50 protein-coding genes and 1 riboswitch (2 of these 51 cut by a window edge) are annotated in these 57201 nt (G+C 73.3%); of the genes, 16 read left to right on the forward strand and 34 right to left on the reverse strand.

The window, feature by feature from the left end; translation table 11 throughout:
* Positions 1–5804, forward strand: partial view of a DNRLRE domain-containing protein gene (locus ACIQD7_RS01850; RefSeq protein WP_402438576.1) — the 3' portion only. The gene continues 397 nt to the left of window position 1, outside the view; only the last 5804 of its 6201 coding nucleotides appear in the window; its start codon lies off the left edge, out of view; its stop codon occupies positions 5802–5804.
* A 126-nt stretch (positions 5805–5930) separates the two neighbouring features.
* Positions 5931–6560, forward strand: a complete 630-nt coding sequence (locus tag ACIQD7_RS01855; RefSeq protein ID WP_402438578.1) for a hypothetical protein — start codon at positions 5931–5933, stop codon at positions 6558–6560.
* Between the two features lie 433 nt (positions 6561–6993).
* Here ACIQD7_RS01855 and ACIQD7_RS01860 read toward each other — a convergent pair whose 3' ends face one another.
* Positions 6994–8262: an MBL fold metallo-hydrolase gene (locus ACIQD7_RS01860; RefSeq protein WP_402438580.1), complete on the reverse strand. Its 1269-nt coding sequence runs from the start codon at positions 8260–8262 to the stop codon at positions 6994–6996.
* A gap of 196 nt (positions 8263–8458) precedes the next feature.
* On the opposite strand from ACIQD7_RS01860, the gene ACIQD7_RS01865 reads away from it, so the two are divergent.
* The gene (locus ACIQD7_RS01865; RefSeq protein WP_161372614.1) at positions 8459–9070 is read left to right on the forward strand and encodes a TetR/AcrR family transcriptional regulator; all 612 of its coding nucleotides are present in this window, start codon (positions 8459–8461) and stop codon (positions 9068–9070) included.
* Positions 9071–9180: 110 nt separating this feature from the next.
* On the opposite strand, the gene ACIQD7_RS01870 is transcribed toward ACIQD7_RS01865, so the two are convergent.
* The 3 genes from ACIQD7_RS01870 to ACIQD7_RS01880 all read right to left on the reverse strand — a co-directional run bounded on the left by ACIQD7_RS01870 (position 9181) and on the right by ACIQD7_RS01880 (position 11584).
* Positions 9181–9957 (reverse strand): SIMPL domain-containing protein, encoded by a 777-nt coding sequence (locus ACIQD7_RS01870; protein WP_402438582.1) that lies wholly within the window; start codon positions 9955–9957, stop codon positions 9181–9183.
* Between the two features lie 143 nt (positions 9958–10100).
* A complete protein-coding gene (locus ACIQD7_RS01875; protein ID WP_402438584.1) occupies positions 10101–11141 on the reverse strand; it encodes a DUF6745 domain-containing protein in 1041 nt (346 codons plus the stop codon).
* Between the two features lie 116 nt (positions 11142–11257).
* Positions 11258–11584, reverse strand: coding sequence for a hypothetical protein (locus ACIQD7_RS01880; protein ID WP_121829559.1), 327 nt, complete (start codon positions 11582–11584; stop codon positions 11258–11260).
* A 200-nt stretch (positions 11585–11784) separates the two neighbouring features.
* Here ACIQD7_RS01880 and ACIQD7_RS01885 point away from each other — a divergent pair, with 200 nt between their 5' ends.
* Genes ACIQD7_RS01885 through ACIQD7_RS01905 form a run of 5 tightly spaced genes read left to right on the forward strand, consistent with a single transcriptional unit; the run spans position 11785 to position 16962 of the window.
* A complete protein-coding gene (locus tag ACIQD7_RS01885; RefSeq protein WP_402438586.1) occupies positions 11785–12744 on the forward strand; it encodes an STM4015 family protein in 960 nt (319 codons plus the stop codon).
* Positions 12741–13889 carry an STM4014 family protein gene (locus ACIQD7_RS01890; RefSeq protein ID WP_402438587.1) on the forward strand — a complete coding sequence of 383 codons (1149 nt, stop codon included), beginning with the start codon at positions 12741–12743 and terminating at the stop codon, positions 13887–13889. Before ACIQD7_RS01885 ends, ACIQD7_RS01890 begins: the two co-directional genes overlap by 4 nt.
* A gap of 11 nt (positions 13890–13900) precedes the next feature.
* A complete protein-coding gene (locus ACIQD7_RS01895; RefSeq protein ID WP_402439680.1) occupies positions 13901–14722 on the forward strand; it encodes an STM4013/SEN3800 family hydrolase in 822 nt (273 codons plus the stop codon).
* A 32-nt stretch (positions 14723–14754) separates the two neighbouring features.
* Positions 14755–16092, forward strand: a complete 1338-nt coding sequence (locus ACIQD7_RS01900) for an STM4012 family radical SAM protein (protein WP_402438589.1) — start codon at positions 14755–14757, stop codon at positions 16090–16092.
* A gap of 9 nt (positions 16093–16101) precedes the next feature.
* Positions 16102–16962: an STM4011 family radical SAM protein gene (locus ACIQD7_RS01905; RefSeq protein WP_402438591.1), complete on the forward strand. Its 861-nt coding sequence runs from the start codon at positions 16102–16104 to the stop codon at positions 16960–16962.
* Here ACIQD7_RS01905 and ACIQD7_RS01910 read toward each other — a convergent pair.
* Both ACIQD7_RS01910 and ACIQD7_RS01915 read right to left on the reverse strand, forming a co-directional pair.
* Entirely contained in the window at positions 16949–17761 is an 813-nt protein-coding gene (locus tag ACIQD7_RS01910) for an SGNH/GDSL hydrolase family protein (protein ID WP_121829563.1), read from the reverse strand. The two genes, ACIQD7_RS01905 and ACIQD7_RS01910, sit on opposite strands and share 14 nt — an antisense overlap.
* 161 nt (positions 17762–17922) lie before the next feature.
* Positions 17923–18882, reverse strand: coding sequence for a peptidoglycan DD-metalloendopeptidase family protein (locus ACIQD7_RS01915; RefSeq protein ID WP_391166980.1), 960 nt, complete (start codon positions 18880–18882; stop codon positions 17923–17925).
* Positions 18883–18885: 3 nt separating this feature from the next.
* Positions 18886–19045, reverse strand: a riboswitch (cyclic di-AMP (ydaO/yuaA leader).
* 389 nt (positions 19046–19434) lie between these two features.
* On the opposite strand from ACIQD7_RS01915, the gene ACIQD7_RS01920 reads away from it, so the two are divergent.
* The gene (locus tag ACIQD7_RS01920) at positions 19435–20256 is read left to right on the forward strand and encodes a tyrosine-protein phosphatase (protein WP_402438593.1); all 822 of its coding nucleotides are present in this window, start codon (positions 19435–19437) and stop codon (positions 20254–20256) included.
* Positions 20257–20279: 23 nt separating this feature from the next.
* Here ACIQD7_RS01920 and ACIQD7_RS01925 read toward each other — a convergent pair whose 3' ends face one another.
* From ACIQD7_RS01925 to ACIQD7_RS02010, 18 genes are all read right to left on the reverse strand, one after another.
* Positions 20280–20429 (reverse strand): DUF6126 family protein, encoded by a 150-nt coding sequence (locus ACIQD7_RS01925; protein ID WP_163013793.1) that lies wholly within the window; start codon positions 20427–20429, stop codon positions 20280–20282.
* An 85-nt stretch (positions 20430–20514) separates the two neighbouring features.
* Positions 20515–21144 (reverse strand): helix-turn-helix domain-containing protein, encoded by a 630-nt coding sequence (locus ACIQD7_RS01930; protein ID WP_121829566.1) that lies wholly within the window; start codon positions 21142–21144, stop codon positions 20515–20517.
* A gap of 76 nt (positions 21145–21220) precedes the next feature.
* Positions 21221–22609 carry an aspartate aminotransferase family protein gene (locus ACIQD7_RS01935; RefSeq protein ID WP_402438596.1) on the reverse strand — a complete coding sequence of 463 codons (1389 nt, stop codon included), beginning with the start codon at positions 22607–22609 and terminating at the stop codon, positions 21221–21223.
* Positions 22610–22616: 7 nt separating this feature from the next.
* A complete protein-coding gene (gene hpnH / locus ACIQD7_RS01940) occupies positions 22617–23639 on the reverse strand; it encodes an adenosyl-hopene transferase HpnH (RefSeq protein WP_121829568.1) in 1023 nt (340 codons plus the stop codon).
* Between the two features lie 7 nt (positions 23640–23646).
* Positions 23647–24321 (reverse strand): 1-hydroxy-2-methyl-2-butenyl 4-diphosphate reductase, encoded by a 675-nt coding sequence (locus tag ACIQD7_RS01945; RefSeq protein ID WP_161372869.1) that lies wholly within the window; start codon positions 24319–24321, stop codon positions 23647–23649.
* Positions 24321–26324, reverse strand: coding sequence for a squalene--hopene cyclase (gene shc / locus ACIQD7_RS01950; RefSeq protein WP_402438599.1), 2004 nt, complete (start codon positions 26322–26324; stop codon positions 24321–24323). Before shc ends, ACIQD7_RS01945 begins: the two co-directional genes overlap by 1 nt.
* Positions 26325–26432: 108 nt before the next feature.
* Entirely contained in the window at positions 26433–27533 is a 1101-nt protein-coding gene (locus ACIQD7_RS01955; RefSeq protein WP_121829571.1) for a polyprenyl synthetase family protein, read from the reverse strand.
* The gene (hpnE, locus tag ACIQD7_RS01960) at positions 27530–28930 is read right to left on the reverse strand and encodes a hydroxysqualene dehydroxylase HpnE (RefSeq protein ID WP_402438601.1); all 1401 of its coding nucleotides are present in this window, start codon (positions 28928–28930) and stop codon (positions 27530–27532) included. Before hpnE ends, ACIQD7_RS01955 begins: the two co-directional genes overlap by 4 nt.
* Positions 28927–29235: a hypothetical protein gene (locus ACIQD7_RS01965; protein WP_399759603.1), complete on the reverse strand. Its 309-nt coding sequence runs from the start codon at positions 29233–29235 to the stop codon at positions 28927–28929. Before ACIQD7_RS01965 ends, hpnE begins: the two co-directional genes overlap by 4 nt.
* Positions 29232–30182, reverse strand: coding sequence for a presqualene diphosphate synthase HpnD (gene hpnD / locus ACIQD7_RS01970; protein ID WP_205613811.1), 951 nt, complete (start codon positions 30180–30182; stop codon positions 29232–29234). Before hpnD ends, ACIQD7_RS01965 begins: the two co-directional genes overlap by 4 nt.
* Positions 30179–31090 (reverse strand): squalene synthase HpnC, encoded by a 912-nt coding sequence (gene hpnC, locus ACIQD7_RS01975; RefSeq protein WP_402438603.1) that lies wholly within the window; start codon positions 31088–31090, stop codon positions 30179–30181. The genes hpnD and hpnC overlap by 4 nt, the downstream gene beginning before the upstream one ends.
* A 533-nt stretch (positions 31091–31623) precedes the next feature.
* Positions 31624–32409, reverse strand: a complete 786-nt coding sequence (locus tag ACIQD7_RS01980; RefSeq protein WP_053642448.1) for an ABC transporter ATP-binding protein — start codon at positions 32407–32409, stop codon at positions 31624–31626.
* Positions 32402–33331, reverse strand: a complete 930-nt coding sequence (locus tag ACIQD7_RS01985) for an ABC transporter permease (protein WP_383416863.1) — start codon at positions 33329–33331, stop codon at positions 32402–32404. The genes ACIQD7_RS01980 and ACIQD7_RS01985 overlap by 8 nt, the downstream gene beginning before the upstream one ends.
* Before the next feature lie 50 nt (positions 33332–33381).
* Complete coding sequence (locus ACIQD7_RS01990; RefSeq protein ID WP_121829576.1) at positions 33382–34266, reverse strand: glycosyltransferase family 2 protein; 885 nt, start codon at positions 34264–34266, stop codon at positions 33382–33384.
* Between the two features lie 8 nt (positions 34267–34274).
* Complete coding sequence (locus ACIQD7_RS01995) at positions 34275–35054, reverse strand: CDP-alcohol phosphatidyltransferase family protein (RefSeq protein WP_121829577.1); 780 nt, start codon at positions 35052–35054, stop codon at positions 34275–34277.
* Positions 35032–36093, reverse strand: coding sequence for an iron-containing alcohol dehydrogenase family protein (locus ACIQD7_RS02000; RefSeq protein ID WP_402438606.1), 1062 nt, complete (start codon positions 36091–36093; stop codon positions 35032–35034). The genes ACIQD7_RS01995 and ACIQD7_RS02000 overlap by 23 nt, the downstream gene beginning before the upstream one ends.
* Positions 36081–36818: a sugar phosphate nucleotidyltransferase gene (locus ACIQD7_RS02005; protein WP_121829579.1), complete on the reverse strand. Its 738-nt coding sequence runs from the start codon at positions 36816–36818 to the stop codon at positions 36081–36083. The genes ACIQD7_RS02000 and ACIQD7_RS02005 overlap by 13 nt, the downstream gene beginning before the upstream one ends.
* Positions 36815–38623, reverse strand: coding sequence for a DUF5941 domain-containing protein (locus ACIQD7_RS02010; protein WP_402439682.1), 1809 nt, complete (start codon positions 38621–38623; stop codon positions 36815–36817). The genes ACIQD7_RS02005 and ACIQD7_RS02010 overlap by 4 nt, the downstream gene beginning before the upstream one ends.
* 413 nt (positions 38624–39036) lie before the next feature.
* Between ACIQD7_RS02010 and ACIQD7_RS02015 the strand changes: the two genes are divergently transcribed.
* The 3 genes from ACIQD7_RS02015 to idi all read left to right on the forward strand — a co-directional run bounded on the left by ACIQD7_RS02015 (position 39037) and on the right by idi (position 42226).
* Complete coding sequence (locus ACIQD7_RS02015; protein ID WP_121833271.1) at positions 39037–39978, forward strand: cation diffusion facilitator family transporter; 942 nt, start codon at positions 39037–39039, stop codon at positions 39976–39978.
* A 209-nt stretch (positions 39979–40187) separates the two neighbouring features.
* Complete coding sequence (locus ACIQD7_RS02020) at positions 40188–41453, forward strand: GNAT family N-acetyltransferase (protein WP_402438608.1); 1266 nt, start codon at positions 40188–40190, stop codon at positions 41451–41453.
* Positions 41454–41605: 152 nt separating this feature from the next.
* The gene (gene idi, locus ACIQD7_RS02025) at positions 41606–42226 is read left to right on the forward strand and encodes an isopentenyl-diphosphate Delta-isomerase (protein ID WP_121833273.1); all 621 of its coding nucleotides are present in this window, start codon (positions 41606–41608) and stop codon (positions 42224–42226) included.
* On the opposite strand, the gene ACIQD7_RS02030 is transcribed toward idi, so the two are convergent.
* Both ACIQD7_RS02030 and ACIQD7_RS02035 read right to left on the reverse strand, forming a co-directional pair.
* On the reverse strand, positions 42192–42713 hold the full coding sequence (locus tag ACIQD7_RS02030) for an ATP-binding protein (protein WP_389665683.1): 522 nt from the start codon (positions 42711–42713) through the stop codon (positions 42192–42194). The two genes, idi and ACIQD7_RS02030, sit on opposite strands and share 35 nt — an antisense overlap.
* Before the next feature lie 130 nt (positions 42714–42843).
* A complete protein-coding gene (locus ACIQD7_RS02035) occupies positions 42844–43494 on the reverse strand; it encodes an HdeD family acid-resistance protein (RefSeq protein ID WP_402439684.1) in 651 nt (216 codons plus the stop codon).
* Positions 43495–43632: 138 nt separating this feature from the next.
* Here ACIQD7_RS02035 and ACIQD7_RS02040 point away from each other — a divergent pair, with 138 nt between their 5' ends.
* On the forward strand, positions 43633–44376 hold the full coding sequence (locus tag ACIQD7_RS02040) for an enoyl-CoA hydratase/isomerase family protein (RefSeq protein WP_402438611.1): 744 nt from the start codon (positions 43633–43635) through the stop codon (positions 44374–44376).
* 12 nt (positions 44377–44388) lie between these two features.
* On the opposite strand, the gene ACIQD7_RS02045 is transcribed toward ACIQD7_RS02040, so the two are convergent.
* The gene (locus ACIQD7_RS02045; RefSeq protein ID WP_402438613.1) at positions 44389–45027 is read right to left on the reverse strand and encodes a DJ-1/PfpI family protein; all 639 of its coding nucleotides are present in this window, start codon (positions 45025–45027) and stop codon (positions 44389–44391) included.
* A 188-nt stretch (positions 45028–45215) separates the two neighbouring features.
* Entirely contained in the window at positions 45216–46187 is a 972-nt protein-coding gene (locus ACIQD7_RS02050; RefSeq protein WP_402438615.1) for a GlxA family transcriptional regulator, read from the reverse strand.
* A 324-nt stretch (positions 46188–46511) separates the two neighbouring features.
* On the opposite strand from ACIQD7_RS02050, the gene ACIQD7_RS02055 reads away from it, so the two are divergent.
* Together ACIQD7_RS02055 and ACIQD7_RS02060 are read left to right on the forward strand one after the other, a co-directional pair.
* Positions 46512–47378, forward strand: coding sequence for an SCO6745 family protein (locus ACIQD7_RS02055; protein ID WP_121833278.1), 867 nt, complete (start codon positions 46512–46514; stop codon positions 47376–47378).
* A gap of 95 nt (positions 47379–47473) precedes the next feature.
* The gene (locus ACIQD7_RS02060; protein ID WP_402438617.1) at positions 47474–49909 is read left to right on the forward strand and encodes a Tex family protein; all 2436 of its coding nucleotides are present in this window, start codon (positions 47474–47476) and stop codon (positions 49907–49909) included.
* Between the two features lie 60 nt (positions 49910–49969).
* Here ACIQD7_RS02060 and ACIQD7_RS02065 read toward each other — a convergent pair whose 3' ends face one another.
* The 6 genes from ACIQD7_RS02065 to ACIQD7_RS02090 all read right to left on the reverse strand — a co-directional run bounded on the left by ACIQD7_RS02065 (position 49970) and on the right by ACIQD7_RS02090 (position 56737).
* Positions 49970–50374, reverse strand: coding sequence for a hypothetical protein (locus ACIQD7_RS02065; protein WP_402438619.1), 405 nt, complete (start codon positions 50372–50374; stop codon positions 49970–49972).
* A 128-nt stretch (positions 50375–50502) separates the two neighbouring features.
* The gene (locus tag ACIQD7_RS02070; protein ID WP_402438621.1) at positions 50503–52140 is read right to left on the reverse strand and encodes an ABC-F family ATP-binding cassette domain-containing protein; all 1638 of its coding nucleotides are present in this window, start codon (positions 52138–52140) and stop codon (positions 50503–50505) included.
* A gap of 66 nt (positions 52141–52206) precedes the next feature.
* Positions 52207–52704, reverse strand: coding sequence for a hypothetical protein (locus ACIQD7_RS02075; protein WP_402438623.1), 498 nt, complete (start codon positions 52702–52704; stop codon positions 52207–52209).
* A gap of 277 nt (positions 52705–52981) precedes the next feature.
* Positions 52982–53284 carry a hypothetical protein gene (locus ACIQD7_RS02080; protein ID WP_390756114.1) on the reverse strand — a complete coding sequence of 101 codons (303 nt, stop codon included), beginning with the start codon at positions 53282–53284 and terminating at the stop codon, positions 52982–52984.
* Between the two features lie 118 nt (positions 53285–53402).
* Positions 53403–54716: a M14 family metallocarboxypeptidase gene (locus ACIQD7_RS02085; protein ID WP_402438625.1), complete on the reverse strand. Its 1314-nt coding sequence runs from the start codon at positions 54714–54716 to the stop codon at positions 53403–53405.
* Positions 54713–56737, reverse strand: a complete 2025-nt coding sequence (locus ACIQD7_RS02090) for a Xaa-Pro dipeptidyl-peptidase (RefSeq protein WP_402438627.1) — start codon at positions 56735–56737, stop codon at positions 54713–54715. The genes ACIQD7_RS02085 and ACIQD7_RS02090 overlap by 4 nt, the downstream gene beginning before the upstream one ends.
* A 225-nt stretch (positions 56738–56962) precedes the next feature.
* Here ACIQD7_RS02090 and ACIQD7_RS02095 point away from each other — a divergent pair, with 225 nt between their 5' ends.
* Positions 56963–57201: the 5' portion of a M1 family metallopeptidase gene (locus ACIQD7_RS02095; RefSeq protein ID WP_402438629.1), read on the forward strand. It continues 1375 nt past the right edge of the window; the window shows 239 of its 1614 coding nt (coding positions 1–239); the start codon lies at positions 56963–56965; its stop codon lies off the right edge, out of view.

The raw sequence follows: 57201 nt of genomic DNA on the forward strand, positions 1-57201 counted from the left end.
CCGACCTGGTGACGCTCGGCCAGGGTGACGAGGCGATCACGCTTCAGTGGCGGGGCGGCCTGCCCGCGCCGAAGCTCGACGGCACCCGTGCCACCTACGTCGACGCGGTGCCCGGCGCGGACGTGGTGGTCGAGGCCACGCGTACGGGCTTCGAGCAGTTCGTGGACATCAGGGAGAGGCCGACCGGCGACTACTCCTACACCCTCCCTCTGAAGACCAAGGGCCTGAAGGTCGAGCAGCAGCCGGACGGCAGCGTGCTGTTCACCGACAGGAAGTCGAAGAAGACCGCGGTCATGCCCGCGCCGGTGATGTGGGACGCCACCGTCGACCCCGTGTCCGGCAAGCACACCCGCCAGATCAATGTGGCGATGAAGGTCGTCAAGGCCAAGGGCGGCGTGGACCTGGTCCTCACCCCCGACGCCGCCTTCCTCGCCGATCCGGCGACGAAGTACCCGGTGACGGTGGACCCGTCCACCTCCTCCCTGTCGAACGTCTTCGACACCTACGTCCAGCAGGGCACGACCGTCGACTGGTCCACGGACGTCGAGCTCGACCTCGGCAACCCGGGCACGAAGAACGCCGACGGCACCTTCCGCACCGCGCGCTCCTTCGTCTCCTGGAACACCGCGCCGATCGCCGACGCCCTGGTGACGGACGCCAAGCTGTCGCTGTGGAACTTCCACTCCGGCAACTACACCGGCTCCGCCTGCCCCAACCAGCCGTGGGAGGTGTGGTCCACCGGGGCCGCGACCACCTCCTCGCGGTGGACGGCCCAGCCCGCCTGGACCGCGAAGAAGGCCACCTCCAGCGAGACCCGCGGCAACGCCTCGTGCACCGCGCAGCCCGACGGCTGGATCAACGCCGACGTCACCACCATGGTGCAGGAATGGGCCTCGGCCAAGGCCGCCAAGTCCCACATGGGCCTGCGCGCCACCGACGAGAACAACACCGGGCAGTGGAAGCGGGTCAACTCCGCCAACGCCGCCTCCAACCCGCCCAAGCTGACCGTCACCTACAACTACCGGCCCCGCACGGGTACGAAGCAGGAGGCGGGCCCGCCGTTCTTCTCCTACGGCGGCGCCTACGTGGTCAACACCACGACCCCCACCCTGCGGGACACCTTCGTCGACCCCAACGGCGACAAGGTCAACGGCACCTTCCAGATCTTCGACAACGCCACCGACACCCAGGTCGGCAACGTCATCGTCTCCCCCTGGGCGGCCTCCGGACAGACCGCCTCCGTGACCGTCCCCGCCGGAGTGCTGGCCAACGGCAAGACGTACAAGTTCCGCACCTCGCCCTACGACGGCGCGCACTACAACCTCGGCTGGTCGGCTTGGAAGACCTTCACGGTCGACACCACCAACCCCGTCGCCCCCACCGGCATCACCTCGACCGACTACCCGTCCACCGCCTGGGTCAAGGGCGCCGGCCAGGCCGGCACCTTCATCGTCACCCCGAGCGGCACCGACCACAACTGGCTCGAGTGGTCCCTGGACGGCGTCACCTGGACCAAGGTGACCACCGGCGGCGTCGCCGGCGCCAAGTCCATATCCGTGACTCCGCCGAAGGACGGCACCCACACCCTCCAGGTGCGGGCCGTGGACAAGGCCGACAACAAGTCCGAGGCCATCTCCCACACCTTCCACGCGGGCCCCGGTGGCTTCGTGCAGCCGGCGGACGGCGAGACCACCGCTCGGCGCGTCACGCTGGCGGCAGAAGGCGACGGCACCAAGTACAACGCGGTGACGTTCTCCTGGCGGCGCTCCGAGGCCGACCCCTGGGCGAGCATTCCGCCCGGCGACGTGACCTCCGGCGGCAGCCCGTTGTCCGCATGGCCGGTACCGCTGACCGGCGGCCGCAACGGCTCGCTCGTCTGGGACGCGGCCAAGACCGTCGACCCCGACGGCTCGATCGAGATCAAGGCCGACTTCACGGGTCCCGACTCGGCCTCGGGAAGCACGGCCGCCCACACGCTCGTGGTCGACCGCAACGCGCAGGGTGCGGCGGGAAGCCGGGTCGGGCCGGGTGCCCTGAACCTGCTGACCGGCAACTACACCCTGTCGGAGAGCGAAGCGTCCCACTTCGGTCTCAGCGTCTCCCGTACGCACTCCTCCCGTGTGCCTGATGCGAGTGCGGAGCAGGACGGCCAGGTCATGATCTTCGGCAAGGAATGGTCGGCCGGTACGACCGCCGAGGTGACCGGCTCCGATTACACCCACATCCGGAAGATCTCCGACACCTCGGTGGTCGTGGTGTCCTCCAACACGGACACGATCGACTTCACGGCGAACGCCGCCAGGACGGGCTGGATCCCGGAGCCCGGTGCTCCCAAGATGGTCCTCAAGGGCAGCGTGACGGGTTCCTTCACCCTCACCGACGCGGACGGGGCGGTGACCTCGTTCAACAAGCTGGACGCCGCGTCCCCCGTGTGGAACGTGACCTCCTCCGTGATGACCGGCAATCCGAACTCGGAGACGACCACGAGCTCCGAGACGGTGGCCGTGAACGGCGCGACCCTGGCACGCCCCAAGCGGATCGTGGTCGAGAACTCGGCCGTCCCGTCCTCCACCTGCGTGGCAACGCCCTCGACCAAGGGATGCCGGGTGATGGAGTTCGTCTACGCGACGAGCACCACCGCCACCGCCTCCTCCCTGGGCGACTACGTGGGCCGGGTCAAGGAGATCCGATTCTGGGCGACCGAGCCGGGCGCCGCGGCGGCGACCTCCAAGCCCGTGCAGGCGTACGCCTACGACGATGCCGGCCGACTGCGCGAGACCTGGCAGCCGCTCGTCGTCCCCGCCCTGAAGACGTCGTACACCTACGACGCCCAGGGACGTGTCATCACCTACACCCCCGCGGGACGCCTGCCCTGGACCTTCACCTACGGCAAGGCCGGCGACTCCGTCACCGCCGGTGAGGGAATGCTGCTGAAGGCATCGCGCCCCGCGCTCAAGCCGGGTACGGCCGATGTCGTCGAGGGTGACGCGGTGACGAGCGTCGTGTACGACGTGCCGCTCAGCGGCACCACCGCCCCGTACGACATGAGCATCGGCACCATCCGGACGTGGGGTCAGACGGAAGCGCCCACCGACGCGACCGCAGTTCTGGCCCCCGGCTCGGTACCGGCTTCCCACACGGGCAGCGGACTGAGTGCGGCGGACTACAAGCGCGCCGCCGTCACGTACATGGGCGTCTCGGGCCGGGCGATCAACACGGTGGCCCCCGGTGGTCACACGGGAGCCACGGAGACCGACCGTTTCGGCAACATCGTCCGGGAGCTGACCGCGTCCAACCGGTCCCTCGCCCTGGGCCTCACCGCTGCCGACAAGGCCGCCCAGGCCGAGCTCGGCATCGCTCAGCTCTCTTCCGCCGAGCGCGCGGAGCTGCTGTCCACCCGCCACGTGTACACCGCTGACGGTGCCCGCAAGATGGAGGAGTTCGGTCCGCTGCGCAGGGTCGAACTGACGGCGAACCTCACCTCCGGCACCACGACGCTGGTCCCGGCCGGCACACCGGTGACGGCACGCCCGTGGACGGTCCTCACCTACGACCAGGGCCGCCCGACCGACGGCACGGCCACGGTCAAGGACCAGGTCACCCGAATGACCTCGGGCGCGCAGGTGCGCGAGCACCCCACGGTGCTGGGCGAGGCCCGTGTGACGGAGACCGTCTTCGACTGGGTCAAGGGGCTGCCGGTCAAGACGGTCCAGGACCCGTCCGGACTGGCCAAGACTTCGACGACGGAGTACGACAGCCAGGGCCGCGTCCACAAGGAGATCCTCCCGGGCTCCACCGCCACGGACGCGACGACGCGGGTGACGACCTACTGGTCGGCCACCGGCACCGGGCCCTGCGCCGGCCGGCCGGAGTGGGCCGACCAGCTCTGCTCCACCGGTCCGGGCGGCGCGATCGTGAACGGCGGCACCAACCCGTCCCAGCTGCCGACGACCACCACCGAGTACGACTGGTGGGGCAGCATCCAGAAGATCACCGAGACCGCCAACGGCAGCACCCGCACCACGACCACCACGTTCGACAACGCGGGCCGTCCCTCGAAGACCGTGATGACCGGCGGCGTCGGCACGGCGGTTCCGGAAGTCACCACCGAATACGACCCGGCCAACGGCCAGGTCTCCAAGATGTCTTCCGCGTCGGGCGGGGCCGTCTCGCGGACCTATGACCGGCTGGGACGACAGCTCACCTACTCGGACGCCGACGGTGGCGTGACGACGACCACGTTCGACCTCCTGAACCGTCCGGTCAAGGTCAGCGACAACGTGCCGTCCACGCTGACGTTCACCTACGACGAGACCGCCGAACCGCGCGGCCTGATCACCGGCATCACGGACTCCGTCGCCGGCACCTTCGGGGCGTCGTACGACGCCGACGGTGGCGTCATGAGCGAGAAGCTGCCCGGTGGCTACACCATGACGCAGCGGAAGGACTCCGCGGGCGCGGCGATATCCCGTACGTATACCCGGGACAGCGACGGGACGGCGGTCTACACCGATCAGGTCGAGGAGTCCGTTCACGGTCAGGTGACCGCGAAGGCGGGCTGGACCGACCAGTCCTACGCCTATGACGCGCTCGGGCGCCTCACCACGGTGCTGGACACCGCCGACTCGGTGTGCACCCGCCGGGCATACGCCTTCGACAAGCACAGCAACCGCACGTCGCTCACGACGGCGGCCGCGGCCCCGGGCCTGGACTGCCCGGCCAGCGGAGGTACCGCCAAGACGTACACCTACGACACCGCCGACCGTGCCGTGGACGCGGGCTTCACCTATGACGCCTTCGGCCGCACCACGACCGCGCCGACGCACGGCACCCTCGGCTACTACGCCAACGACCTGGTTCGTCAGCAGACCGTCGGCAGCCAGCGGCAGACGTGGCAGCTGGACCCCGCCATGCGCTTCCGTTCCTGGACCACCGAGACCAACAGCAGCGGTACGTGGACTCAGACCTCGTCCAGGGTCAACCACTACGACAGCGACAGCGACTCGCCCCGCTGGATCGTCGAGAACCAGGCCACCGGCGAGCTGACCCGCAACGTGGACACCGCGGGCGGCGGACTCGGTGCCACCACCGGGAAGACCGGCGGCACGGTCCTCCAGCTCACCAACGTGCACGGTGACGTCGCGCTCCAGCTTCCGCTGGACACGAGCGTGGCGCCCGTCGCGCTGGAGTACGACGAGTACGGCAACCCGCGCGCGGGGCAGGCGGGCGCCCGCTACGGATGGATGGGCTCCCAGCAGAGGAACTCCGACACTCCCTCCGGCCTCAGCCTGATGGGTGTGCGTCTCTACGACCCGGCCCGCGGCCGGTTCCTGCAGACCGACCCGGTTCCGGGTGGTTCGGCGAACGCGTACGACTACGGCAACGCGGACCCCTGCAACACCACCGACGCCACGGGCATGTACCCGAACTGCGGCAAGCGCATGGTCAGGAACGGGTACGGCATGCGCATCATCGTTCAGCGTGCCGGTGGTGGCGTGAACAAGAGCGGCTACCGCTACATCCGCTACTACATGAACGTCCAGGTGATGGGCTGGACCAACCGCTACCTGGCCAAGAACGTCTCGTACATCGAGGTGTTCGGCGTCCTGCCCGGAAAGCGCAACAGGTTCCAGAGGCTCCAGGCCAAGGGCACCTGGTACAACCCCGTCAAGATCGGCTGGGCCGTCCACGTGGCTGTTCAGGTGAAGCCCGGCAGCAGGCTCAAGACGTACGGCATGGTCGGCGTCTTCGGCTGGAACGGTTACGTCGCCGACGACAACTTCTCCTGCATGGCAAAGACGTGACCCGTCCGAGCTGACCGGTTGCAGGACTGTGCGGTGCCGGGTGGCACGCTCGATGAGCGCGTCACCCGGCACCGCCGCGTTTCGCTCGACAGACGATCAGTACCTTGAGACGCCGAATGGGGAGCCATGGGCACGATGAGACGAAGCATGAAAGACATCGCACTGAACGCGCTGGAAGGAGGCGTGCTCGGGGGTGGCCGCAGAACACTGCGCGATCTGCTCGGCTCCCTGAGCGAGGGTCCGGTAGCCGTGGATGTGTGGACCGAGGACGACCTCGGGTTCGTCCTCCTCCTTCATCGCCGCGGCGACGGACCGGCTTCCGAGGAGTTGTACTACTCCGTCCGGGACGAGGCGGGAGAGTGGCAGGCCTGTGAGCACCTCGGTGGCGCCCTCCTCGGGTTCGGGGTCGACGTGCCGGCACCCCTGCGGCAAGCCCTGACCGGCTCCCCCCTGTCCGTCGTATCCGAGACCGAAGCGCTCATCGACACGGGGCGCGGCGACACCGAGGACGGGTACGAGACGGTACGGGTGTTGACGGTCCTGGTCGGGGACGACGTGGACGTCCTCGAGGTCGAGGCCTCGTCCTCCGGGTCGACCGCGCTGCTCGGACGACGCACCCTGGAGGTCGGAGCGCCTCTCGTCGTGCTCGTGGTGACGCCGGACAAACGTCTGACCGTCTCACCCCGACAGCGCGAGGGCACGTCTCTCACCGTGATCGGGGACGCCTTGGAATTCTCGTTCCGGGCAGGCTTCTGACACGACCCGGAGTCTTGCTCCTCGAAGCGCCACGGAGTGACGCGGCGCTCCGGTGTCGTGCTTGGACCCGCCCGGGCCGTACACGTCGTAGGGAAGAGGTTCGATCCGTACGGGCGGACGGCGAAAACAGCAACCCCTGCCCCGACGCCGGTTCCAGGACCGGCCGCCACCCGTGGACGACCCGCTCGGCAGCGCGTGGCTGACGCGGGCTCTGCGGTGTCGGCGTGCACATCGAAGTGGCGGCGGGCCACGCACTGAGGACGGCGCTGGATGCGGGCGAGTTCACCGAATACCACGCCGTGCTGTTCGAGAACATGGCGGAGAAGGGATTCGGTGGATACGCCACGGCCTCCTTGCCGGACCTCGCCGACCAGGTCGAGGGACCGTCGGACACCTCGGGCGGCGATCGGCCAACGGCCCGCCGAACCCCTGGTCAGGTGACCCGGGGCGTCTCCGGTACCGTCCCGCCCGCCAGGTCGAGATCGGCCCTGGAGGGCTCGGCCGAGCACGAGTCCGCGATCTCGCGGCCTCGCCAGGGGCGCGCCAGCGGGTGGGACACCGCGAGCCACCAGCGGTCCGTCGGAAGTTCGCCGGACGGTTCGAAGGGCTGGCCGGGCACCGGAAGGGCGATCTTCTGGCCGACTGCCTCGGCAGCGTCCGCGGTCCACTCCCCTGGCTCCGCCCACGCGTGAAGGGCCAGGTTGAAGGTGCCCCAGTGGATCGGCAGCAGTACCCCACGCGGACTGCCTCCCTGAAGGTCGAGGTGCGCGTGGACACCTTTCTGCGGGCTCATGTGGATGTCCGGCCACGCGCCCGGCAGGGGTGTGGAATCCGTGTGGTTCTTGGTCCAGAACTCCGAGTACGCGCCTATCTGGATCATGGTGGCGTCGAAGGGGCCGTGCTCCGCGCCGATGTCCCGGAAGCCGGAGAAGTACCCGGTGTCGCCGCTGTGGAAGATCCGGTGCTCCGGTCCCCGCACGGCCCAGGAGGCCCAGAGCGTGTGCTGCTTGTTGCGCAGTCCGCGGCCGCAGAAGTGGCGGGCCGGGGTGGCCGTCAGGCGCAGGGCGCCGACCTCGGTGGACTCGTTCCAGTCCAGCTCCCGCAGCCGGGCGGCGGACACGCCCCAGCGCTCCAGGTGCGCGCCCACGCCGAGCGGTACCGCGAAGAGCGTGTCGGTGGTGGCGAGCGCCTTGATCGTCGGCAGGTCGAGGTGGTCGTAGTGGTCGTGCGAGATCACCACCACGTCGACCGGGCCGAGCGCGGCGAGCGGCACGGGCACCGGATGGAGCCGCTTGGGGCCGGCGAACGGGAACGGGGAGCAGCGGTCGCCCCAGACCGGGTCGAACAGGACCCGGTGGCCGTCGATCTCCGCGAGGACGCCGGAGTGTCCCAGCCAGGTGAGGCGCAGACCGGTGGCCGGGGGCCGCGCCAGGTCGGCCACGGTGGTCGGGTGGACGGGGATCGCGCCGGTGGGGGCCCGGCGCGCACGCCCCTCCTTCTCGAAGTACGTCCGGGCGAGCTCGACGGTGGAACCGGAGGGGCCGCGCCGGGCCTGCTCGGGGTTCTGGAAGATCCCGTCCCTGAAGTTCGGCGAACGCCGGATCCGGGCGAGGCGCTCGCCGGTGGAATCCGCGCCGAAGGACTCGGGGCGCAGGGCGCGCAGCCGGGCCCGCGACGAACGGTCTGAGCCGGTACCGGTCACAGGAGCTCCTGATCTCTGGGGGTCATTCCATTATGGGCGGCCCCCGGCCGAACGCCCGGGGCGGGCCGCCCCGCCCACGCGGTGGCGGAGGAAGGCCTTCCGGTGACCCCGGAGCGTCACGGAAAGCGTCGGTGCGGTCACCCGACGGAGTCGCAGATGATCATGCTCTTGTCACGTGCTGTGTAGGCTGCCGGACGTGACGAGAGTGCGGTTGAGCGTGGCCGAGCGGCGGGAGGAGCTGCTGCGGGCGGCCGTGGAACAGATCGAGGCGCGCGGGGTCGCGGCCGTGCGGATCGCCGACGTGGCCTCGGCGCTCGGCGTGAGCAACGCGCTCGTGCTCTACCACTTCGCTTCCAAGGAACAGCTGGTCGCGGCCGCCTTCGCGCACGCCGCCGAGGCCGACCTCGCCCATCTGCGGCGGCTGCTCGGCCGGCGCTCCACGGCGGTGCGCAGGCTGCGGGCGGCGGTCCGCTGGTACGCCCCGACCGGGCAGGCCAAGGGCTGGCGCCTGTGGATCGAGGGCTGGGCGGCCTCGCTGCGCGATCCGGAGCTGCGCCGGGTCGCCGCCTCCCTCGACCAGGAGTGGAAGGCGGCGCTGACCCGGGTGATCGCGGAGGGGGCCGCCGCCGGGGAGTTCTCCTGCCCGGACCCGGCCGAGGCGGCCTGGCGGCTCACCGCCTTCCTCGACGGCCTCGCCGTCCAGACCACCGCCTACGCCGGCCCCCTGTCCCGCGCCGCGATGCTCCGCTGGGCCGACGCCGCCCTCGCCCGGGAGCTGAACCTTCCGGACGGGGCGGGCCGGGACTGAGGGGAGCGGGCGGCCCGGAGGGGTCCCGGGGCGCCGGAGCCGGTCGGCGGGGCCCGGCGCCCGTCGGAACGGCCTCCGAAGCTGCCTTCGAAGCGGCCTCGGAGCAGCCGTCAGAGCAGTTCGAAGACCGCCGAGACCGTGATCTGCTCCTCGATCTCGCCGGGGGCCAGGGGAACGCCCGAGTCCTCGGCGAGGGTGGGGGCGGCCCCGCCGGGGCCGGGGCGCACGGACTCGCCCTCGCTCAGCGAGACGAGCCGGCCGAGCCGGTGGCCGCTGAGCCGGGCGTGCTGCGTCGCCTTGTCGTACGCGTCCCGGAAGGCGGCCTCGCGTGCCTTGGACCGCAGCGCCGACGGGTCGGCCACGTCGAACACGACGCCGTTGATCCGGCCCGCGTCCCGGGTGGCGTCGTTGACGGCGCCGACGACCTGTCCGGTCCTGTCGATGTCACGGACCTTCACGGAGAAGGCCTGACCGGCCTGGTAGCCGGTCACCCGGCTCTCCCCCTCGGCGCTCTGGGTGTAGACCGGGGCCAGGGAGAGGCTGTCGGTGCGGATGTCGCGCTCGGCGATCCCCTGCTTGTGGAGCACCGCGAGGAGGGCCTCGGCCGCGATCTTCTGCGCTGCCATCGCCTCCTTCGCCGTCGCCCGGCTGGCCTCGACCCCGATGGACAGGATCGCCAGGTCGGGCGCGGCGGACGCGCGCCCGTGCCCGGCGACGGTGACCGTGGCGGGCTCGGCCTTCAGGGCGGCGGGGAGGGCCGTCGCGCCCGGCGCGGCGGCCAGGGCGGGGGCGGCGGTGCCGGCGAGGAGGCCGCCGAGCAGGGCGGTGGCGGCGAGCAGACGGGTGGTGCGGGCGGCACGGGCGGCGCGTGGCCGGCGGGTCGTCACAGGCGGTCCCTTCGGGTGTGGGTGCCGGGGCTCCGGCGGGCACATCCCAGCACCCGGCGCCGCCGCGTCCGGGACGCCACTCCTGACCGGCGTCCCCCTTCCCCTGTCCGTACCAGCCGGGTACCGCTACCGGGGCACACCGCTCAGGTCTGGACGAGTGGCTCGTACGCCTCGGGGCGGAGGCCGAAGGTCCAGGCGACGCCCTCCCGCGCGGTCCGGGTGGTGGGCGGCACCCGCAGCCAGTACGTGCGGTAGGTGCCGTCCGGTTCGGGCGTGGAGTTGACGACCTCGACCGTCACCACGTCCTCGTCGTCGGCCAGCTCGATCCGCCACAGGGCGCCCGTCTCGTCGCGGTGCTCGTGCCGGGCCCCGGAGGCGGCGAGGTAGCGGTCGTAGCCGTAGTGCTCCAGCATCACGCGCCGCAGTTCGGCGTTCTCCTCCGCGCGTATCCGCTCGGGGGTGAGGTCCGCGAGCCCGGCCAGGAAGGCGGCGGAGACCGTCATGCCCCGCCAGGCGTGCAGGGCGAACCCGTCGGGGTAGGCGAGCGCCGGCCCGTCGCCCCGGTCGAGGCGCCCGGCCTCGTCGCGGTGGAGCTCGACGGGCCGCTCGCAGACCACGGCGACGTCCTCGTACGGCCACCACCAGCCCGCGTGCGCGGCGACGGCGGCGAGTCCCGCGAGGCGCTCGCCGTGTCCGTCGAAGGCGGCGAGCCAGGCGGCGTCGTGCTGGCCGAGGACGGCGTCGAGCAGGACCAGCCGGACGTCGCCCGGTCCGCCGCCCGCCGCCTCCCCGTGTGCCGACTCCCCGTGCGCCGCCCGGTGCGCCTCCGTCACCGCGGTCCGTATCCGGTCGGCGAGGGCCCGGTTGAGGTCCCAGAGCACCGCCCCCGTCGACTGCCAGTGCGCCGCCCAGCCCGCCGGGCCGAGCGCGTCGTGGAGGCGGCGGCGCTCCTCGGCCCACGGCCGGGTGCGCACCTCCTCCCGTACCGGGCGGCCCCGGTCCGGCAGTCCGTCCAGGAGCGCGACGGCGGCGAGCGGCGAGTCCGCCCAGAGGACGCGCTCCGGCGGGGCGAGGCCCGCCGTGCGGTAGGCGAGCCGGACGCCGGCCTCGGCCGCGGCGCGGTCGGCGGGCCCGGTGGCCGCGGCGACGGCCCGCCACTTGTCCTGTGCGGTGGTGCTGTTCATGTCGGTGTCCCCCAAAGTCCCTGTTCCGTCGGCCCGTCGACACGCCGGCCCGTCAGTCCGTCAGTCCGTCAGTCCGTCAGTCCGTCAGTCCGTCAGTCCGTCAGTCCGTCAGTCCGTCAGTCCGCGACGATCCGGTACGCGCCGGGCACGTACTCCCGCTGGCGCACCACCCGGTACCAGCCCTTCGGCAGCGGTATCGGGGCGTGCTCCTCGTGCACCACCCGGCCGCCCTCGGGCAGGTCGAGCAGGAAGGGGCCGTAGGGCCCCGGCTCCCGCACGAGCCGGCCGGGGCCGGGGATCGCGTGGGCGTGCCCGGTGACCTCGCCGAAGGCGAGGACGAGACGGCCCCGGGCGTCCCTCGGCTCCCCCGCCGCCGTCCTCGCGCGCTCCGGAACGGCCGTCTCGTCGACGGACACGATCAGCACGTCTCCCTGCCGGTACATGGCTGTCCCCTCCCCGTCCGGCGCGGTCGGCCGAACACGGGAACGACGCTAGGGGCCGCCACTGACAATCGGCCCCGGCCGGGACGCGTACGCCGCCCGACCCGGCCCCGTACGGCCCCCCGGCGCCGGGTCCTGTCGGTGCCGCTTGGTAGAACTCAGGGGTTCAGCGACCCACGCCGTCCGTCCTCTGGAGCACCGTCATGACCATCGGCCACCACCTGCGTGAGTTCCACGGCCTTCCCGTCTTCGAGTTCCCGGACGCGGCCGCGCCGGTCGAGCTGCCCGACGCGGCCGGGGTCGCCTGGCGGATCTCCGCGCCGACGTACTCCGACCCCGGGGACGAGGAGTGGGGCCCGCGCTTCGAGCGGTTCCTGAAGACGGTCGACGCCTCCCGGGTGCGCGCGCTCGTCGTCGGCGGCTGGGACGAGCCGTACGAGACCTCGTCCGCCGGCGTCGTCACCGCCCTGATGGGCGCCAACAACCGGCTCACCGCCCTGGAGGCCGTCTTCCTCGGCGACATGACCTTCGAGGACTGCGAGATCTCCTGGATCGTCCAGTCCGACGTGACGCCACTGCTCGCCGCCTATCCGGCGCTGCGCGGGCTGGGGGTGCGCGGCGGCACCGACCTGGTCTTCCCGCCGGTCCGGCACGCCGCCCTGGAGACCCTGACGGTGGAGACCGGCGGCCTCGGTGCCGAGGTCGTGCGCGGGATCGTCGGCAGCGACCTGCCCGCCCTGGCCGATCTGGAACTGTGGCTCGGCACAGACGAGTACGGCGGGGACAGCACCCCCGAGGACCTGGCGCCGCTGCTCGCCGGCACGGCCTTCCCCGCCCTGCGCCGCCTGGCCCTGCGCAACAGCGTGATCGAGGACGCCGTCGCCGCCGCCGTGGCGGGCGCGCCCGTCGTGGCCCGGATCGAGCGGCTCGACCTGTCCATGGGCGTGCTCACGGACGAGGGCGCGCGGGCCCTGCTCGACGGCCAGCCGCTGACCCACCTCGCGCACCTCGACCTCTCGCACCACTACTTCTCGGAGCCGATGCGGGAGCGGCTGCGGGCCGCGCTCGTCCCGCACGGCGTGACCGTGGTCCTCGACGACCCGCAGACGCCGGAGGACGACGGCGACGGCGAGGCCCACCGGTACGTCGCGGTCGCCGAATGACCTCCGGCCCGCGCCCCGTGGTCGTCGGCGTCCCGGCGGGCCGCCGCGTGGCGTTCTTCCAGGACGCGCTGCGGTCCGCCGGGCTGCCCGGGGCGCGGGTCGTGTCCTGGCCGGACGTGCTGCGGGGCCGGGCCCGGTTCGCGGCGGGCGAGACCGTGCGACTGGACTCGCCCGGCGAGGACCCGGAGGCCGACCTGCTGCTGCGCGGGGTCGGCGATCCGACCCGGGTCGAGGGCACCGGCCGCTGGTACGGGCGGTTCACCGCCGCCGTGGCGGGCCTCGCCGGGAGCGTCGGGGAGGCGGGGGCCGTCCTCGTCGACGACCCCGCCGAGCTGCCGGTCCTGTTCGACAAGCGGCTGAGCCACGGCCGGCTGCGGGCGGCCGGCGTGCCGGTGCCCGCGTCGCCGACCTCCGGCGCCCGCGCGCCGGTCGTGCGCGGCTGGGCGGACGTCCGGGCGCTGACGGCCGGGGCGGGGATGCGCCGGGTGTTCGTGAAGCTCGCGCACGGCTCCTCCGCCTCGGGGGTGCTCGCGGTGGAGACGACCGGCGCGGGCCGGGTCCGGGCCACCACCTCGGTGGAGCGCGATCCGGCCGGGCGGCTCTTCAACTCCCTGCGGGTACGGCGCTACACGAGCGAGCGCGAGGTCGCCGCGATCGTGGACGCCCTGGCCCCCGACGGCCTGCACGTCGAGCGGTGGCTGCCGAAGGCCGTCCAGGACGGGCGGGCCGCCGACCTGCGGGTGGTGGTGATCGACGGGCGGGCCACCCACGCGGTGCTCCGCACCAGCCGCTCCCCCCTGACCAATCTGCACCTGGGCGGGGCCCGGGGCGACCTGGACGCGGCCCGGGCCGCGATCACCGCCGCCGGCGGGCGGTGGACGGACGCGCTGGAGGTGTGCGAGCGGGCCGCCGCCGCGTTCCCCGGCACCCGGTGCGTGGGCGTCGACCTGCTGCCCGCGTCCGGCTGGCGCCGCTTCGCCGTGGGCGAGGTCAACGCCTTCGGCGACCTGCTGCCCCGGCTCACGGGCCTGTCCGGCGGCGGGGCCGAGGGCCTGGACACCTACGCGGCCCAGGTGGCCGCGCTGTTCCCCCGTACACCTCACCTCACGGGCACCACCCGCACCACAGGAACGAGCACCGCGTGAACCAGCCCGACATGAACGCGATCGTCGGCAGCCACGACCTGCTCCTGGTCACCCTCGACACGCTCCGGTACGACGTGGCCGCCGAGCTGGCGGCCGGGGGCCGCATCCCGCACCTGGCCCGGCACCTGCCCGGCGGCTTCTGGGAGCGGCGGCACGCGCCGGGAAGCTTCACCTACGCCTCCCACCAGGCGATCTTCGCCGGCTTCCTGCCGACCCCGGCCGCGCAGGGCCCCCACCCCCGGCTGTTCGCGGCCCGGTTCGCGGGCAGCGAGTCGACCGCCGACGGCACCTGGGTCCACGACACCCCCGACTTCGTCTCCGCCCTCGCGGCCGAGGGCTACCGGACGGTCTGCGTCGGCGGGGTGGGGTTCTTCAACGGGCGGCCGCCGCTCGGCACCGTGCTCCCCGGGCTCTTCCGGGAGAGCCACTGGGAGCCCTCCTTCGGCGTCGCGTCCCCGACCTCGTTCGAGTCCCAGGTCGAGCGCGCCGAGGAGGTCGTGGCCGGGCTCCCCCGCGAGGAGCGGCTCTTCCTCTTCGTCAACGTGTCCGCGCTGCACCAGCCCAACTGGTTCCACCTGCCGGGGGCGACCCGCGAGGCGGGCGACTCCCGGGAGACGCACGCGGCGGCCCTGGAGTACGTCGACCGGCACATCGGGCGGCTCTTCGCCGCGATGGGCTCCCGCCGCCCCTGTTTCGCGATCGTCTGCTCCGACCACGGCACCGCGTACGGGGAGGACGGCTTCACCGGTCACCGGCTCGGCCACGAGGTCGTGTGGACGGTGCCGTACGCGCAGTTCGTCCTGCCGGGTCCCGACGGGGAGGCCGCCGCGTGAGCACCACCGACCACGCCCGGGGAGGCCGCCGCGTGAGCACCCCTGTCGCCGCCCCCCGCCCGTACCGCAGCTACGTCTACGCCTATCCGCACAAGACGGCCTACCGGGAGCTGTCCGAGCCCCCGGAGCTCGCCGCGCTCTGGGCCGGGGAGCCGAAGGACGCGCTCTCGCTCTACGCGCACGTGCCGTTCTGCGAGGTCCGCTGCGGCTTCTGCAACCTCTTCACCCGGATCGGCGCCCCCGGCGAGCTGACCACCCGCTATCTGGACGCCCTCGACCGGCAGGCGACCGCCGTGCGCGAGGCGCTCGGGGACGGGGAGCCGGTGCGGTTCGCCACGGCCGCGTTCGGCGGCGGCACGCCCACCTTCCTCACCGCCGCCGAGCTGGAGCGGCTCTGCGACATCGCGGAGAAGCGCATGGGGGCGGACCTGCGGGCGGTGCCGCTGTCCGTGGAGACCTCGCCCGCGACCGCGACCGCCGACCGGCTCGCGGTGCTCGCGGAGCGGGGCGCGACCCGGCTGAGCATCGGGGTGCAGAGCTTCGTGGAGGCCGAGGCGAGGGCGGCGGTCCGGCCGCAGCGCCGCGCGGACGTCGAGGCGGCGCTCGGCCGGATCCGGGACACCGGCGTCCCCGTGCTCAACATCGACCTGATCTACGGGATCGACGGGCAGACCGAGGAGTCCTGGCGCCGCTCGCTGGACGCGGCCCTGGCCTGGCGTCCGGAGGAGCTGTACCTGTATCCGCTGTACGTCCGGCCGCTGACCGGTCTGGGCCGGACGCCCCCCGAGGACGACCGGGAGTGGGACGGGCGGCGGCTGCGGCTCTACCGCCACGGCCGGGACCACCTCCTGGCCCACGGGTACGAGCAGGTGTCGATGCGGATGTTCCGGCGGCGGGACGCGGCGCCGCTCGGTCCGGACGACCACGCGTGCCAGACGGACGGGATGATCGGCCTGGGCTGCGGGGCCCGTTCGTACACCTCGGCCCTGCACTACTCCTTCGACTACGCCGTCGACATGCGGGAGATCCGCTCGATCATCGACGCCTACACGGAGACCCGCGACTTCTCGCGCGCCCGGGTCGGCCGGTGGGTGGACGCCGGGGAGGCGCGGCGGCGCCATCTGCTGCAGTCGCTGCTCCAGGCGGAGGGGATGCCGGTCGCCGGGTACGAGGAGCGGTTCGGGTCCTCGCCGTTCGCGGACTTCCCCGACGAGCTGGGGCTGTTCGAGGCGCTCGGCTGGCTGGACGGGGAGGCGCCGGAGGGGCTGCTGCGGCTCTCGCCGGAGGGCCTGGCGCACTCGGACGGGCTGGGTCCCGAGCTGTTCTCCCCCGGGGTGCGGGCCGCGATGGCCGCGTACGAGCCGAAGTAGGGGGCGGCCGTGGACCTCACTCTGCTCTACCGGGGGCCGCTGTCCTCCTGCGACTACGACTGTCCGTACTGCCCCTTCGCCAAGCGCCGGGACAGCCGCGAGCGGCTGCGCGCGGACCGGGAGGCGCTGGAGCGGTTCACCGGGTGGGCCGCCGCGCAGACCGGGGACCGGCTGCGGATCCTGTTCACGCCGTGGGGCGAGGGGCTGGTGCGCTCCTGGTACCGGCGGGCGCTGGTCGACCTCTCCCGGCTGCCGCACGTCGAGCGGGTGGCGATCCAGACCAATCTGAGCTGCCGGACCGACTGGCTGGCGGAGGTGGACCCGGAGGCCGTGGCGCTGTGGTGCACGTACCACCCGGGGCAGACGCCGTACGAGCGCTTCCTCGCCAAGTGCCACGACCTGGCGGGGCGGGGGGTCCGGTTCAGCGTCGGCGTGGTGGGGCTCCCCGAGCACCGGGAGCACGCCCGGCGGCTGCGGGACGCGCTGCCGCCGCACGTGTACCTGTGGGTGAACGCGGCGGAGGGGCACGCGTACACCGACGAGGAGGCCGACGGGTGGACGGAGCTCGACCCGCTCTTCCCGTACAGCCGGCATCCGCACCGCTCGGCGGGGCTGCCCTGCCGCACCGGCGAGTCGGTGATCTCGGTGGACGGCGGGGGGACGGTGCGGCGCTGCCACTTCGTCAAGGCCGAGCTGGGGAACCTGTACGACGGTTCGTACCGCGCCGCCCTGCGTCCCCGCGCCTGCCCCCTCGCCGTCTGCGACTGCCACATCGGCTACGTCCACCTGGAGACGCTGCCGCTGTACGACGTGTTCGCGGGCGGGGTCCTGGAGCGGATCCCCGCCGCGCCGCCCGCTACAGGGGCATGAGGTCCCCGAGGGGCATCAGGTCGGGGCGCTTGGCCTCGACGTGGTCCCCGGAGCTCTCGCCGCGCAGCCGGCGCCCGATCCAGGGGACGAGGTACTCCCGCGCCCACTGGATGTTGTCGCGGCGGACCTCCAGGGAGCCGCGCGGCGGGACCGGCGGCCACGCCTGGTCGGGGTCGGCGGGCACCGGCAGGCCGAGGACCTGGGCGGCGCGCAGGGCGACCCGGGTGTGTCCCTCGGGCGAGAGGTGCAGCCGGTCGCCGTCCCAGGCCCGCCGGTCCTGGACGGACTTCAGCGACCACAGGTCGAGGACCGGGCAGCCGTGGCGGTCCGCGATGGCCCGGACGTGCGCGGTGTAGGTGGCGATCTTGCCGCGCAGGTGCCGGAGCACGGGGACGTCGCGGGTGTCGAAGCCGGTGGTCACCATGACGGTCCCGACGGCGGAGGTGAGTTCGGCGACGGCGCGCTCGAAGCGCTCGGCGACGTCGTCCGGGTCGGTGCCGGGACGGATGATGTCGTTGCCGCCCGCGCAGAAGGTCACCAGGTCGGGGGCGAGTTCCTTCGCCCGGGGGACCTGTTCCGCCACGATCTGGTCGAGGAGGCGCCCGCGTACGGCCAGGTTGGCGTAGCGGAAGGCGTCGTGCTCCGGCAGCTGGTCGGCGAGCAGGACCGCGAAGCGGTCCGCCCAGCCGACGTACGTCCCGTCGGGGCCGGGGTCTCCGACGCCCTCGGTGAAGCTGTCACCGATCGCCGCGTACGACCCGAATGCGTTCTTGTCTCTTGATCTCGAATCGTCTGCCACGGGGGCACATCCTTCCCTTTCGCGTGTGACCTACGCGACCGTAAGGAGGGGTTGACGACGGGTGACATATGCCACCGATAAAGATTCGCCCAAGTCGGAATAGGCCGACGGCCCGGCACGGAATGTGCCGGGCCGTCGGAAAGGGTGTCCCCTGCGGTGCGTCAGACGGAGACGCCGTGCTGGCGCAGGTAGGCCAGCGGGTCGACGTCCGAGCCGTAGTTCGGCGTGGTGCGGATCTCGAAGTGCAGGTGCGGGCCGGTGGAGTTGCCGGTGGAACCGGAGAGGCCGATCTGCTGCCCGCCGCTGACGCTCTGCCCGGCCGAGACCGAGAGGGAGGAGAGGTGGGCGTACTGCGAGTAGTTGCCGTCCGCGTGCTGGATGACGACCTCGTTGCCGTACGAGCCGCTCCAGCCGGCGGAGACGACCGTGCCGGCGCCGACGGCGCGGACGGTGGTGCCGGAGGAGGCGATGAAGTCGACGCCGGTGTGGTAGCCGGAGGACCACATGGAGCCGGAGGCGCGGTACGGGGTGGAGAAGCCGCCGGTGACGGGGGCGACCCAGCCGGACGAGGAGGCGGTGGAGCCGGTGGAGCTCTCGGCGGCCTTCGGGGCGGCGGTGGTGGCCGGAGCGGCGGCGCGGCGGCTCTCGCCGCGGGAGGCGCGGGGGGCGTCATCGCCGTTCTTGCCGGACTCCTGGGCGCCGGGCGCGCTCTTCGGGCCGGCGGGGGCGGAGCCCTTGGCACCGATGGTGAGCTTCATGCCGGGCAGGATGAGGGAGGGGTCCGCGCCGATGGTCCGGCGGTTGTCCTCGTACACCTTCTGCCAGCCGCCCTCCAGGTGGTGGTCGGCGGCGATCTTCGACAGGTAGTCGCCGGGGACGACGGAGTACGTCCGGGGGCCGGTCGTCGCGGCGGGCTTCGCCGGGGCGGCCTTCGCCGCGACGGCGTGCGCGGTGACGGCGGACTGGACGGAGGCGGTGGCCGGGGCGGCCTGCTCGGCGGCGTGGGCCCCGGTGGCGCCGAGGAGCGGGAGGGCGACGACGGCGCCTCCCGTACCGGCGGCGGCGAATCCGCGGGTGAGGGGGTTGCTCTTGGGACGGCGGTGCTTACCCTTCGCGGGCATGGCGAATCCTCTCCGGCGCCTGCGAGGTGAGCTGTCGGGTTCGGACTGGAGATGTCCGGCCGCGCTCTCGCGCGGCTTCACCCCGAGCCGTCCTGCATCGCGGGACCGGCGTACTTCCTGGGTCCCCCGCTCCTGCCACGCATGGGATGGGTGGAATTCCGGGCGGTGGCAGGATTAGGCGGTCCGTCCGGATTGACCGTGACGCTAGACGAGCGGGGTCGGCGCGAACAAGCCGCTGTTTTGTCCCGGCATTCCGCCCTAGATCGTTCCCCCGGGATTCCGGTCACCCTCCGTGGATGACGGTCCTTCGACTCCCTTTTCCCGTAAGGGGATTGCGGCGGACCTCCGGCCACGATCCGTCACTTCTATGACCCTGCTCACGCGCCGAAACCCATCTCATCCGTAAACAGGGCGCGTTATATCCAACGTGCCAATTCGGACAGATTGCCCATTCCCGTCCGAGGGGATGCGCCGGGTCCTTCCCGTCTGGATGATTGCCCCAGGAACCGATTTCTCGTCGGGCACCCGAACGCCGACTCTCCAGGAGCATCCGTGACGCAGCAGCTGCCGCAGGTCCCGCCCATCGAAGCCGCCGAGCCCGAGCTGGCGGAGGTCCGCAACTTCCGGGACGTGGGCGGCCTGCCGACGACGGACGGGCGGGCGGTCCGCCCCGGCCGGCTCTTCCGCAGCGGCCACCTCGCCCACGCGACCGAGAGCGACGCCGCCTTCCTCGCCGGCCTCGGGCTGCACACGGTCTTCGACTTCCGCAACGAGGCCGACCGGCGGATCGAGGGCCCGGACGTCGAGCTGCCCGGCGTACGGAACGTGAACATACCCCTCAACGACCCGGCCGACGGCAAGGAGTTCTGGAAGCTGGTGCGCGACGGCAACACCGCGCAGCTGCGGGAGATCCTCGGCGAGGGCAAGGCCGCGGCCCGAATGTCCGATTCGTACCGGCGGATGGTGGTCGAGCGGACGGCGGAGCACAGCCGGATCCTGCACTCCATGGCGGAGGAGAGCGTCCCGGCCCTGATGCACTGCGCGGCGGGCAAGGACCGGGCCGGGCTCGCCGTCGCGATCACCCTGCTCGCCGTCGGGGTCGAGCGGACGGCGATCGAGGCGGACTACGTGAAGTCGAACGAGCCGCACCGCCGCTACAAGGTGCGCCGCAGCTCCACCGCCCCGGACGCCATGGGGCCCGAGGTGATGGAGCTGCTGAGCCCGCTCTTCGACGCACGGGCGGAGTACCTGCTGGCGGCCTTCGAGACGATCGAGACGACCTGGGGCTCGGTGGACGCCTACTTCTCCGGGGGTCTGAAGCTGTCCCCGGAGACCCGCGAGCGGCTGCGGGAGCGCCTGGTCACCGAGGCGTAGGAGGCGCGACGCCTCCCGGGGTCCTACTTGGCGCCCATCGCGAAGAGCAGGTAGAGGAAGCCGGCGAAGAGGTGACCGGCGATCAGGTAGGCGAAGAGACGGAGCACCAGGCCCTTGGGGAACTTGCCTTCCCCGCGCTCCTCGCCGGTGACGGGTGCGGACTTCTCGGACATGTCGGTCCTTTCCTGAAGAATCGTCACAGAAGAATCGTTACGGCGGATCATTGCTGCGGACCGTCACAGACGATCGTTACGGCGGTCAGCGCCGGTGCGGGGTCCCGTCGCCGAGGCACAGCTCGGCGACGGGGCTCTGCAGCAGGGTGTGGACGAAGAGCAGCTCGGCCCCGCCGGGGGTGGCGGCACCGATCCGGTGCGGGGTGAGCGAGTCGAAGTGCGCGCCGTCCCCGGGATCGAGGACGTGGACCGCCTCGCCGAGCGCGAGCCGCACCCGGCCCTCCAGGACGTGGATCCACTCCTCCCCCGGGTGCACGCGCACGATGTCGGCCCGGGTGGCGTACGGCACGTGGACCCGCAGGCACTGGAGGGCGCGTCCGGCGCCGCCCGCCTGGCGGTAGATCCAGCCGTCGGCCTCGACGGGTTCGGAGCGGCCGGCCCGGACGACGGGGTCGCGCTCGGGGGGCGCCTCTCCCAGGAGTTCGGAGACCGTCGTACCGTAGATGCGGGAGAGGGCGAGCAGCATCGGCAGCGAGGGCTGCCGGTTCCCCGTCTCCAGGCGCGAGAGGTGGGCCGGCGAGAGGCCGGCCCGCTGGGCGGCGGCCTCCAGGGTGAGCCCCCGGCGGCGGCGCAGGGCTCGCAGCTGCGGGGCGACGTCGGGCAGGACGCCGGAGGTGGCGGGATCCGGGGAGGTGTCCCCGGGGACGTGGTCCATGCCCCCATTCCGCCAGGATCGTGCCTCTGAGGCAAGTTTCTTGCCCCAGAGGCAAAACCCGGAGGGTCGTTTCCCGTCAGCGCTGCGCGACCGCCTGTTTGACCAGGGTCTTCCCGAAGTCCCACATCAGGCCGCCCCCGCCGTGGGCCTCGTCCATGACCGCCGTGAAGGCGGTGACGAACCGGTCCACGTCCGCCTCGTCGACGACGAGCGGCGGGATCAGCTTGATCACCTCCAGGTGGTCCCCGGAGACCTGGGTGAGGATCCTGTGCCGCTGGAGCAGCGGGACGACGACCATCTGGGCGAAGAGGCCCTTGCGGGCCGCCTGGAGCACCGTCCAGCGGCCGCGCAGGCCGAGCGAGGACGGCCGGCCGAATTCGATGCCGATCATCAGACCGCGCCCGCGGACCTCGTGGAGCAGCTCGTACCGGGGCACCAGCTCCTTCAGGCGGCCGGAGAGCAGGTCGCCGATCCGGCGCGCGCGGGCGACCGTGCCCTCGTCCTCCATCACGGAGAGGACGGCGAGCCCGGCGGCCATGGCCTGCGCGTTCGAGCCGAAGCTCGCGGAGTGGACCAGGACCCGGTCCATCGACGAGTAGACCTTCTTGAAGATCCAGTCCTTGCCGAGGGTGGCGCCGACCGGCACGTAGCCGCCGGAGAGCGCCTTCGCGACGCAGACCAGGTCCGGCTCGACGCCCTCCTCGTGCTGGTACGCGTAGAAGTCGCCGGTCCTGCCGAGACCGGTCTGCACCTCGTCCGCGATCAGCAGGGCGCCGTGCCGGCGCAGCAGCTCCCCGGCGGCGCGCAGGAAGCCGGGCGGGGCCGCGTGGACGCCCTTGCCCTGGATCGGCTCCACGACGAAGCCGGCCACGTCCCCCTTGCGCAGCTCCCGCTCCAGGGCGTCGAGGTCGCCGAGGGCGATCGCGGTGTCCGGCAGGAGGGGGGCGAAGCCGTCCCGGAAGCCCCGCTCGCCGTTGACGGAGAGGGAGCCGGTGGTGAGCCCGTGGAAGGCGTGGTCGCAGTAGACGATCCTGGGCCGCCCGGTGGCGTACCGGGCGAACTTCAGGGCGGTCTCCACGGCCTCGGTGCCGCTGTTGCCGAAGAAGACCCGGTCCAGGTGGGGGCTGTGGGCGAGCAGCCGCTCGGCGAGGAGGCCGGGCAGCGGCGGGCAGTCGAAGCGGGTGAGGTCGGCGAGATCGGCGTCCAGGACGTCGTGGAGGGCCTTGCGGATGACGGGGTGGTGCCGTCCGAGGCCCATCACGCCGAAGCCGGCGAGCATGTCCAGGTAGTCGTTCCCCTCGGCGTCCCAGAAGTGGGCGCCCTCGGCCCGCTCGTACACCTTGTCGAAGCCGAGGGTGCGGAGCATCCGCGGGAGCTGGGGGTTGAGGTACCGGGCGTGCAGCTCGTACCGCTCGCCGCCGCGCTCGGCGAGCAGCCCCCGCAGGTCGAAGCCGCCGCCGGTCACGCGCCGCTCACCTGCTGTTCCCGGAGGCGGTCTCCCGGACCGCGCGCAGGGACTCCTTGAGGGAGCCCATGGTGGCGAGGACGGCGGTGGGCTCGTAGCCGCAGTGCGCCATGCAGTTGGCGCAGCGCGGGTCCTTGCCCCGGCCGTACTTCTCCCAGTCGGTCTCCTCGACGAGCTCGCGGTACGTGGGGACGTAACCGTCGCTCATCAGGTAGCAGGGCCGCTGCCAGCCGAAGAGGGAGTAGTTCGGGATGGCCCAGGCGGTGCAGGGGAAGTCCGCCTTGCCCTCCAGGAAGTCCAGGAAGAGCGGCGAGTGGTTCAGGCGCCAGCGGCGCCGGTTCCCGCCGGCGAAGGCCTTCTTGAAGAGCTCCCGGGTCTGCTCGACGCCCAGGAAGTGCTCCTGGTCGGGAGCCTTCTCGTAGGCGTAGGCGGGCGAGATCATCATCTCGTCGACCTCGAGGTCGTCGTTGAGGAAGTTGAGGACCTCGATGATGGTCTGCGGGGTGTCGGTGTTGAAGAAGGTCGAGTTGGTGGTGACCCGGAAGCCGCGCCGCTTGGCCTCCTTGATCGCCGCCACCGCCTCGTCGAACACGCCCTCCTTGGCCACGGACTCGTCGTGCCGCTCGCGCAGCCCGTCGATGTGCACGGCGAAGGCGAAGTACGGGGAGGGGGTGAAGTTCTCCAGCTTCTTGCGGAGCAGCATCGCGTTGGTGCAGAGGAAGACGTACTTCCTCCGCGCCACCAACTGGCGCACGATCTCGTGGATCTGAGGGTGCATCAGGGGCTCGCCGCCCGCGATGGACACCATGGGGGCGCCGGACTCCAGGACCGCGCCGACCGCCTGGGCGACCGGCATCCGCTGCTTGAGGACACCCGCCGGGTGCTGGATCTTCCCGCAGCCCTCGCACTTGAGGTTGCAGGCGAAGAGCGGTTCGAGCTCGACGATCAGCGGGAACTTGTCCCGCTTGCGGAGCTTCTGTTCGAAGAGGTAGGTCCCGACCCGGATGGACTGACGGAGCGGCATGGCCATAACTCGCTCACCTCCTGGGGAGCAGCAAAGAACGGTGCCATTCGAAGAAAGCGGGAAGGACGGCACGAAGGACGCGAAAGGCTGATATTCCCCCGCGCACCGTGCCAATACGGACCAGCTCATGTTCTGGAGCGTCCACGACCACCCGGACGGCCGCAACCGGACGCGCGCCCGGCCCCTCCCCGAAGGCTCCGGCGGCCCGCGCCGTACGCAGGGTCGCGGCGGACTCCATGTCGACGGCGATCGCGCCGGTGCCGCGCAGCGCGGCCCGCTCGGGGCCCCGCACCACGTGGTCGGAGCCGCTCAGCGGGCCGACGTGCACGGACCGCCCCGGCACCGCCTTGACCAGGGCCTTCACCAGCAGGTCCGTGCCGGTGCACGCGGTCGTGCCGTCGGGCCCCCGGGTCTCGTCGGCGACGACCAGGTCCCCGGGGTGCATCCCCGGGGCGAGGCCCGCGCAGAACCCGGAGGCGATCACGGCCGCGTCCCACCGGTGCCGCTCCCCCAGCGCCCGGGAGACCGCCTCCCGGGCCCGCTCGGGGCCCATGCCCGTCCGCAGCACGGTGACCGGGCCGGGGGCGCCGCCCCGGTCCCCGCTGCGCAGGGCGAGCTGCTCGATGCCCAGCGCGCAGGCGATGAGCAGCGGCGGGGTGGCGGCGCCGGGGCCCGGCGCGCGGCCCATCAGCCCTCCTTGCGGGGCGACGGCTCCCCGTACGCGTAGCGGCCGAGCGCCGTGAGGGGGAAGACCTGGCGGTAGAGGTGGTAGTTGATCGAGAAGTCCCAGGGGAAGCCGGTGCCGGTGAAGTACGGCTCGTCCCAGGAGCCGTCCGGGAGCTGGGTCGCGGCGAGCCAGGCGACGCCCCGCCGCACCGGCTCGGTCTCCCGCTCGCCCGCGGCGAGCAGGGCGATCAGCGCCCACGCGGTCTGGGAGGCGGTGGAGGCGCCGCGCCCGACCCACTGCTCGTTGTCGTACGAGCGGAGGTCCTCGCCCCAGCCGCCGTCCTCGTTCTGCACGGAGCCGAGCCAGGCGACGGCCCGGCGGACCGCCGGGTGGGAGGCGGGGATCCCGGCGGCGGCGAGGGCGGGGAGCACCGAGCCCGTCCCGTACACGTGGTTGACGCCCCAGCGGCCGAACCAGGCTCCGTGCGGCTCCTGTTCGGCGAGCAGCCACTCGATCCCCCGCTGGGTGCGCGGGTCCTGGGACAGGCCCTCGTGGGCCAGCATCTCCACCACGTGGGCGGTGACGTCGGCGGAGGGCGGGTCGACGACCTCGCCGAAGTCGCAGAAGGGCAGCTTGTTGGGGAAGGGGCTGGTGTTGTCGGCGTCGAAGGCTCCCCAGGCGCCGTTGCGGGACTGCATCCCGAGGGTCCAGCGCGTGCCCCGGGCGACGGCGCCCTCGACCCGGGCGGGGTCGGGGTGGCGGACCCGGCGCAGGGCGAGCAGGACCTCGGCGGTGTCGTCGATGTCGGGGTAGTTGTCGTTGTGGAACTCGAACGCCCAGCCGCCCGGCGGGAGTCCGGGCCGGCGCACCGCCCAGTCGCCGGTCCGGGTGATCTCCTCGTCCAGCATCCAGTCGACGGCCTTCACCAGGGCCGGGTGGTCGGGGGGAAGCCCGGCGTCGGCGAGGGCGATGGTGGCGAGGCAGGTGTCCCAGACCGGGGACTGGCAGGCCTCGACCATCCGGGAGCCGTCCTCGCGCCGGACGGCGAACCGGTCGAGGGACTCCAGGCCGGCCCGCATGACGGGGTGGCCGAGGTCGTAGCCGAGGAGGTGGAGGGCGATGATCGAGTAGACGGCGGGGGGCTGGATGCCGCCCCAGCAGCCGTCGTTCTCCTGGCGCTCGACGATCCAGCGCGCGGCGAGGTCCATGGCCACCTTGCGCACCGGGCGGGGGGCCACCCGGTGGTAGAGGTGCAGGGCCTTGTCGAGCCGCTGGAAGAGCCCGTCCCAGCCGGTGACCGGGGCGAGCGGGCGAGGCGGGTTCGGGCGGGCCGGGTCGGTGTGCAGCTCGTCGAGGGGGAAGGGCGCGGGGCGGACCGGGCGCTTCGCGGAGACCACGGTGAGCGGCACGATCGTCTGGCGGGCCCAGCAGCCGAAGTCGTAGATGTTGAGCGGGAACCACTTGGGCAGGAAGAGCAGCTCCGGGGGCAGCTCGGGCAGGTCCTCCCAGCGCCACCAGCCGAAGAGGGCGAGCCAGATCCGGGTGAAGACCCGGGCGGCCGCGATGCCGCCGCGGGCGCGGACCCAGGCGGAGGCGCGGGCCATGTGCGGGGCCTCGGGCGGGTCCCCGGCGAGGCGCAGGGCCACGTAGGCCTCGACGGTGGCGGAGACCTCGCCGGGCCCGCCGTAGAAGGTGGCCCAGGCGCCGTCCTCGCGCTGTTCGCGGCGGATGTGGAGGGCCGCGGCCCGGGTGGTGTCGGGGTCGAGGATGCCCAGGAACTGGCGGAGGAGCAGGTCCTCGGCGTCCATGGTGACGTTGGTCTCCAGGTCGCCCTTCCACCAGCCCGCCGGATCCTGGCGGGCGAGCAGGTGCTCGGCGGCGCGTGCCGCGGCCCGCGCGGCGGTCTCGTCGAGTCTTCCCGGGACGGGGTCGGGCCCCTCCGGGAGAGCGGTGTCGGTCGTCTTGCCGGCCACGGCCGTCCGGGGGCTCACGGCCCCGGCGTTTCCGTCGGTCGTCGCTGTCATGGCTTCCCCTTCGCGCAGTCTGTTTCCTTCTGCTCCTGCGGGTCTGCCGTCGGCCGGCGCCGGGTGGCACCGGCCGGCGACCGCGAACTCATATCAGGGTGATGGTGATCATCTCTTCCGTACGACCACGAAGTCGGCCAGGGCGGTGAGCTGGGCCCGGACGCGGGCGGGCATGTCGACCTCGTCCAGGGCCCCGATCGCGACGGCGTGCTGGCGGCGGGCCTCCTGGGCGGTCCACTCCCGGCCGCCGGCCTCCTCGATGAGGGCGGCCCGGGCGGCGAACTCCTCCTCGGAGAAGGAGTCGAAGTCGCTGGACTTGGCGTCCGCGGCGAGCAGCTCGCCGAGCCGCTCGGAGGCGGGTCCGCCGGCGGCGAGGGCGGCGACGACGGGCAGCGACTTCTTGCGCTGGCGCAGGTCGCTCCAGGTCTGCTTGCCGGTGGACTCCGGGTCGCCCCAGATGCCGAGCAGGTCGTCCACGGCCTGGAAGGCGAGACCGAGGTGGTAGCCGTACTCCTCCAGCTTGTCGGCGGTCCGGTCGTCGGCCCCGCCGAGGACGGCGCCGATGGAGACGGCGCAGGCGAGGAGGGCGCCGGTCTTGTTGCCCTCCATCTCCAGGCACTCCTCGACGGTGACCCGCTCGCGGTGCTCGTAGGAGATGTCCTGGGCCTGCCCGTCGATGAGCTTGCGGGTGGCCGTGGTGAGCCGGCGGGTGGCCCGCCCGGCCTCGACGGTGCCGAGTTCGAGGAGCAGCTCGTTGGCGAGGGCGAAGAGGGCGTCGCCGACGAGGATGGCCTGCGCGGGGCCGTGCACCTTCCACACGGTGTCGCGGTGGCGGCGCTGCTCGTCGCCGTCCATCAGGTCGTCGTGGAGCAGCGAGAAGTTGTGGACGAGCTCCACGGCGACGGCGCCGGGGATCCCGACCTCGGGCGCGGCGCCCGCGGCCTCGGCCGACAGCAGCGCGAGCGCGGGGCGGACGGCCTTGCCGCCGTCGCCGTCGGCCGGGTTGCCCTGGGCGTCGATCCAGCCGAAGTGGTAGGCGGCCACGGTGTCCATGGGCGGCGCGAGGCGGTCGACGGCCGCCCGCAGTACGGGGGTGGACAGGGTCCGTCCCCGCTCCAGCAGTGCGGACACGTCCGCGGTGTCGACGGCCGGGTGTCCCGGCGGCGCTGTCGGCACGGTCTCTCCTCTTGTTCCGGTACTCACACTCATACCGCCTCCTGCAGCGGATGGTCATGGCGGCGGCCGAGGGCGGAGAGCGCCGCGTCCGCGGCGCTGAAACCACTGCGGACGGCCCCCTCCATGGTCGCGGGCCAGCCGGTGGCGGTCCAGGCTCCGGCCAGGTGGAGGCCCGGTGCCCGGGTGCGGGCGCCGGGGCGGAGCCGGCCGGTGCCCGGGGCGGGGTCGAACGTCGCCGTCCGCTCCCTGGTGACGAAGAAGTCGCGCACCCCGGCGCCGCGGGCGGCGGGCAGCAGCCGCTCCAGCTCCGGGAGGTAGCGCTCGCGCAGGACGGCGACGGGTTCGTCGATGTCGTCCTGGGCGGCGGACTGGGAGACGGCGAGGTACTGGCCGCCGCCCGTGAGGCCCGAGGCGTCGGTGCGGTCGAAGACCCACTGCACCGGGGAGCCGAGGGCGGTGAAGAAGGGCCGCCTCAGCACCTTGCGGTCGTAGACGACGTGCAGGTTGAGGATGGGGGCGGTGCCGATGTCGAGGAGCCGGTCGGGGTCGTCGAGGGCGCCCTCGGGCAGCAGGGCGTGGGTCTCGTGCTGCGGTACGGCGAGGACGACGGCGTCGGCGTCGATCGTCTCGCCGGGCACCTCGACGGTCCAGCGGCCGTCGTCGGCGCGGGAGATCCGCTCGGCCTTGGTGCGCAGTGCGGTGCGCACCCCGAGGGCGGCGAGGGCCTTGCCGGCCAGGGTGTCGTGGAGTTCGCCGAGCGGGACGCGGGCCCAGCCGATGTCGGCGGCGCCGGGCTCGGAGAGGAGTCCGGTCTTGAAGACCATGGCGGCCAGGCCCATGGAGGCGTGCGGGGCGGTGGCGTTGAGGGTGGCGACGCCGACGAGGTCCCACAGGGCCTCGACCGCGCGCGGGGACTGGCCGTGGCGGCCGAGCCAGGTGGCGAAGTCGATGCCGTCGAGGGCCGGGTCGGCGGGGTCGAGCCGGCTCAGGGCGAGCGCGGCGCGGCCGACGCTCAGGCGCTCGACGGCGCTGAGGTGGGGGTAGGTCGCCAGGCTGCGGGCCAGGTGGAACGGGACGGGCAGGTCGTCGCGGCGGATCCGGCCGAGCCGGGGGCCCCGGCGGTGGCCGACGTCGAGGACGGGCACGTCGAGGCGGTCCTGGACGGGGGCGAGGCGGGCGCCGTCGATCCGGTCGAGGAACCAGCGGTAGGCGGTGCAGCAGCGCAGGTAGACGTGCTGGCCGTTGTCGACGGTCAGCTCGCCCCGGCGGAAGGAGAACGCGAGGCCGCCGAGCCGGGGCCGGCCTTCGAGGAGGGTGACGCGGAGGCCCGCGTCGGCGAGCCGGAGCGCGGCGGTGGTCCCGGCGAGCCCGCCGCCGACGACGACGGCGTGGGGCCGCCGGGCGTCCCGCCCGGTTGCGTCCTGGGTCACGCGGCCTCCGATCGTTCGGTCGTGTCCGGTCCCGCCGCGAACGGGCCCGTCGGGTTCGGGCACGGACCGTGCGCGACGACCGTGCTCAGGGACGCCGGGACGGCGACGAGGGTTGCGGCGGGGGCGGCGGCCGTACGGGGACGGGCGCCGGGCCCGTGGGCCGCCGCGCGGACGGAAGCGGTAACCGTACGGGAGGCGGCACCGGGCCCGTGGATCGCCGCGCGGGCGGAGACGACGGTCGTACGTGGTCCGGTGCCGGGTCCGTGGGCCGGGACGGCCCGGAGGGCCGGTGGGTGCGGGGTCATCGGGGGCGCCTCCTGACGTCGCGCCGGGCGATGTGGCGGGTGTCGAGGCCGGAGAGGCCGCGCACCGCGACGTACGCCTTCTCGCGGCCCGGCAGGGAGACGCGGCCGCGCAGGACCGCCTCCGGGTCGCGCTCGATCCGGTCGAGCAGGCGCCGGTAGATGCCCGCCATGGCGGCGACGCAGGCGCCGCTGCGCCGGTCGAGCATCGGAAGCAGCCGGTAGCCCTCGGCGAACAGCGCGCGGGCGCGCCGCACTTCGAAGTGGACGAGCCCGGCGAAGTCGGAGCCCTCGGGCAGGGGGCCGGCGAAGCCGTCCCCGCAGCCGAACTTGGCGAGGTCGTCGGCGGGCAGGTAGGTGCGCCCGTTCTCCGCGTCCTCGCGCACGTCCCTGAGGATGTTGGTGAGTTGGAGCGCGAGCCCCAGGGTGTCGGCGTACTCGGGGGCGCGGTCGGCGCCGTGGGCGCCCGGCTGGGTGCCGAAGACGCCGAGGGAGAGGCGGCCGATGGCGCCGGCGACGCAGCGGCAGTAGACCTTGAGGTCGTCCCAGGTCTCGTAGGTGGCGCCGTGGACGTCCATGAGGACGCCGTCGATGAGCTCGTCGAGGCCGTCCAGCGGGATCGGGAAGCGCCGGGCGGAGTCGGCGAGGGCGACGGCGACCGGGTCGGTGTCGTCCTCGTCGATCTTGTCGGAGCGGATCCGGTCGAGCAGGTCCCGCGTGGCCTCCAGGCGCTCCCGCTTGGCCTCGGGCGCGAGCGTGCCGTCGCCGATGTCGTCGACGCGCCGCGAGAAGGCGTACAGGGCGGACATCGCCTGGCGCTTCTCGGCCGGCAGCAGCCGGATGCCGTAGGCGAAGTTGCGGGCCTGCTGCCCGGTGACCGCCTCGCAGTAGCTGTAGGCGGCCTGTACCGGTGCGGACGGCTGGTGCTGTCCCTCCACGGTCACGGTCACCCCTCTCTCCGCGCCCTGAGCAGGACCTCTCCCGCCCGGCGCATCAGGCTCGGCTTGGTGGGCCCGGGCGGGCCGGTCAGTACGTCGAATCCCGCGTCGGTGATCGCGTCGAGGGCCGCGAGTCCCCCGGCGGTGAATCCGGCCAGGAGGAGGCGGAGGCGTCCGTGGACGCTGCCGACGAGGGGGACGCCCGCGTGGAGCAGCGCGCGGGCCCGCTCGGCCTCGAAGGCGATCAGGGCGCGGACGGAGGCCCCGGCGGTGGGCCGGGCCAGGTCGCCCTCGGTGACGTGGAACCGCTTGAGGTCCTCGGCGGGCAGGTAGATCCGGTCGCGGCCGAGGTCCTCGGCGACGTCCTGGAGGTGCTCGACGATCTGGAGGGCGGTGCAGATCTCGTCGGAGCGCCGGATCCGCTCGGGGGTCTCGGTGCCGGTGATCCCGAGGACCAGGCGCCCGACGGGGTTGGCGGAGAGCGCGCAGTACGCGAGGAGGTCGTCGTACGTCTCGTACCGGCCGACCAGCTGGTCCTGGCGGTTGGCGGCGATCAGGCCGAGGAAGGGCTCGGGGGTGAGCCCGCACCGCTCGACGGTCGGCCGGAGGGCCCGCAGCAGGGGGTGGCGCGGGGTGGAGTCGAAGACGCGGTGGAGGTCGGCCTCGAAGGCGTCGAGGAGGACGAGCCGGTCGTCGGCGTCCCCGGGGCCGACGCCGAGGTACCGGGCGTCGGTGCCGCCGGGGGCGAGGTCGCCGTCGCCGATGTCGTCGACGAGCCGGGCGTAGCCGTAGACGGCCATGAGGTCGCCGCGCCAGGCGCGGGGCAGGAAGAAGGGGGCGACGGGGAAGTTCTCGTCCGCCGCCTTGCCGAGTGTGGCACGCGAGGTGGCGCCGGGGCGCGCCTGCCGGGGGTCCGTCACCGGTCGCTGCCCGACGGAGGGACGGCGACACCCTCGTGGAGCTGGAGATTCTGCGTCATGGCCGTCACGTCTCCCGTTCTACACTGCTGACCCAATCCATCCTATTTCGGACACGCCGCCGACCCCTGCCCGTAGGGCCGCCACCCGGGGGCCCGATGGCCGTGGGGTATCGCCCTACTTGCCGCGAAACAGACCGGTCCAGCTTACGTTGTACGACGACCGTCGCCATTCCGGGGTGGCGCGCACCAGGAACTTCGTCCGCACGGGCCGTCAACTGGCTTGCAGATCAAGGGAGTTCGGGTCGGACGGGGATTCAGGGAGCGCGTGTCACGGTGGCGGCCACGACGAGGGCGGACCCGACGGCGGCGTTCCCGCGCCGCACGGGAAGGCGCCGAAGGGGCCCTTCGAGCAGCGGAAGTGACACCGAGTGCGCATCCGAACACGCTGAGGCACCGGCCCGGTCGTCCCGGCCGGAAAAGGGAACCGCCCCCGTCGCGGAGCTGCGGCGGGGGCGGGACCTCTGGCGGGGACGCTCAGCGGGCGGTCTCCCGCTCGTACGCCTTGAGGACCTCGTCCGTGGGGCCGTCCATGAGGAGCTGGCCCTTCTCCAGCCAGAGCACCCGGTCGCAGGTGTCCCGGATGGACTTGTTGCTGTGGCTGACCAGGAAGACCGTGCCGGCCTCCTTGCGCAGCTCGCGGATGCGCTCCTCGGAGCGGATCTGGAACTTGCGGTCACCGGTGGCGAGGGCCTCGTCGATGAGGAGGACGTCGTGGTTCTTGGCGGCCGCGATGGCGAAGCGGAGCCGGGCGCCCATGCCGGAGGAGTACGTGCGCATGGGCAGGCTGATGAAGTCGCCCTTCTCGTTGATCCCGGAGAAGTCGACGATGCCCTCGTAGCGGGAGCGGACCTCCTCGCGGCTCATGCCCATGGCGAGGCCGCCGAGGATCACGTTGCGCTCGCCGGTGAGGTCGTTCATCAGGGCCGCGTTGACGCCGAGGAGCGAGGGCTGGCCGTCGGTGTAGACCTTGCCGCTCTCGGTGGGGAGCAGGCCGGCGATGGCGCGCAGCAGCGTGGACTTGCCGGAGCCGTTGGAGCCGATGAGGCCGATGGCCTCGCCCCGGTAGGCGGTGAAGGTGACGCCGCGGACCGCGTGGACCTTGCGGACGCCCCGGGTGACCTCGGCCTTGCCCCGGCCGACGATCCGGCTGAGCGCCGCCGTGGCGCTGCCCTTGCCCCCGCCGCCGGCGTTGACCCGGTAGACGATGTGGACCTCGTCGCAGATGACGGTGGGAACGTTGGACCGGTTCGTGTCAGCCACGGCCGTACCTCTCCTCGGCCTTCCAGAAGTAGACGAAGCCGCCGATGCCGAAGACCAGGGCCCAGCCGAGGGCGGTCATCCAGACGTGGGACGGCAGGTTCTCCGCGCCGTAGCCCTCGATGAGGGAGAAGCGGATCAGGTCCATGTAGACGGCCGCCGGGTTGTACATGAGGACGTCGGCGATCCAGGCGGGCTTGTCGGAGAGCATCGCGGGGATCGAGAACATCACGCCGGAGGCGTACATCCAGGTGCGCATGACGAACGGCATGAGCTGGGCGAGGTCGGGCGTCTTGGCGCCCATCCTGGCCATGATCATCGCCAGGCCGACGTTGAAGACGAACTGGAGGAACAGCGCCGGGAGGAGCAGCAGCCAGCGGAGCGAGGGGTAGCTGCCGAAGGCGATCGCCACCGCCACGAGCACGATCATCGAGTACAGCAGCTGCTGGAGCTGCTGGAGGGAGAAGGAGATCGGCAGGGTGGCGCGCGGGAAGTGCAGGGCCCGGACGAGGCCCAGGTTGCCCGAGATCGCCCGGACGCCCGCCATCACCGAGCTCTGGGTGAAGGTGAACACGAAGATGCCGGTGACCAGGAACGGGATGTAGACGTCCTTGGACAGTCCCTTTCCGGCGCCCAGGATCAGCCCGAAGATCAGGTAGTAGACCAGGGCGTTCAGGAGGGGGGTCGCCACCTGCCACACCTGGCCCAGCTTCGCCTGGCTGTACTGGGCGGTCAGCTTGGCGGAGGAGAAGGCCAGGATGAAGTGGCGCCGGCTCCACAGGTCCCGGACGTACTCGAACAGCCCGGGCCGGGCGCCGCTGACCGAGAGGCCGTACTTCGCGGCGAGGTCGGCCGGGGCCAGGCCCTCGTCGACGGACGGGGGCGCGCTCGTCGCGACCGCCCCGCCCTGGTGTGTGTCACTCACAAGTCGAAACTTTCGTGTTCAAGATGCGCGGCACGTCGGGTACCACGATGTCAGACGACCGGGGGGCGACCCAGCCGGGTCAGCCGCCACACCGTACGCCACCTCATGGGGCGGCGCGGTCCGCAGGGGGTGGTCCAGCCCGCCCGGAATCCGCCGCACCACGCCTTCAGCGCGGGGAGCGAGGGCCGCCGGGCCAGAGTGAGCAGCAGCCAGACGCCGAGGTAGACCGGCACCAGGGGCGCGGGCAGATTGCGACGGGCCAGCCACACACGGTTGCGTGCCACGTTGAAGTGGTAGGAGGCGTGCCGGGAGGGTGCTGTCGTGGGGTGCAGCAGCACCATGTCCGAACGGTAGTCGATCATCCAGTCGGCGTCGAGCGCCCGCCAGGCGAGGTCGGTCTCCTCGTGCGCGTAGAAGAACTCGTCCGGCAGGCCGCCGACTTCGGCGAAGACCTTGGTGCGGACGGCATTGGCGCCGCCGAGGAAGGTGGTCACCCGCGAGGAGCGCATCGGGTCGGCGGCGCGCAGCCGCGGCACGTGCCGGCGCTGGGTGGCGCCGGTCTCCGGGTCGGCGATGCGGAAGCTGATGATGCCGAGGCGCGGGTCGGCGGTGAAGGCCTGGCGGACCAGCTCGGCGGTGTCGGTGTGGGCGAGCAGGCCGTCGTCGTCGAGGAAGAGCAGCACGTCGACGTCGGTGCCGCCGGGGCCGAAGGCCTCGATGCCGACGTTCCGGCCGGCGGGGATGCCGACGTTCTCGGGCAGGTCGACGGTGCGGACCCCGTCGGGCACCCCGGTGACCGGGGTGCCCTGGCCGACGACGACGACCTCGACCGGGTCGCCCTCCTGCGCGGCGACCGAGTCGAGCAGCGCGCGCAGGTCGTCGGGACGGTTGCCCATGGTGATGACGACGGCGCCCACCTTGAGCGGCGTGCTCACGGCCGGCCTCACTTCAGCCTGCTGGAGACCATGATCGACACCAGGTGCAGCACGGTCTGGAGCAGGGCGATGCCGGCGAGGACGGCGACGCCGAGCCGGGAGAAGAAGAGGTCGCCCCTGACCTGGTCCGCGATCGCGAGGACCAGGATGAGCAGGGAGGCCTCGATCCCCAGGACCAGCCGGTGGAACTTGAGCGCTGCGGCGGCCCGGCGGGCCAGGGCCATTCCGGAGGAGCGCGGCTCGGCGGCGGACTCCTTGACCGGCGGGAGGCCGCCCTGGTGACGGGCGACGCCGACGAGGTCGGTCTCGGCCTTGATCAGGATGGCGCCGAGGGCGGCGAGGGTGCCCAGGAAGGCCCACAGCCAGTCGATCCGCCCGGTGCCCCACAGGTCGGCGGCGCGCAGGCCGAAGCCGACGAGGACCGCCGCGTCGCACAGGTAGGCGCCGACCCGGTCCAGGTAGACGCCGCCGAGCGAGAACTGCTTCTTCCAGCGGGCCAGCTCGCCGTCGACGCAGTCGAGCAGCAGGTAGAGCTGGACCATGAGCACGCCGAGGACGGCGCCCGGGATGCCCGGCACGAGGAGCGCCGGGGCGGCGAGCACCCCGAAGAGGGTCATCAGGTAGGTCAGCTGGTTGGGGGTGACCCGGGTGTTCGCGAGCTGCCGGGTGATCCGCAGCGAGATCTCCCGCATGTAGAGGCGGCCGCCCCAGTGCTCGCCGCTGCGCCGGTCCTTCACGCCCGGGGGGTGGACGACCGGTCGGAGCTCAGCTACCGATGGCTTGTGCATAGTCGGCGTACGCGTCCCTGATCTCGTCGTCGGACAGGTCGAGGTGTTCGAGGATGGTGAAGCGGCCCGGCCGGGTCTGCGGGGCGAAGGACACCGCCCGGACGAACTCGTCCACGGTGAAGCCCATCTCCTCCGGCGTGACGGGCAGGCCGTGCCGGCGCAGGGTCTCGACGATCAGGCCGGAATCCTCGCGGGCACCGCGCAGGTGCATGGCGAAGGCCGCTCCGAGGCCGCACTGCTCGCCGTGGCTGGCCGCGCGGGCCGGGAAGAGCAGGTCGAAGGCGTGGCTGATCTCGTGGCAGGCGCCCGAGGAGGGGCGGCTGTCACCGCTGATCGACATGGCGATGCCGGACATCACCAGGCCCTCGGAGAGGGTGACGAGGAAGTCGTCGTCCCCGATGCCGCCGGGGTGGCGGAGCACCGCCTCGCCCGCGCTGCGGGCCATGGCGGCGGCGAGTCCGTCGACCTTCTCACCGGTCTCGCGGTGGGAGAGCTCCCAGTCCGCGATGGCGGAGAGGTTGGAGACCGCGTCGCCGATGCCGGAGCGGACGAAGCGCGCCGGGGCGTCCCTGATCACGTCCAGGTCGATGACGAGGGCGATCGGGGTGGGGACGCCGTAGGAGCCGCGCCCGTTGTCGTTGTCCAGGGTGGAGATCGGGGAGCAGATCCCGTCGTGCGACAGGTTGGTGGCGATGGCCACCAGCGGCAGCCCGACCCGGGCCGCCGCGTACTTGGTCACGTCGATGATCTTGCCGCCGCCGAGGGCCACCACCGCGTCGTACCGCTTGCCGCGCATGGCGTCGGCGAGCTTCACGGCCTCGTCGATGGTGCCGCCGGAGACCGGGTACCAGTCGGCTCCGGGCAGCTCGGCGGCGAAGCGGTCGCGCAGCTTGAGGCCGGAGCCCCCGCTGATGGCGACGGCGATCTTGCCGTTGCTGGAGATCCGCTGGTCCGCGAGGAGCGCGGACAGGTCGTCCAGCGCTCCTCCGCGGATGTCGACGACGACCGGCGACGGGATCAGCCGGGTCAGTACTGGCACGCGATCTCACGGCCCTTCGCGAGGTCGTCGTGGTTGTCGATCTCGACCCACTTGACGTCGCCGATGGGGGCCACGTCGACGGTGAAGCCGCGGTTGACCAGCTCCTGGTAGCCGTCCTCGTAGTAGAGGTCGGGGTCGCGCTCGAAGGTGGCCTTGAGCGCGTCCGCGAGCTCCTCGGCGGCCTCGGCCTCGATCAGGGTGACGCCGATGTACTCGCCGGTGGCGGTGGCCGGGTCCATGAGCTTGGTGATGCGCTGGACGCCCTTGCCCTCGGCGGTGATGACCTTCATCTCCTCGTCGGCGAGGCTCTTCACCGTGTCGAGGGCGAGGATGATCTTCTGCCCGTTGCCCCGGGCGGCGAGCAGGGTCTCCTCGACGGAGACGGGGTGGACGGTGTCGCCGTTGGCGAGGATCACGCCGCGCTTGAGGACCTCACGGGCGCACCACAGGGAGTAGGCGTTGTTCCACTCCTCGGCCTTGTCGTTGTCGACGAGGGTGATCGTGAGCCCGTACTTCGCCTCCAGGGCGTCCTTGCGGTCGTAGACGGCCTCCTTGCGGTAGCCGACGACGATCGCGACCTCGGTGAGGCCGATCTCGGCGAAGTTCTTCAGGGTCAGGTCGAGGATCGTGGTGTCCCCGTCGACCGGCACGAGGGCCTTCGGAAGGGTGTCGGTGTAGGGGCGCAGACGCCGTCCGGCACCGGCTGCCAGTACGAGACCGATCATGCTGTTTCTCCTTCGTCGTGAACGGCGGGTGCTCCGGCGGAGACCCAGAAGCGGATGGACTCCACGAGCACCACCAGCGCGACGGCGACCGCGAGGGCGGTCAGTGCCAGGGTGAAGTCGTCGCCGCGGCCCGCGAGGAGGGCGGCGAGGACGGTCACCAGGAGCGTGCGCCCCTCGTGTCCGCCGGTGACGCGCACCAGCCAGGCGGGCGGCGCGCCGGTGCCCCCGCGAATGCGGTACACCGTGTCGTAGTGATGGTAGGCGACCGCCGCGACCAGCCCGAACGCCGCCGGGAGGGCCCCCGGGGCGTCGGAGCGGCCGGCCAGGACGAGGACGGTGGTGTACTCGGCGGCGCGGAAGAGCGGGGGTACGAGCCAGTCGAGGGCGCCCTTGAGGGGCTGGGCGACGGCGAGCCCGGCGAAGATCGTGTAGCCGACGGCGGCGATCACGATCTGCCGGTCGCCGAACGGCCACGTGAGGACGGCGAACAGCAGGCCGGCCGTCGCGATCGCGGCGAAGACGACGCCGAGGCTCCGGTCGCCGGGGCGGCGGAAGAGCCGGGCGGCGAGCTGGGCGAGCGGGCCGGAGTCGGTGAGGTCGAAGAGCGCCCGGGCGGCCCGGTCGGTCCTCTTCCCCTTACGGGTCAGGGAGCGCAGGACGCGGCCGGCGGTGGTGTAGCAGGCGCCGAAGGCGCAGCCGGCGATCAGGGCCCAGAAGACGATCCGGGGGCTGGTGACGGCGGTGAGGACCGCGATCATCGCCCAGCGCTCGCCGATCGGCAGGATGATCATGCGGCGGGCCCAGACGGTCCAGCCGACGCCGTCCAGTCTGCTGGAGAGGGCCAGGCTGGTCTTGGCGGCGGTGCCGGTGCTCTCGGCGTTGGCCTCGTTGAAGGAGAAGTCCACGACGTGCCGGCAGGTCATCAGGACCATGGCGCCGAGCGCGAGGGCCCAGACGTCGTCGCCGTTGCGGGCGGCGCCGAGGGCGAGGCCCGCGTAGAAGGCGTACTCCTTGGCGCGGTCGAAGGTGGCGTCGAGCCAGGCGCCCATCGTCGAGTACTTCAGCGCGTACCGGGCGAGCTGCCCGTCGGTGCAGTCCAGGACGAAGGAGACGAGGAGGAGGACGCCGGCGGCGACGTAGCCGCCGCGCTCGCCGGTCGCCGCGCAGCCGGCCGCGATCAGGGCGGTGAGCAGCGAGGCGGTGGTGACCTGGTTGGGGGTCAGTCCGCGGCGCGCGCACCAGCGGGCGATGTAGCGCGAGTACGGGCTGATGAAGAAGGTGGTGAAGAAGCCGTCGTGGGCCTTCACGGCCGAGCGGAGGCGTACGGCCTCGTCGTCGACGGCCTCGACGGCGGCGCGGGCCGCGTGGCGGGCCTCGGCGTCGGTGGGGACGGTGGCGACGAGGGTGCCGAGCTGGGGCCGGTGCACGGCGACGCCGTCGGCGTCGAGGGCGTCGGCGAGGGTGCCGGGGAGGTCGCCGGCGGCGCCGGGGGCCGCCCCGGCGGGCACGGCGGCGGCGCTCAGGGCGCGGGTCAGCGCGGGGCGGGCCTCGGGCTGCGCGGTGAGCGCGCCGGGCGCCGCGGCGGCCGGGAACCGGGGGTCGGTGAGGGCGAGGCGCAGCGCGTGCGGATGGCCGACGAACCGGGGGTCGACGAGCGCGACGCGCTCGCCCGCCGGGACGGCGGCCAGCAGGGCGCCGGTCTCCTCGGCGCCGGAGGCGATCCGGACGTCGAAGCCGAGCGACCGCAGATCACCGTCGAGCGAGGATCCGGGTGCCGGGGGGCCGGTGAGGATGGCGGTCGACAGACGAACTCACTCCTTGGAGCTGACGGCGGGGCCGGCGGGGCCCATGGCGGCCCCGGGCGCGGCGGTGCGGCCCGGCACCGGGCGGCGACACGTCGGCTGAGGCTATCCGATGAACAGAAGGACAGTTCACCGAGGCTTCGCGGGCAGGACTCCCCCGGGCCCGCCGGTGTCCGTCCGGATGCGCCCCGTCCGCCGGAGATCATGATGGGTGATCGCCCGCCCGCCTCACAAACCCCGGTCGGGGACCCTCGCGGGGGCCACTTCCGGACACTTCCCCGCACTCCCCGTCCGGATGGCATCACCGCAGGTCAGAGCATATGACAACGGTGTTCAGTACCGTGTTGCACATACCCCCCACCCGTAGTTGACTTGCGCATCGGGGCATACGGACGACACGACCGGGAGGCCATGTCATGGGGGCTGGACACGATCACGGGCACGGCCACGGGGGCCCGCCGCCGACGGGCACCGCGGGGGCCGCGTACCGGAACCGGTTGCGGATCGCGCTCGGCATCACGCTCTCCGTGATGGTGATCGAGATCATCGGCGGCGTGGTCGCGGACTCGCTCGCGCTGATCGCGGACGCGGCTCACATGGCGACCGACGCGGTCGGCCTCGCGATGGCGCTCCTGGCGATCCACTTCGCCAACCGGCCGCCTTCGGGGAACCGCACCTTCGGATACGCGCGGGCCGAGATCCTGGCGGCGCTCGCGAACTGCCTGCTGCTGCTCGGCGTGGGCGGGTACGTGCTCTTCGAGGCGATCCAGCGGTTCATGGAGCCGGCCGAGACCAAGGGCGGCCTCGCCATCGCGTTCGCGGTGGTCGGCCTGGTGGCGAACGTGATCTCGCTGACGCTGCTCATGCGGGGCCAGAAGGAGAGCCTCAACGTGCGCGGGGCGTATCTGGAGGTGCTCGCGGACGCGCTGGGCTCGGTCACCGTGATCGTCGCGGCCGGGATCATCCTGGCCACCGGCTGGCAGTACGCGGACCCGATCGCCTCGCTGGTGATCGGCCTGATGATCGTCCCCCGCACGGTCAAACTGCTGCGCGAGACCCTGGACGTGCTCCTGGAGGCGGCCCCCAAGGGCGTCGACATGGCGGAGGTGCGGGCGCACATACTGGCCCTGCCGGGGGTCGAGGACGTGCACGACCTGCACGCCTGGACGATCACCTCGGGGATGCCGGTCCTCTCGGCGCACGTGGTCGTCGACCAGGGGGCCCTCGACTCGGTGGGGCACGAGAAGATGCTGCACGCGCTCCAGGGCTGCCTGGGCTCGCACTTCGACGTGGAGCACTGCACCTTCCAGCTGGAGCCGGTCGGCCACGCGGAGCACGAGGCGAAGCTCTGCCTGTAGCGCCGGAGCGCCCGGAGCGCCTGTTAGGCTTTTCGTACGAACACGTGATGGAGAGGAGCTGGGGTTGATGACCGTCGCGATGGAGGCTGCCTTCTGCGGCAGCGCCCGGTCGTCCCTCAGCCTCCGGGTCTCCGGCTGACCTGATCCCGGTCCTCGCACCGGTACGTCACGTCGTCGGCCGGGGCCCTCTCATCCAAGGGTTTCCCACGTTGTCCGACAACGCTCCGCACGATTCCTTCTTCGCCCTGCACCACGGCCTGCCGCGCCAGGGTCCGGGCTCCGACACCACCACCCGCCGGCTCCTCGCCCTCGCGGGTCCGCTTCCCGCGCGTCCGCGCGTGCTCGACCTGGGCTGCGGTCCGGGCCGCTCCGCGCTGCTCCTGGCCGCCGAGGCGGGCGCCGAGGTGACCGCCGTCGACACCCACGAGCCGTTCCTCGCCCAGCTGCGGGAGTCCGCCGCCGCGCGCGGACTCGACGGCTCGGTCCCCGGGAGCGGTTCCGTCCGCGCCCTCCGCGCCGACATGGGCGCCCTGCCGTTCCCCGACGGCTCCTTCGACCTGGTCTGGGCCGAGAGCTCGGTCTTCGTGCTCGGCTTCGACCGGGCCCTCGCCGAGTGGCGCCGCCTCCTCGCGCCCGGCGGCACCCTCGTGCTCACCGAGTGCGTGTGGACCACCGGGGAGCCGGGCCCGGCGGCCCGCGCCTTCTGGGAGGAGCACTATCCGCTCCGTACCGTCACCGGGAACGCGGCGGCCGCGGTCGCGGCCGGCTACCACGTCCTGGGGACCCTGACCCAGCCGGAGGGCGACTGGGACGCGTACTACGGTCCGCTGGCCGCCCGCGCCGAGGCGGCCGACACCTCCGTGCCCGGCATGGCCGAGGCGGTCGCCGGGGCCCGCGCCGAGATCGCGCTGCGCCGCGAGCACGGCTCCGACTACGGCTACGCCGGTTTCGTGCTGCGGCCCGCCGATCCGCGCTGGCGCACCCGGCCGGAGGCCGCCGGCGAGGAGGCCGAGGTCCGGCGGATCGAGGCGGCCGCCTTCGGTTCGGAGGCGGAGGCCGATCTGGTCGACGCGCTCCGGGCGGACGCCGACGCCTGGCTCCCGGGCCTGTCGTACGTGGCCGAGGCCCCGGACGGCACGGTCGCGGCGCACGCCCTGATCACCCGCTGCCGGGTGGGCGGCGCTCCGGCGGCGGCGCTCGCCCCGGTGGCGGTCGCGCCCGAGTACCAGCGGACGGGTGCCGGACAGGCCGTCGTCCGGGCGGTCCTCGACGCGGCCCGGCTGCGGGGCGAGACCCTGGTGCTCGTCCTGGGGCATCCGGAGTACTACCCCCGGTTCGGGTTCGAACGGGCGTCCGCGTATGGAATCAGGCCAGGTTTCGAGGTCCCGGACGAGGCGATGAGGGCGCTCGTCCTGGACGACTCCGCGCCCGTTCCCGCGGGTGCGCCGGTCTATCCCGCGCCTTTCGGGGTGTAGTGCCCGCTCGGTCCTCCTCCGCTCCCGCCGCCCGGGGTGTACTCCGGTGCGGTGGGAGCGGACGCGTCCGGCCGTCGAAGTACGGACAAGCCGCTTTTGTACGGCAGACTGAGGGGGCCCCACCGGGCCGAGGACCGAAGCGAAGGATGGGTATGCCGACCACACCAGCCACCGCGGCGCAGATCTCGCCGGAGATCGCGTCGAACGGTGTCCAGCCGTCCGGAGACCCGGCCCCGATCATGCTCGAACTGGTCGACGAGGACGGAAGGACGATCGGCACGGCGGAGAAGCTCGCCGCCCATCAGGCGCCGGGGCAGCTGCACCGCGCCTTCTCCGTCTTCCTCTTCGACGAGTCGGGCCGGCTGCTCCTCCAGCGGCGGGCGCTCGGCAAGTACCACTCGCCCGGCGTCTGGTCGAACACCTGCTGCGGCCACCCCTACCCGGGCGAGGCGCCGTTCGCGGCGGCGGCCCGGCGCACCTTCGAGGAGCTGGGCGTCTCGCCCTCGCTGCTCGCGGAGGCCGGCACGGTCCGCTACAACCACCCGGACCCGGCCTCGGGCCTGGTGGAGCAGGAGTTCAACCACCTCTTCGTCGGCCTGGTGCAGGCCGCGCCGCGGCCGGACCCGGAGGAGATCGAGGACACCGCCTTCGTGACCCCCGCCGAGCTGGCCGAGCGGCACGCCGCCGCGCCGTTCTCCGCCTGGTTCATGACGGTGCTCGACGCGGCGCGTCCGGCCGTCAGGGAGCTGACGGGTCCGTCCGGGGGCTGGTGACCACCGGCTCCTGCGGCACCGCTCCCGGCCCCGGTGCCGCCGGGGCCAGGGGCAGCGCCGCCCAGATGATCTTGCCGCCGCTCGCGGTGTGCTCGACGTCGCAGGCGCCGCCGGCCTCAAGGGCGATCTCGCGGACCAGGAGCAGGCCCCGGCCGCCGGTCTGACCCCAGTCGGCCTCCAGGGCCTTGGGACGGTAGGGGTGGTTGTCCTCGACGGACACCCTGATCCACTCGGGTCCGATCGCCACCTCGACCGCTATCTCCGGGGACAGCAGCGCCGCGTGCCGCACGGCGTTGGTGACCAGCTCGGAGACGATCAGCAGCAGGCCGTCCATGATCTCGTCGTGGAGGGGGACGCCCTGGCGGACCAGCAGGTCGCGCACGGCGTGCCGGGCCTGCGGGACGGAGACGTCGACCGCGGCAGCGGTGAAGCGCCAGACTCCTTCGTAGGACGGGTGTCGGGTGGGGCCGCTTTCGCTGGGCTCCACCGTCCGGTTCCCGCCCTCGTGCTCGATTCTCGCCACGGATCGAGTCTTGGCAATGCGCGGGGGCGGACCGGCCTACTGACCAGAAGTCGACACTTATCGGCCGCCTTTTGATCGGGTGAGTATGCCGATGTCAGTTGTTCGACTGATCGCGCACGCTTTCTGGGGACTCCGGAGAGGGGCTCGGAGAAGGGGCCGCAGAGGGACCCGCAGAGGACTCCGGGAGCGGCTCCGGCGGGGTCACCATACTGACGATCCGTCGGCCCCCCACCCCGATCGCGATCAGGCCGAGTCCGTCGAAGAGCAGCGCGAGCGAGAAGAAGAGCCCGAGGACGTACCGGCTGCTGTGCGGCCAGTCGAAGAGGACGAGCAGACCGAGCAGCAGGCCGAAGGCGCCCTGGAGGAGGGTCCAGCCGAACTGCGGGCCGCGCACCACCACGCTGCCGACGAGCCGGAACAGCCCGCCGGTCAGGAAGAGCAGGGCCGCGAACATCGTCAGCGCCTCCGCCGAACCCTCGGGATGCCGGATCACCACGACGCCGGCCGCGATGTTCAGGGCGGCCACCACCGCGGCGAGCCAGAAGTAGCTGGTGCCCCGCGACTGGACGGCCTGGAGCAGCCCGACGGCCCCGCCGATCAGCAGCAGCCAGCCGAAGAGCAGCATCGAGGTGAGGGTGGCGGCGCCCGTGTAGACCAGGCCGACGATCCCGCCGATCACCAGCAGGGCGCCGAGCACGGCGAGCCAACTGAAGCCGCGGCTGAGCTTCTTCCCGTGCCGCCGCATGTCTCCGGCCGGGTCGGGAACGCCCTCCGCCTCGCGGTGGCCCTTCCCCTCGCGGTGGTCCTCGGTCATCCGGTGCCTCCTCAGCAGGGCGACCCCTTCCTGATCGTACGTTCGGGTGTGCCGGATAGCATCCGGCCCATGGAGCCGCAGCTGAAGGACAGCGTCACGGACGGCGTCGCCACCGTCGTCATCGCCAACCCGGCCAAGCGCAACGCGATGAGCGCCGGCATGTGGCGCGCCCTGCCGGGCGTCCTGGAGCGGCTCGCCGCCGACCCCGCGGTCCGGGTCCTGGTCCTGACCGGCGAGGGCGACACCTTCTGCGCCGGGGCGGACATCTCGGCGCTGCGGGAGCCCGGGGACGAGCAGCAGAGCCTGGCGGTACGGGCCGAGGAGGCGCTCGCGGCCTTCCCCAAGCCGACCCTGGCGGCCGTCCGGGGCTTCTGCGTCGGGGGCGGCAGCCAGCTCGCCGCCGCCTGCGACCTGCGGTTCGCCGAGGAGGGCGCCCGCTTCGGGATCACCCCCGCGAAGCTCGGCATCGTCTACCCGTCCTCGTCGACCCGCCGCCTGGCCGCCCTCGTGGGCCCCTCGACCGCCAAGTACCTGCTGTTCTCCGGCGAACTGATCGACGCGGAGCGGGCGCTGCGGATGGGGCTGGTGGACGAGCTCCACCCGGCGGGCGAACTGGACAAGCGGGTCGACGCGTTCTGCCGGGTGCTCGCCTCACGCTCGCTGCTCACCCAGGCGGCGGCCAAGGAGTTCGCCGACGGGCGGACGGACCGGGACGGGCACTGGGCGGAGCAGGCGCGGGGCAGCGACGACACCGCGGAGGGCGTCGCCGCCTTCCTGGAGCGCCGCCCGCCCCGCTTCACGTACGGGCTCTGAACCCCGTACGGGCTACGCGGTCCCCGTCCGCCCGGCCTCCGCGCGCCACTTCGCGACGAGTTCGGCCGGGGCCTTCTCCGGCGAGCCCGCGTCGTAGGGCGGCTGGGGGTCGTACTCGGTGAGGAGCTGGACCGTCTGCGCCGTCTCGTCCCCGGCGATCCGGCCGAGCAGGTGGAGTCCCATGTCGATGCCGGAGGAGACCCCGGCGGAGGTGACGTACTTGCCGTCGAAGACGACCCGCTCGCCGGTGGGCTCGACGCCGAGGGCCCGCAGTTCGTCGAAGGCGAGCCAGTGGGTGGTCGCCCGGCGGCCGTCGAGCAGCCCCGCGGCGGCCAGGACCAGCGAGCCGGTGCAGACGGAGGTGGTCCAGGTGCTGGTGGCGTCGGCGGTGCGCAGCCAGTCGAGGATCTCCGGGTCCTCCATGGCCGCCCGGACGTCGGGGCCGCCGGGCACGAGGACGATGTCCGGGGCCGGCACCTCGGCGAGGGCCCGGTCGGCGACGAGCGCGAGGGTGTCCTGGTCGTTGCGGACCGGACCGCGCTCCCTGGCCACGAAGACGGTCTCGGCACCGGGGAGGCGGGAGAGCATCTCGTACGGCCCGACGGCGTCGAGGGCGGTGAACCGGTCGTAGAGAAGGACGGCGATCTGCACGGTGGTTCCTCTCGATGGGCGGAGACGGGTGGGCGGAGACGGGTGAGCGGAGACATCGGTGGCGGGCCCGGTCGGTCACGGGCGCACGGACGGAGGGAAGGCCCGCGGAGGGATCCCTTCCGGACGGCGCCCGACCGGCCCCGAGGTCGACCGCGGCGGCGGAGGCCGACGACGGCACGGGCGGACGGTCAGGACAGGACCACGTGGAAGCGGCGGCGGTACTCCGCCGGGGTGGTCTCCAGGGCCTTCAGGAAGGCGCGGCGCATCGTCTCCGGGGTCCCGTAGCCCGAGGCGCGGGCGACCTCCTCGACGCCGAGCGGGGTGTCCTCCAGGAGCCGGCGGGCGTGTTCGAGCCGGACCCGGTCGACGTAGCGGCCGGGGGGCGTGCCGGTCTCCGCGTGGAAGGCGCGGGCGAAGTGGCGGGGCGAGAGCCGGACGCGGGCGGCGAGCGCCTCGACGGAGAGGTCCGCGTCCGGGTGCTCGGTGATCCAGTGCTGGAGGTCGCGCAGCGGCTCCCGGCGGGCGGTCTGGGCGGAGAGCTGGACGCTGAACTGGGCCTGGTTGCCGGGGCGGCGCAGGAACACGACCAGGTGGCGGGCGACGGTGAGGGCGGCGTCCCGGCCGAGGTCCTCCTCGACCAGGGCGAGCGCCAGGTCGATCCCGGCGGTGACCCCGGCCGAGGTGGAGACGCGCCCGTCCCGTACGAAGATCGGATCGGGCTCCACGTCGACCTCGGGGTAGCGGCGGGCGAGGTGTTCGCAGGCGTTCCAGTGGGTGGTCGCCCGGTGTCCGTCGAGGAGTCCGGCCTCGGCAAGGAGCAGCGCCCCGGTGCAGACGGACACCAGGCGCCGGGCGCGCGGGCCGTGCGTCCGCAGCCAGTCGACCAGGGCCGGGTCGGGCGTCCGGGTGCCCTCGCCGCCGGGGACGACCAGGGTGTGCGGGGCGCCGCCGGCGACGGCGTCCGCGAGCGTGGTGTCCGGGAGCAGGCACAGCCCGCTCTGCGTGCGGACCGGGCCGCCGTCGAGGGAGGCCGTGCGGATCGGGTAGGCGGACGGGTCCCCGGTGGCCCGGCCGGCACCGGCGAACACCTCGACGGGTCCGGAGACGTCGAGGCTCAGGACGCCGTCGAAGAGGACGACGAGGACGGGGCGCTGTGGCATGGCCCCATCCTTGGCGGGGCCGACCGCGTCCACAAGGACGAGGACCCCACCTTTCCTGCCATCGCCGGTGGCGGGGCGCGTCCTTGGTGGCGGGGCGTCGCCGGTGGAGGGGTGCGTCCCCGGTGGAGGGGCATCGCCGGTGGCGGGGCGCGTCCCCGGTGGAGGGGTGAGTCACTGGTGGAGGGGCGCGTCCCCGGTGGAGGGGTACGTCCCCGGCAGAGGGATGCGTCCCCGGGGGGAGGGGTACGTCCCCGGTGGAAGGGTGCGCCCCGCTGAAGGGGTCCGCCTGTTCCCGTCGTACCGACCAGTCGGTAACGTGCAGGCATGACGAATGCCCTGCCGCCGCGCGCCGGACGCCGCTGCCACAACGCCCTGAACCCGCTGCACTCCTCGCTGTACTTCTCCCCCGACCTGGACCGCGAGTTCGCCGCCCTCGGCTTCACCGACCAGAGCGCGATGCGGCTCGCCGCCCGCAGCGCCCCGCTCGGCGCGGTGGGCGCGGGCACGGTCGCCGCGACCTTCTACAACTACAACCACGAGCTGCTCGCCCAGCACCTGCCGGCCGTGTGGGAGACCGCCTCCCCCGCCGAGGTCCTGGCCGCGCGGCTGCGCGCCGCCGACACCACCCTGCGCCGGCTGCTCGGCGAGGACGCCGTCGCCTCCCCGGAGATGGCCGAGGCGGCGGAGCTGGCGCTGCGCGCCTCCGAGGCCTGCACGCGACACGCCCGGCCCCTGTACTCGGCCAACGCCGACCTGCCCGTCCCCGAGGAGCCCCACCTCGCCTACTGGCACGCCGCCACCCTGCTGCGCGAGCACCGGGGCGACGGACACCTCGCGGCCCTGCTCTCCGCCGGGCTCGACCCCGTCGAGGCCCTCGCCTCCCACACCGCCACCGGCAAGGGCATGGCCCCGCGCTGGGCCGTCAGCTCCCGGGGCTGGCGGCGCACCGACTGGGAGGGGGCGGTGGCACGGCTGCGCGACCGGGGCCTGATCGACGCCGAGGGCGAGCTGACCGAGGCCGGGACGGCCCTGCGCGCCGAGATCGAGGAGCACACCGACCGGCTGGACTCCGCCCCGTACGAGCACCTCGGCGCGGCCGGCGTGGAGCGCCTCACCGAGCTGGGGCGCGGTTTCCTCTTCGAGGCGGCGGCCGCGGGCGCCTTCCCGGAGGACCTCGTCGGCAAGGGCTGAAGGACGCGCGGGACGGGCCGGTTGCCGCGTCCGGGTGACCGACCCGGCACAATGCAGTCTCAAGCTTGAGGCACGAGAAGGCGAGTCGGGACACCGTGACGACGTCCATCGAAGCAAGGATCGCCGAGGAGCTCGGCGTACGCGAGCGACAGGTGAGGGCAGCCGTCGAGCTCCTCGACGGCGGTTCGACCGTGCCGTTCATCGCGCGCTACCGCAAGGAAGCGACCGAGATGCTCGACGACGCGCAGCTGCGCACCCTGGAGGAGCGGCTGCGCTATCTGCGCGAGCTGGAGGACCGCCGGTCGGCGGTCCTCGACTCGGTGCGCGAGCAGGGCAAGCTGACCCCGGACCTGGAGGCCCGGATCCGGGCCGCCGACACCAAGGCGCGCCTGGAGGACATCTACCTGCCCTTCAAGCCGAAGCGCCGGACCAAGGCGCAGATCGCCCGCGAGGCCGGTCTGGAGCCGCTGGCGGAGGGGCTGCTGTCCGACCCGTCCGTGGAGCCGTCGGCGGCCGCCGCGGCCTTCGTGGACGCGGACAGGGGCGTCACGGACGCGGCGGCGGCCCTGGAGGGCGCGCGGGCGATCCTCGCGGAGAAGTTCTCCGAGGACGCCGACCTCATCGGCGAGCTGCGCGAGCGCATGTGGGGCCGGGGCCGCCTCGTCGCCAGGGTCCGCGAGGGCAAGGAGGAGGCGGGGGCGAAGTTCGCCGACTACTTCGACTTCGCGGAGCCGTTCACGGCGCTCCCCTCGCACCGGGTGCTCGCCATGCTGCGCGGCGAGAAGGAGGACGTGCTCGGCCTGGACCTGGAGCCGGAGGAGCCGGTCGAGGGCCCCTCCTCGTACGAGGGGATCGTCGCGCACCGCTTCGGCGTGGCCGACCGGGGGCGCCCGGGGGACAAGTGGCTCCAGGACACGGTCCGCTGGGCCTGGCGGACCCGGATCCTGGTCCACCTCGGGATCGACCTGCGGCTGCGGCTGCGGACGGCCGCCGAGGACGAGGCCGTACGGGTCTTCGCGGCGAACCTGCGGGACCTGCTGCTCGCCGCGCCGGCCGGCACCCGGGCGACCCTGGGCCTGGACCCCGGTTTCCGTACGGGCGTGAAGGTCGCCGTGGTCGACGCGACCGGCAAGGTCGTCGCCACCGACGTGATCCACCCGCACGTTCCCGCCAACAAATGGGACCAGGCGCTCGAGAAGCTCGCGCGGCTCGCCGAGGAGCACGCGGTCGAGCTGGTCGCGATCGGCAACGGCACGGCCTCCCGCGAGACCGACAGGCTGGCGACCGAACTCATCGCGAAGCACCCCGAGTTGAACCTGACCAAGGTGATGGTCTCGGAGGCCGGCGCCTCGGTCTACTCGGCCTCCGCGTTCGCCTCGCAGGAACTCCCGGACCTGGACGTGTCGTTGCGCGGCGCCGTCTCCATCGCCCGACGGCTCCAGGACCCGCTGGCGGAGCTGGTGAAGATCGACCCGAAGTCGATCGGCGTCGGCCAGTACCAGCACGACCTGGCCGAGGTGAAGCTCTCGCGCTCCCTCGACGCGGTGGTCGAGGACTGTGTGAACGGCGTCGGCGTGGACGTCAACACCGCCTCCGCGCCGCTCCTCTCGCGGGTCTCGGGCATCAGCTCCGGCCTCGCGGAGAACATCGTCGCGCACCGGGACGCCAACGGCCCCTTCCGCTCCCGCCGGGCGCTCAAGGACGTGGCCCGGCTCGGCCCGAAGGCGTACGAGCAGTGCGCGGGCTTCCTGCGCATCCGGGGCGGCGAGGACCCGCTCGACGCCTCCGCCGTGCACCCGGAGGCGTACCCGGTGGTGCGCCGGATGGCGAAGACGACGGGCGGCGAGGTCGCGGCGCTGATCGGCGACACGGGCACGCTGCGCTCGCTGCGGGCGGACGACTTCGTGGACGAGACCTTCGGCCTGCCGACGGTGACGGACATCCTGCGCGAGCTGGAGAAGCCGGGCCGCGACCCGCGTCCGGCGTTCCGGACGGCCACCTTCAAGGAGGGCGTCGAGAAGATCGGCGACCTGGCGTCCGGGATGGTCCTGGAGGGCGTGGTCACCAACGTGGCGGCGTTCGGCGCGTTCGTGGACATCGGCGTGCACCAGGACGGTCTGGTGCACGTGTCCGCGATGTCGAAGACCTTCGTGAAGGACCCGCGCGACGTGGTGAAGCCCGGTGACGTGGTCAAGGTGAAGGTCCTGGACGTGGACGTGCCGCGCAAGCGGATCTCGCTGACGCTGCGGCTCGACGACGAGCCGGGCGCGGAGGCGGCGGGCGGCGCGGGCGGACGCGGCCGGGGCGAGCGCGGCGAGCGCGGTGACCGGGGCGAGCGCTCCGGCAGGCCGCCGCAGCAGCGGCAGGGCGGCGGCGGTGGCGGTGGCCGCCGGGCCGAGCGCGGCGACCAGGGCGGCCGGGGCGGTGACGGCCGGGACCGGGGCGCGGCCCCCGCTCCCGCGAACAGCGCGATGGCCGACGCGCTCCGCAAGGCGGGCCTGCTGGGCGAGGGCGGCGGCAAGCGGCGGTAGTGCCCCCTGTACGGGAGGGGCCGCGGCCCCACGGACCGCGGCCCCTCCCGTACGACTGCGTCACGGCAGGAAGCGCAGGGCCCAGTCGGCGCGGTGGGCGACGGTGAGGTCGTCGTCCTCCGTCAGGGGCCGCAGCAGGTCCTCGGCCTTCTTCGGGTCCGCCTGGACCAGGTCGACGATCTCGGCGGCCAGGCCGTCCTGGTCGTCGCCGAGGTCGACGGAGGAGGCCCGCACCAGGACCGGGAGGCTGCCGGTGCCGCCGACGCCCGCGACGACGCCGCCGAGCAGCTCGCGGGCGTAGCCGTTGCGGTCCTCGACCGCCCGGCCGAGCTCGGCCTCCAGGCGCGGCAGCAGCTCCGGGCCGCCCGTCGCCGCGATCTCGTCCGCGAGGTCGATGGTCGCGTCGACGTCCGCGTCGAGGTCGTCCAGCATCGCGAGGAGCCGGGTGATGCCGTCGTCGGTCATGGGGTGCCTCCTGAAGGGTGCCGTCCGCGGGGGCCGGAACCGGCCGCGCCCCGCGGAGAGCCGTCGTGCGTACAGTTCACGGCCCGGGTCGCGCCCGTGCAAGACGGGCGGCCCGGGCCGGGGGTGTCTCAGACTTCGGTGACCTTGCCGTCCGCGACCCGGACACGGCGGGTGGTGCGGACCGCGTCGAGCATCTGCCGGTCGTGGGTGACGAGCAGCAGCGTGCCGGTGTACGAATCGAGCGCGGACTCCAGCTGCTCGATCGCCGGGAGGTCCAGGTGGTTGGTCGGCTCGTCCAGGACCAGCAGGTTCACGCCCCGGCCCTGGAGCAGCGCGAGCGCGGCCCGGGTCCGCTCGCCCGGCGAGAGGGTGGTGGCGGGCCGCAGCACGTGGACGGCCTTCAGGCCGAACTTGGCGAGCAGGGTCCGGACCTCGGCGGGCTCGGTGTCGGGCACGGCCGCGCAGAACGCCTCCAGGAGGGTCTCCGTGCCGTGGAACAGCTTGCGGGCCTGGTCGACCTCGCCGACGACGACGCCCGAGCCGAGCGAGGCGTCGCCGGAGTCCAGCGGGAGACGGCCGAGGAGGGCGGCGAGCAGCGTCGACTTCCCGGCGCCGTTGGCGCCCGTGACGGCGACCCGGTCGGCCCAGTCGATCTGGAGGGTGACGGGGCCGAAGGAGAAGTCCCCGCGCCGCACCTCGGCCTCGCGCAGGGTCGCGACGACCGAGCCGGAGCGCGGGGCGGCGGCGATCTCCATCCGCAGCTCCCACTCCTTGCGGGGCTCCTCGACGACGTCGAGGCGCTCGATCATGCGCTGGGTCTGCCGGGCCTTCGCGGCCTGCTTCTCGCTGGCCTCGCTGCGGGCGTTGCGGCCGAGCTTGTCGCCGTCGGTGGCCTTGCGGCGGGCGTTCCGTACGCCCTTGTCCATCCAGGACCGCTGCATGTGGCCGCGTGCCTCCAGGGCCGCCTTCCGGCCGGCGTACTCCTCGAACTCCTCGCGCGCGTGGCGGCGGGCGGTGTCCCGCTCCTCCAGGTAGGCCTCGTAACCGCCGCCGTACAGGGTGATCTGCTGCTGGGCGAGGTCGAGTTCGAGGACCTTGGTGACGGTGCGGGTGAGGAACTCGCGGTCGTGGCTGACCACGACCGTCCCGGCGCGCAGCCCCTTCACGAAGGCCTCCAGGCGCTCCAGCCCTTCGAGGTCCAGGTCGTTGGTGGGCTCGTCGAGCAGGAAGACGTCGTAGCGGGAGAGGAGCAGGGAGGCGAGGCCCGCGCGGGCGGCCTGGCCGCCGGAGAGGGAGGTCATCGGCTGGTCGAGGCCGACGGTGAGCCCGAGGGAGCCGGCGACCTCCTCGGCGCGCTCGTCGAGGTCGGCGCCCCCGAGGTTCAGCCAGCGCTCCAGGCTGACGGCGTACGCGTCGTCGGCGCCGGGGGTGCCGTCGACCAGGCCCTGGGTGGCCTCGTCCATCGCGGTCTGGGCGGCGGCGACGCCGGTGCGCCGGGCGAGGAACGCGCGGACGGTCTCGCCCTCGCGCCGCTCGGGCTCCTGGGGCAGGTGGCCGACGGAGGCGGTGGGCGGGGAGAGCCGCAGCTCGCCCTCCTCCGGGGCGTCGAGCCCGGCGAGCAGCCGCAGCAGGGTCGACTTGCCGGCGCCGTTGACGCCGACGAGGCCGATGACGTCGCCGGGGGCGACGACGAGGTCGAGCTGGGCGAAGAGGGTGCGCTCGCCGTGGCCGGCGGCGAGGTCCTTGGCGACGAGGGTTGCAGTCATCAGAGGACGCATCCTAGGCGACGGGAGGACCCGCCGAGGGGGCCGGGGCGCCGGTGGCCGTCCCGGTCAGCCGCGGGCGGCGCCCACCGGGACGGGGGCGGCCGCGCCCTCCCGGGGGCCGTCGAGGAGCCGGAGGAGGACGGCGCGATAGGCGGGGCCGTGGAAGCGGTACGGGCCGGTGCCGGGGTAGCCGTCGCGCGCCGGGTCGACGGCGGGGCCGGTCCACCAGGCGAAGTCGCGCCAGACGACGTCGTCGCCGTCACGCTCGACGACGGCCGTGACGGCTCCGCAGCCGGGGTCGTCGCAGTCGGGGCAGGAGTGGAGCACGTACCGGCCGCCGGAGAGGCCGTGACCGTCGGTGTCGGCGCCCGGGGCCGCTTCGAGGAGGCGGCGGACGTGGGCGGCCCGGAGGACGGGCGGGAGGTCCGACGCCAGGGGGGAGACCGTGTCCGCGCCGTCGGTCTCGTCGAGCCGGTGGAGCAGCGGCCTGCCGTCGACCAGGAGGTCGGTGGGGGCGGCGGGGGTCGCGGGAGTGAGGTCGAGGCTGGTGTACGCGGACGGCATGGTCCGAGTATTTCCACGCGGACCGGCCCGTTCCATGGCTGATCCGTCCTGGAAATGTCCCGATCCGGGTACGGCGGTCGGCTCCTGCGAACGGTTGGTTCGGTTCGGTTCGGTTCGGCGGAGGGCCGGTCCCGTGGACGGCGATCCCGTGGGCAGCCGGTCTCGTGGACGGCTGCCGCTGGAGCCGACCCGTCTCGGCCCGGCCGGGCCCGGAAACGGCCGCGGGCGGTTGCCGTCCTTTCGGATGGCAACCGCCCCGACCGCCCCGTGCGAGGGGTTACTTGCCGAACGGCGGGCGGCTGGTGTTGTCCGCGTCGGCGCACTGGCGGGCGCGCTTCTCCAGGGCCTCGGCCTTGGCGATGGCCTTGTTGGCCTCCTTCGTGGCGCCGAGGTTCCGGAGCTTGGCGGCGCGGTCGCGCTCCTTGCGGGCGTCGGACTTCAGCTTGCCGATGTTGCAGGTGATGGCGCCGGCGGCCGCGGGCTCGGCGGTCGCCGTCTGGCCGACCAGCACACCGCCGGCCAGCAGCGTGGTGGCGAGGAGGGCCGGCAGGACGCGGCGCGCGGTCTTGAGGGGACGCATGGTGATTCTCCAACTTCCGGGTCAGGACGACCCGTTCGAGGCATGGTCAGTACCAGTCGGTAACTTTACCTCGGCAAACGTGGGAATCACGCCACGGGCCCCCGGCCCCACAGGGCCGTCAACACTCCTCCACAGGACTCCCACTGACGAGGTGGTAGGCGGCCCGCCCGTCGAGCAGCAGGGGGACGAGCGCGCGCTGCGACTGCCGCAGCGGCACGAACGCCCCCGCCCCCTCGCGCCGTACGGCGACGCCGTGCAGGGCGAGTTCGTCACCGACCCCTCCGTACTGCGCGGCGTCCAGGCGGTAGCCGCACGGCGGGTCGGCGAGGATCTCCTCCGGCTCCGGCGGGTCGTTGTCGGCGCCGCCGAGGAAGACCGGGCCCCGGTCGGCGAAGCCCGCGAGCCGGGCGCGGGCGGTGGCCGCCGCCAGGGGACCGCGCCGCTCGTCGAGGTAGGCGAACATCCCCTTCAGGGCGGCGTGCTGGGTGGCGACCCGGCGCCGGTGGTTGCGGGCCGGGTCGTCCTTCTCCGCCCGGTCGAGCGCGTCCACCCGGGTCTCGACGAGCAGCCCGGCCGCGTGCTTGATCCCGGCCGTGTTGCGCAGGATCCGCTCCTGGCCGTCGCCCGCGACCTGCCGGACGGGCTCGCCGGTGATCGGGTCGGTCCAGATGCCGTAGATCCCGGTGCTGTGTCCGGCGCGCCGGGCGGCGGGGCGGACGTACTCCTCCGAGAGCGTCCGGGACTCGTCGTGGACGTGCGGGTCGGCGTCGAGGCTGCGCGGCCAGAGCGCGAGCAGGTCCTTCTCGTAGTACCGGGGGGTGGCGCCGTACTCGTGCAGGTCGTAGACGAGCTGGGGCCGTCGGTCTCGGATCAGGCCGGCGATCGCCCGTGCCTCGGCGGTCCGCAGGGCGAGGTGGTCGCGGTTGACGTCGATGCCGTCGGCGTTGCCCCGGGTGTCGGCCTCGCGGCCGTCGGGATTCGCGGTCGGGACGACCAGGAGGGTGGTGCGGTCGAGGAGGCGCCGGGTCTCCGGGTCCCGGGCGAACGCGAGGTCGCGCACCGTGCTGAGACAGGCCTCGCGGCCGGCCGGCTCGTCGCCGTGCTGGCTGCACACGAGGAGCACGGTGGTGGCGGCCCGGGGCGCGCCGAGGGTGACGAGCCGGAGCGGGCGGCCCTGCGCGGTGGTGCCGATCTCGCGCAGCGCCACCCGGTCGCCCGCCCGGTCGACGGCCGCGAGGAAGTCCCGCTCCTCGGTCTCGGTGGTCCACCGGGCGCCCCGGCTCGTCTCGAAGCCGGTGCGCGGCGGCGGCTGCGCGGGGGCGCTGCCTGCCGTCTCTGCGGGGACGGCGACGAGCGGCAGGGCGAGGGCGGCGGCGCCCGCCACGAGGGCGAGCGCGCGCCGTGAACTCCGCCGTGCGGTACGGGTGCTCATCGGGCGGCTCCCGCTCCGGGCAGGCGCGGACCGGCGACGGCGGCCGGCGGTGCGGAGAGGGCGGGCGGGAGGAGGGACGGCGGTGCGGAGAGGGTCGGGGCCGGTCCCCTCGTGGCCCGGGCGAAGGCGCCCGCGCCGCCGACCAGCGGCAGCTCCGCCCGGGTGCGGGCGAGGTCCAGGGTGAGGGTCGGGGTGGTCGACGGCGGGTCGAGCAGGTCCCGGTCGGTGCCGCCGACGATCAGGGCGAGCCGGTGGCCGGCCGGGACGACGTGGTCGGCGGCGGCGAGGTCCAGGGTGAGGGTGTACGCCCTGCCGGGGGTCAGCGGGCGCCCCTTCCGGGGGTCGGCCCAGGTGCCGAGGTCGGCCCAGCCCCGGCTGACGACCGTGTGCGGGACGTCGGCGGTGCGGGCCTCGGTCTCCTTGAAGCAGGCGCTGTCGCCGGGGGTGCTCGCGCCCCAGCAGGTGCGGTGGGCGAGGGTGGTGATGCCCTCCCCCGCCGCCGCGTAGTCGCGGATGGTGGCGGGGCCGAGGTCGACGAGGACGGCGGAGAGGTGGGCGGTGGCGGTGGTCGGGGTGGCGGTGACCGTCACCCGGGAGGAGCCGGCGATCCGCAGGTCTCGGGAGAGGGGGCGGGTGACGAACCCGGCCTTCTCGGGGGTCGCGGTGTCGATCCGGGCCGCCCAGTCCAGTTCGCCGAGGGACGGGTCGTCGGTGAAGGTGGCGGTGGAGCCGGGGGCGGCGGGGGCGCGACCGAGGACGCCGGGTCCGGCGGCGGCGCCGGGGGCGGTGCGCAGGGTGGTGGTCGCGGTGCCGCGCGGCGGCCAGTGCCGGTCGGTGGTCCAGCGGTCCGGGGCGCGCTCGACGTCGGCGACGGGCTCGCGGTCGATGCCGTTGTCGTAGCCGAGGAGGTAGTGGTCGAACCAGCGGTGCAGGGTGCGGACCCAGTCGGCGCGCCGGAAGTCGAAGGGGTCGACGTGGCCGGTCTGGGAGAGCCAGACCTTCCGCTCGACGCCGTGGGCGGCGAGGGCGTCCCACCACTTGCCGAACTGCCCGGCCCGGACGTTGAGATCCTGCTGTCCGTGCACGGCGAAGACGCTGGCCTTCACCTTGTGGGCGTCCTTGACGTGGTCGCGCTCGCTCCAGGCGGCGGTCCAGTCGCCGCTGTAGGGGGTGGCGGCGGTGATCCGGTCCTGGACGGCGCCGCAGCGGGCCCGCGCGTCGGGGCTGTTGACGTAGTCGGAGAGCCAGCTCGGGTTGGCGTCGTAGAGCGGGGCGCCCTGGGAGTGGAAGTAGTCGTACCAGGAGGAGATCGCTCCGATGGGGACGATCGTTTTCAGCCCTTCGACGCCGGTGGCGGCCACGCCGTTGGCGACGGTGCCGTCCCAGCTCTTGCCGATCATGCCGACGTTCCCGGTGCTCCAGCCGGTGGCGCGGGCCGGGGCCGTGCCGGTGCGGGTGGTGTAGCCGCGGGCGCGGCCGTTGAGCCAGTCGACGACGGCCTTGGCGGAGCGCACGTCGGAGCGTCCGCCGACGTCGTCGCAGCCGTCGGAGCGGTTGGTCCCGGCGAGGTCCACGGCGACGAAGGCGTAGCCGCGCGGGACGAAGTAGTTGTCGTAGTACAGGGGGAACTGAACGGGCCTGCCGTCGGCGTCGTAGGTCTTCTTCTGGCCCTCGTTGCCGCGCCCGCAGCAGGCGTAGTACGGGCTGGCGTCCATGATCACCGGGATTCTGCGCCCGGCCGCGGCGGGCTCCCGGGGGCGGACGACGTCGACGGCGACCCGGTCCGCGCGCCCGTCCCCGTCGCCGTCGAGTCCGGTGTCGACCCAGACGGACTCGCGGACGGCGTCGGCGTACGAGTGGACGGGGCGCGACTCGCGCACGGACCCGGCCGGGGGCGCGGCGGGGTCCGTCCGGGCGCCGGCCGGGGTGACGAGGGTCGCGAGCAGCGCGGCCGTGGCCGCCGCCACGAGGGTTCCGTACGGCGCTCGGGCTCCGCGGGTGATCCGCTTTCGCATCGGCATGGGCGGGAACGTACCCCGGTCAACTCCCGTGCAAAAGAGCGCCGGAGGGAATCAGGGGTGATTCGGGGTGATCCCGGAGCCGGATGGGTTCATGTCGGCCGAATGGCGATCGTGTGACAGGAGGTCCTCTGGACGTGACGGTCCGTCGGGGCCCTGAATAAGGTCGAAAGCAAGGACCGACGACCACCCGCGCGTCTTACGTTTCTTATGACTTGGGGAGCACCTGTGCACCGCAGAATCATCGTTCCGAGCGCCCTCGCGGCCTCCCTGATGCTGGCGATCCCGGCGTCGGCGGCCGATTTCACCCCTGGGGCCCCGGGCATCGGCGACTCCTACTACCCCGCCAGCGGCAACGGCGGCTACGACGTCTCGCACTACGACCTGCGCCTGAAGTACGAGCCCGCCACGGACCTCCTGGAGGGCACGGCGACGATCGTCGCCACCACCAAGCAGAACCTGTCCCG

The sequence above is a fragment of the Streptomyces sp. NPDC093071 genome (genome assembly GCF_044754545.1).
Lineage (GTDB): Bacteria > Actinomycetota > Actinomycetes > Streptomycetales > Streptomycetaceae > Streptomyces.

Bases quoted from the DNA above. Each gene is read 5' to 3' on its own strand.
- ACIQD7_RS01855 (WP_402438578.1), top strand. From the start codon at position 5,931: ATGGGCACGATGAGACGAAGCATGAAAGACATCGCACTGAACGCGCTG.
- ACIQD7_RS01875 (WP_402438584.1), bottom strand. From the start codon at position 11,141: ATGAACAGCACCACCGCACAGGACAAGTGGCGGGCCGTCGCCGCGGCC.
- ACIQD7_RS01880 (WP_121829559.1), bottom strand. From the start codon at position 11,584: ATGTACCGGCAGGGAGACGTGCTGATCGTGTCCGTCGACGAGACGGCC.
- ACIQD7_RS01885 (WP_402438586.1), top strand. From the start codon at position 11,785: ATGACCATCGGCCACCACCTGCGTGAGTTCCACGGCCTTCCCGTCTTC.
- ACIQD7_RS01890 (WP_402438587.1), top strand. From the start codon at position 12,741: ATGACCTCCGGCCCGCGCCCCGTGGTCGTCGGCGTCCCGGCGGGCCGC.
- ACIQD7_RS01895 (WP_402439680.1), top strand. From the start codon at position 13,901: ATGAACGCGATCGTCGGCAGCCACGACCTGCTCCTGGTCACCCTCGAC.
- ACIQD7_RS01915 (WP_391166980.1), bottom strand. From the start codon at position 18,882: ATGCCCGCGAAGGGTAAGCACCGCCGTCCCAAGAGCAACCCCCTCACC.
- ACIQD7_RS01925 (WP_163013793.1), bottom strand. From the start codon at position 20,429: ATGTCCGAGAAGTCCGCACCCGTCACCGGCGAGGAGCGCGGGGAAGGC.
- ACIQD7_RS01930 (WP_121829566.1), bottom strand. From the start codon at position 21,144: ATGGACCACGTCCCCGGGGACACCTCCCCGGATCCCGCCACCTCCGGC.
- hpnH (WP_121829568.1), bottom strand. From the start codon at position 23,639: ATGGCCATGCCGCTCCGTCAGTCCATCCGGGTCGGGACCTACCTCTTC.
- ACIQD7_RS01945 (WP_161372869.1), bottom strand. From the start codon at position 24,321: ATGGGCCGCGCGCCGGGCCCCGGCGCCGCCACCCCGCCGCTGCTCATC.
- shc (WP_402438599.1), bottom strand. From the start codon at position 26,324: ATGACAGCGACGACCGACGGAAACGCCGGGGCCGTGAGCCCCCGGACG.
- ACIQD7_RS01955 (WP_121829571.1), bottom strand. From the start codon at position 27,533: ATGAGTGTGAGTACCGGAACAAGAGGAGAGACCGTGCCGACAGCGCCG.
- ACIQD7_RS01965 (WP_399759603.1), bottom strand. From the start codon at position 29,235: ATGACCCCGCACCCACCGGCCCTCCGGGCCGTCCCGGCCCACGGACCC.
- ACIQD7_RS01995 (WP_121829577.1), bottom strand. From the start codon at position 35,054: ATGCACAAGCCATCGGTAGCTGAGCTCCGACCGGTCGTCCACCCCCCG.
- ACIQD7_RS02005 (WP_121829579.1), bottom strand. From the start codon at position 36,818: ATGATCGGTCTCGTACTGGCAGCCGGTGCCGGACGGCGTCTGCGCCCC.
- ACIQD7_RS02015 (WP_121833271.1), top strand. From the start codon at position 39,037: ATGGGGGCTGGACACGATCACGGGCACGGCCACGGGGGCCCGCCGCCG.
- idi (WP_121833273.1), top strand. From the start codon at position 41,606: ATGCCGACCACACCAGCCACCGCGGCGCAGATCTCGCCGGAGATCGCG.
- ACIQD7_RS02035 (WP_402439684.1), bottom strand. From the start codon at position 43,494: ATGCGGCGGCACGGGAAGAAGCTCAGCCGCGGCTTCAGTTGGCTCGCC.
- ACIQD7_RS02040 (WP_402438611.1), top strand. From the start codon at position 43,633: ATGGAGCCGCAGCTGAAGGACAGCGTCACGGACGGCGTCGCCACCGTC.
- ACIQD7_RS02050 (WP_402438615.1), bottom strand. From the start codon at position 46,187: ATGCCACAGCGCCCCGTCCTCGTCGTCCTCTTCGACGGCGTCCTGAGC.
- ACIQD7_RS02055 (WP_121833278.1), top strand. From the start codon at position 46,512: ATGACGAATGCCCTGCCGCCGCGCGCCGGACGCCGCTGCCACAACGCC.
- ACIQD7_RS02065 (WP_402438619.1), bottom strand. From the start codon at position 50,374: ATGACCGACGACGGCATCACCCGGCTCCTCGCGATGCTGGACGACCTC.
- ACIQD7_RS02070 (WP_402438621.1), bottom strand. From the start codon at position 52,140: ATGACTGCAACCCTCGTCGCCAAGGACCTCGCCGCCGGCCACGGCGAG.
- ACIQD7_RS02075 (WP_402438623.1), bottom strand. From the start codon at position 52,704: ATGCCGTCCGCGTACACCAGCCTCGACCTCACTCCCGCGACCCCCGCC.
- ACIQD7_RS02080 (WP_390756114.1), bottom strand. From the start codon at position 53,284: ATGCGTCCCCTCAAGACCGCGCGCCGCGTCCTGCCGGCCCTCCTCGCC.
- ACIQD7_RS02085 (WP_402438625.1), bottom strand. From the start codon at position 54,716: ATGAGCACCCGTACCGCACGGCGGAGTTCACGGCGCGCGCTCGCCCTC.
- ACIQD7_RS02090 (WP_402438627.1), bottom strand. From the start codon at position 56,737: ATGCCGATGCGAAAGCGGATCACCCGCGGAGCCCGAGCGCCGTACGGA.